Origin of the sequence: Desulfogranum marinum (assembly GCF_016918565.1) — a bacterium.
GTDB lineage: Bacteria > Desulfobacterota > Desulfobulbia > Desulfobulbales > Desulfobulbaceae > Desulfogranum > Desulfogranum marinum.
Window position 1 is genome coordinate 1 of the sequence record NZ_JAFFQD010000037.1, and the last position, 53,703, is coordinate 53,703.

Annotated in this window: 51 protein-coding genes and 1 tRNA gene; 29 read left to right on the forward strand and 23 right to left on the reverse strand. The window is 45.5% G+C overall.

Going from position 1 to position 53,703, the window contains the following annotated elements:
* Positions 1-354 precede the first annotated feature (354 nt).
* Positions 355-2,769: a sigma 54-interacting transcriptional regulator gene (locus JWH17_RS17695; protein WP_205223991.1), complete on the reverse strand. Its 2,415-nt coding sequence runs from the start codon at positions 2,767-2,769 to the stop codon at positions 355-357.
* A gap of 517 nt (positions 2,770-3,286) precedes the next feature.
* Here JWH17_RS17695 and JWH17_RS17700 point away from each other — a divergent pair.
* The 5 genes from JWH17_RS17700 (at position 3,287) to JWH17_RS17720 (ending at position 7,539) form a co-directional block, all read left to right on the forward strand.
* On the forward strand, positions 3,287-4,042 hold the full coding sequence (locus JWH17_RS17700; protein ID WP_205223992.1) for a 4Fe-4S dicluster domain-containing protein: 756 nt from the start codon (positions 3,287-3,289) through the stop codon (positions 4,040-4,042).
* Positions 4,043-4,062: 20 nt separating this feature from the next.
* Positions 4,063-4,767 (forward strand): c(7)-type cytochrome triheme domain-containing protein, encoded by a 705-nt coding sequence (locus tag JWH17_RS17705; RefSeq protein WP_205223993.1) that lies wholly within the window; start codon positions 4,063-4,065, stop codon positions 4,765-4,767.
* Between the two features lie 887 nt (positions 4,768-5,654).
* On the forward strand, positions 5,655-5,888 hold the full coding sequence (locus JWH17_RS17710; RefSeq protein WP_205223994.1) for a hypothetical protein: 234 nt from the start codon (positions 5,655-5,657) through the stop codon (positions 5,886-5,888).
* 34 nt (positions 5,889-5,922) lie between these two features.
* On the forward strand, positions 5,923-7,110 hold the full coding sequence (gene nrfD, locus JWH17_RS17715) for an NrfD/PsrC family molybdoenzyme membrane anchor subunit (RefSeq protein WP_205223995.1): 1,188 nt from the start codon (positions 5,923-5,925) through the stop codon (positions 7,108-7,110).
* 72 nt (positions 7,111-7,182) lie between these two features.
* Positions 7,183-7,539 carry a MerR family transcriptional regulator gene (locus JWH17_RS17720; protein WP_205223996.1) on the forward strand — a complete coding sequence of 119 codons (357 nt, stop codon included), beginning with the start codon at positions 7,183-7,185 and terminating at the stop codon, positions 7,537-7,539.
* Between the two features lie 274 nt (positions 7,540-7,813).
* Here the strand turns inward: JWH17_RS17720 and JWH17_RS17725 are convergent, their stop codons facing one another.
* Positions 7,814-8,212, reverse strand: a complete 399-nt coding sequence (locus JWH17_RS17725) for a hypothetical protein (RefSeq protein WP_205223997.1) — start codon at positions 8,210-8,212, stop codon at positions 7,814-7,816.
* A gap of 504 nt (positions 8,213-8,716) precedes the next feature.
* Here JWH17_RS17725 and JWH17_RS17730 point away from each other — a divergent pair.
* From JWH17_RS17730 to JWH17_RS17760, 7 genes are all read left to right on the forward strand, one after another.
* Positions 8,717-10,414: a pentapeptide repeat-containing protein gene (locus JWH17_RS17730; protein WP_205223998.1), complete on the forward strand. Its 1,698-nt coding sequence runs from the start codon at positions 8,717-8,719 to the stop codon at positions 10,412-10,414.
* A gap of 119 nt (positions 10,415-10,533) precedes the next feature.
* On the forward strand, positions 10,534-10,806 hold the full coding sequence (gene rpsT / locus JWH17_RS17735) for a 30S ribosomal protein S20 (protein ID WP_205223999.1): 273 nt from the start codon (positions 10,534-10,536) through the stop codon (positions 10,804-10,806).
* Between the two features lie 190 nt (positions 10,807-10,996).
* The gene (trpE, locus tag JWH17_RS17740) at positions 10,997-12,484 is read left to right on the forward strand and encodes an anthranilate synthase component I (protein WP_205224000.1); all 1,488 of its coding nucleotides are present in this window, start codon (positions 10,997-10,999) and stop codon (positions 12,482-12,484) included.
* A 2-nt stretch (positions 12,485-12,486) separates the two neighbouring features.
* Positions 12,487-13,101 (forward strand): anthranilate synthase component II, encoded by a 615-nt coding sequence (locus JWH17_RS17745; protein ID WP_205224001.1) that lies wholly within the window; start codon positions 12,487-12,489, stop codon positions 13,099-13,101.
* Between the two features lie 38 nt (positions 13,102-13,139).
* The gene (gene trpD, locus JWH17_RS17750; RefSeq protein WP_205224002.1) at positions 13,140-14,168 is read left to right on the forward strand and encodes an anthranilate phosphoribosyltransferase; all 1,029 of its coding nucleotides are present in this window, start codon (positions 13,140-13,142) and stop codon (positions 14,166-14,168) included.
* A 15-nt stretch (positions 14,169-14,183) separates the two neighbouring features.
* Entirely contained in the window at positions 14,184-14,948 is a 765-nt protein-coding gene (trpC, locus tag JWH17_RS17755; protein WP_205224003.1) for an indole-3-glycerol phosphate synthase TrpC, read from the forward strand.
* Positions 14,945-15,619: a phosphoribosylanthranilate isomerase gene (locus JWH17_RS17760; RefSeq protein ID WP_205224004.1), complete on the forward strand. Its 675-nt coding sequence runs from the start codon at positions 14,945-14,947 to the stop codon at positions 15,617-15,619. Before trpC ends, JWH17_RS17760 begins: the two co-directional genes overlap by 4 nt.
* A gap of 10 nt (positions 15,620-15,629) precedes the next feature.
* On the opposite strand, the gene JWH17_RS24160 is transcribed toward JWH17_RS17760, so the two are convergent.
* Positions 15,630-16,448 carry a septal ring lytic transglycosylase RlpA family protein gene (locus JWH17_RS24160; protein WP_205224005.1) on the reverse strand — a complete coding sequence of 273 codons (819 nt, stop codon included), beginning with the start codon at positions 16,446-16,448 and terminating at the stop codon, positions 15,630-15,632.
* Positions 16,449-16,453: 5 nt separating this feature from the next.
* The gene (locus tag JWH17_RS17770) at positions 16,454-17,920 is read right to left on the reverse strand and encodes a hypothetical protein (RefSeq protein WP_205224006.1); all 1,467 of its coding nucleotides are present in this window, start codon (positions 17,918-17,920) and stop codon (positions 16,454-16,456) included.
* A 79-nt stretch (positions 17,921-17,999) separates the two neighbouring features.
* On the opposite strand from JWH17_RS17770, the gene JWH17_RS17775 reads away from it, so the two are divergent.
* The 4 genes from JWH17_RS17775 (at position 18,000) to JWH17_RS17790 (ending at position 20,875) form a co-directional block, all read left to right on the forward strand.
* Positions 18,000-18,076: transfer RNA gene (locus JWH17_RS17775), tRNA-Thr, on the forward strand.
* A gap of 1,401 nt (positions 18,077-19,477) precedes the next feature.
* On the forward strand, positions 19,478-19,612 hold the full coding sequence (locus JWH17_RS24690) for a YegP family protein (RefSeq protein ID WP_205224007.1): 135 nt from the start codon (positions 19,478-19,480) through the stop codon (positions 19,610-19,612).
* Between the two features lie 60 nt (positions 19,613-19,672).
* Positions 19,673-19,807 carry a YegP family protein gene (locus JWH17_RS24695; protein ID WP_369125066.1) on the forward strand — a complete coding sequence of 45 codons (135 nt, stop codon included), beginning with the start codon at positions 19,673-19,675 and terminating at the stop codon, positions 19,805-19,807.
* A 27-nt stretch (positions 19,808-19,834) separates the two neighbouring features.
* Entirely contained in the window at positions 19,835-20,875 is a 1,041-nt protein-coding gene (locus JWH17_RS17790; RefSeq protein WP_205224008.1) for a Fic family protein, read from the forward strand.
* Positions 20,876-21,109: 234 nt separating this feature from the next.
* On the opposite strand, the gene JWH17_RS17795 is transcribed toward JWH17_RS17790, so the two are convergent.
* From JWH17_RS17795 to JWH17_RS17815, 5 genes are read right to left on the reverse strand one after another with little or no spacing between them, the layout of a single operon-like run.
* On the reverse strand, positions 21,110-21,505 hold the full coding sequence (locus JWH17_RS17795; protein ID WP_205224009.1) for a recombinase: 396 nt from the start codon (positions 21,503-21,505) through the stop codon (positions 21,110-21,112).
* Between the two features lie 23 nt (positions 21,506-21,528).
* The gene (locus JWH17_RS17800) at positions 21,529-22,227 is read right to left on the reverse strand and encodes a hypothetical protein (RefSeq protein WP_205224010.1); all 699 of its coding nucleotides are present in this window, start codon (positions 22,225-22,227) and stop codon (positions 21,529-21,531) included.
* A gap of 8 nt (positions 22,228-22,235) precedes the next feature.
* Positions 22,236-23,684, reverse strand: a complete 1,449-nt coding sequence (locus tag JWH17_RS17805; RefSeq protein WP_205224011.1) for an HD domain-containing protein — start codon at positions 23,682-23,684, stop codon at positions 22,236-22,238.
* Positions 23,681-25,027 carry a type IV secretory system conjugative DNA transfer family protein gene (locus JWH17_RS17810; RefSeq protein WP_205224012.1) on the reverse strand — a complete coding sequence of 449 codons (1,347 nt, stop codon included), beginning with the start codon at positions 25,025-25,027 and terminating at the stop codon, positions 23,681-23,683. The genes JWH17_RS17805 and JWH17_RS17810 overlap by 4 nt, the downstream gene beginning before the upstream one ends.
* Entirely contained in the window at positions 25,017-25,775 is a 759-nt protein-coding gene (locus JWH17_RS17815) for a hypothetical protein (protein ID WP_205224013.1), read from the reverse strand. The genes JWH17_RS17810 and JWH17_RS17815 overlap by 11 nt, the downstream gene beginning before the upstream one ends.
* A 506-nt stretch (positions 25,776-26,281) precedes the next feature.
* Here JWH17_RS17815 and JWH17_RS17820 point away from each other — a divergent pair.
* From JWH17_RS17820 to JWH17_RS17865, 10 genes are all read left to right on the forward strand, one after another.
* Positions 26,282-27,046: a hypothetical protein gene (locus JWH17_RS17820; protein ID WP_205224014.1), complete on the forward strand. Its 765-nt coding sequence runs from the start codon at positions 26,282-26,284 to the stop codon at positions 27,044-27,046.
* A 109-nt stretch (positions 27,047-27,155) separates the two neighbouring features.
* Entirely contained in the window at positions 27,156-28,145 is a 990-nt protein-coding gene (locus tag JWH17_RS17825) for a PD-(D/E)XK nuclease family protein (RefSeq protein ID WP_205224015.1), read from the forward strand.
* A 118-nt stretch (positions 28,146-28,263) separates the two neighbouring features.
* Positions 28,264-28,605 carry a single-stranded DNA-binding protein gene (locus tag JWH17_RS17830; protein ID WP_205224016.1) on the forward strand — a complete coding sequence of 114 codons (342 nt, stop codon included), beginning with the start codon at positions 28,264-28,266 and terminating at the stop codon, positions 28,603-28,605.
* Between the two features lie 10 nt (positions 28,606-28,615).
* The gene (locus JWH17_RS24165) at positions 28,616-28,798 is read left to right on the forward strand and encodes a DUF6094 domain-containing protein (RefSeq protein ID WP_205224017.1); all 183 of its coding nucleotides are present in this window, start codon (positions 28,616-28,618) and stop codon (positions 28,796-28,798) included.
* 1 nt (position 28,799) lies between these two features.
* Positions 28,800-29,654 (forward strand): DUF6094 domain-containing protein, encoded by an 855-nt coding sequence (locus JWH17_RS17840; RefSeq protein ID WP_205224018.1) that lies wholly within the window; start codon positions 28,800-28,802, stop codon positions 29,652-29,654.
* 169 nt (positions 29,655-29,823) lie between these two features.
* On the forward strand, positions 29,824-30,375 hold the full coding sequence (locus tag JWH17_RS17845; RefSeq protein ID WP_205224019.1) for a hypothetical protein: 552 nt from the start codon (positions 29,824-29,826) through the stop codon (positions 30,373-30,375).
* Between the two features lie 82 nt (positions 30,376-30,457).
* Positions 30,458-32,803: an SNF2-related protein gene (locus tag JWH17_RS17850; RefSeq protein WP_205224020.1), complete on the forward strand. Its 2,346-nt coding sequence runs from the start codon at positions 30,458-30,460 to the stop codon at positions 32,801-32,803.
* Between the two features lie 81 nt (positions 32,804-32,884).
* Positions 32,885-33,364: a JAB domain-containing protein gene (locus tag JWH17_RS17855; RefSeq protein ID WP_205224021.1), complete on the forward strand. Its 480-nt coding sequence runs from the start codon at positions 32,885-32,887 to the stop codon at positions 33,362-33,364.
* 78 nt (positions 33,365-33,442) lie between these two features.
* A complete protein-coding gene (locus JWH17_RS17860) occupies positions 33,443-33,751 on the forward strand; it encodes a hypothetical protein (protein ID WP_205224022.1) in 309 nt (102 codons plus the stop codon).
* 150 nt (positions 33,752-33,901) lie between these two features.
* On the forward strand, positions 33,902-34,714 hold the full coding sequence (locus JWH17_RS17865) for a DUF932 domain-containing protein (RefSeq protein WP_205224023.1): 813 nt from the start codon (positions 33,902-33,904) through the stop codon (positions 34,712-34,714).
* A gap of 433 nt (positions 34,715-35,147) precedes the next feature.
* Here the strand turns inward: JWH17_RS17865 and JWH17_RS17870 are convergent, their stop codons facing one another.
* The 10 genes from JWH17_RS17870 to JWH17_RS17915 form a co-directional block, all read right to left on the reverse strand.
* A complete protein-coding gene (locus JWH17_RS17870; protein ID WP_205224024.1) occupies positions 35,148-35,333 on the reverse strand; it encodes a hypothetical protein in 186 nt (61 codons plus the stop codon).
* A complete protein-coding gene (locus tag JWH17_RS17875) occupies positions 35,333-35,602 on the reverse strand; it encodes a hypothetical protein (protein ID WP_205224025.1) in 270 nt (89 codons plus the stop codon). The genes JWH17_RS17870 and JWH17_RS17875 overlap by 1 nt, the downstream gene beginning before the upstream one ends.
* A gap of 584 nt (positions 35,603-36,186) precedes the next feature.
* A complete protein-coding gene (locus JWH17_RS17880; RefSeq protein ID WP_205224026.1) occupies positions 36,187-36,537 on the reverse strand; it encodes a RidA family protein in 351 nt (116 codons plus the stop codon).
* A 335-nt stretch (positions 36,538-36,872) separates the two neighbouring features.
* Positions 36,873-37,535, reverse strand: a complete 663-nt coding sequence (locus JWH17_RS17885; RefSeq protein ID WP_205224027.1) for a GntR family transcriptional regulator — start codon at positions 37,533-37,535, stop codon at positions 36,873-36,875.
* 532 nt (positions 37,536-38,067) lie between these two features.
* Positions 38,068-39,309, reverse strand: coding sequence for a hypothetical protein (locus tag JWH17_RS17890; RefSeq protein WP_205224028.1), 1,242 nt, complete (start codon positions 39,307-39,309; stop codon positions 38,068-38,070).
* A gap of 53 nt (positions 39,310-39,362) precedes the next feature.
* Entirely contained in the window at positions 39,363-40,643 is a 1,281-nt protein-coding gene (locus JWH17_RS17895) for a TRAP transporter large permease (RefSeq protein WP_205224029.1), read from the reverse strand.
* A 12-nt stretch (positions 40,644-40,655) separates the two neighbouring features.
* A complete protein-coding gene (locus tag JWH17_RS17900) occupies positions 40,656-41,156 on the reverse strand; it encodes a TRAP transporter small permease (protein WP_205224030.1) in 501 nt (166 codons plus the stop codon).
* 64 nt (positions 41,157-41,220) lie between these two features.
* Complete coding sequence (locus JWH17_RS17905; RefSeq protein WP_205224031.1) at positions 41,221-42,216, reverse strand: TRAP transporter substrate-binding protein; 996 nt, start codon at positions 42,214-42,216, stop codon at positions 41,221-41,223.
* A 138-nt stretch (positions 42,217-42,354) separates the two neighbouring features.
* Positions 42,355-43,353 (reverse strand): D-cysteate sulfo-lyase, encoded by a 999-nt coding sequence (cuyA, locus tag JWH17_RS17910; RefSeq protein ID WP_205224032.1) that lies wholly within the window; start codon positions 43,351-43,353, stop codon positions 42,355-42,357.
* A gap of 20 nt (positions 43,354-43,373) precedes the next feature.
* Positions 43,374-43,760 (reverse strand): RidA family protein, encoded by a 387-nt coding sequence (locus JWH17_RS17915; RefSeq protein WP_205224033.1) that lies wholly within the window; start codon positions 43,758-43,760, stop codon positions 43,374-43,376.
* A gap of 626 nt (positions 43,761-44,386) precedes the next feature.
* Here JWH17_RS17915 and JWH17_RS17920 point away from each other — a divergent pair.
* Complete coding sequence (locus JWH17_RS17920) at positions 44,387-45,838, forward strand: pyridoxal phosphate-dependent decarboxylase family protein (protein ID WP_205224034.1); 1,452 nt, start codon at positions 44,387-44,389, stop codon at positions 45,836-45,838.
* A 385-nt stretch (positions 45,839-46,223) separates the two neighbouring features.
* The gene (locus JWH17_RS17925) at positions 46,224-47,102 is read left to right on the forward strand and encodes a D-amino-acid transaminase (protein WP_205224035.1); all 879 of its coding nucleotides are present in this window, start codon (positions 46,224-46,226) and stop codon (positions 47,100-47,102) included.
* A gap of 554 nt (positions 47,103-47,656) precedes the next feature.
* On the opposite strand, the gene JWH17_RS17930 is transcribed toward JWH17_RS17925, so the two are convergent.
* From JWH17_RS17930 to JWH17_RS17945, 4 genes are read right to left on the reverse strand one after another with little or no spacing between them, the layout of a single operon-like run.
* Positions 47,657-49,768: a GAP1-N1 domain-containing protein gene (locus JWH17_RS17930; RefSeq protein WP_205224036.1), complete on the reverse strand. Its 2,112-nt coding sequence runs from the start codon at positions 49,766-49,768 to the stop codon at positions 47,657-47,659.
* A complete protein-coding gene (locus tag JWH17_RS17935) occupies positions 49,765-50,604 on the reverse strand; it encodes a TRAFAC clade GTPase domain-containing protein (RefSeq protein ID WP_205224037.1) in 840 nt (279 codons plus the stop codon). The genes JWH17_RS17930 and JWH17_RS17935 overlap by 4 nt, the downstream gene beginning before the upstream one ends.
* Complete coding sequence (locus JWH17_RS17940) at positions 50,601-51,644, reverse strand: TRAFAC clade GTPase domain-containing protein (protein ID WP_205224038.1); 1,044 nt, start codon at positions 51,642-51,644, stop codon at positions 50,601-50,603. The genes JWH17_RS17935 and JWH17_RS17940 overlap by 4 nt, the downstream gene beginning before the upstream one ends.
* A gap of 7 nt (positions 51,645-51,651) precedes the next feature.
* Positions 51,652-52,305: a GTPase-associated system all-helical protein GASH gene (locus tag JWH17_RS17945; protein ID WP_205224039.1), complete on the reverse strand. Its 654-nt coding sequence runs from the start codon at positions 52,303-52,305 to the stop codon at positions 51,652-51,654.
* 245 nt (positions 52,306-52,550) lie between these two features.
* On the opposite strand from JWH17_RS17945, the gene JWH17_RS17950 reads away from it, so the two are divergent.
* Positions 52,551-53,696, forward strand: a complete 1,146-nt coding sequence (locus JWH17_RS17950) for an IS701 family transposase (RefSeq protein ID WP_205224040.1) — start codon at positions 52,551-52,553, stop codon at positions 53,694-53,696.
* Positions 53,697-53,703: the final 7 nt, after the last annotated feature.

Sequence of the window (53,703 nt, forward strand, 5' to 3'; positions counted from 1 at the left end):
TGAAAAAATAACAGCGTCGCTTCGCTCCGACCACCTGGCCAGTTTCACTGGAATAGGTGGCCGGAATCACGTGGACTGACTGGCCGGTTTCGACTGGAATGGGTGGCCGGATTCAGTGGAATACGCAGCTATCTACGATTGAATGAAGGTAGAGGGTATTGGAAGTAAAGATGTGAAGGGCAAATGGCTATACTGGGTTGATCACAGTATAGCCATTTTTTTATGGCCTTGGCAGGCAGCAGTTTAAATCTCTCCCCCCCCTCTAATAGTTCGGGGGTGATAATTGGCTGAGTGTTATATAATCAGGCCTTGTTAAGGCTCTGGTTTGATGGTTTGGACGAGGTATGGTTTTGCCTAAAATGAATCTAGCGCTTTTTTCTGCTTTTTGAGCTTGTCGTCAACGGGGTTGATGAGCCCGTATTTTTTTATTTTTCTTCGCAGGGTATCCTTGGATATTTTGAGCTCATCACAAGTGCGCATTTTGCGCCATTTGTTTCGGTCTAAAGCGATAATGATCGCTTGCTTTTCGATTTCCTCCAGTGATTGTGCGTTGCTATTGCTTGCTTTCCCTGTTGTTTGTGCCTCCGGCGCGGTAGAAAACGGCTCCGGCAGGTGATGTGATTGTATATAGCCACCCTCGCAGAGGATGAACGAATATTCAACAATGTTTTCAAGCTCTCGGATGTTGCCGGGGTAATCGTAGCGCATAAGGATGGATAAGGCGCCGCTGGACATGCCAACTATATCCTTGCCCTGCTCTGCGCTGTATTTTCTGATAAAATGATCAATGAGTAAGGGGATATCTTCCTTGCGATCGCGTAGTGGCGGTAAATTGATCTTGACTACGTTGAGTCGGTAAAAAAGGTCGTCACGAAAGAGCCCCTCTCTCACCAGGCTCTGTAAGTCGCGATTGGTTGCGGTGATGATTCGTACGTCGGCCTTGACCGGAGTATTAGAACCAAGGGGTTCGTATATCTTTTCTTGGAGCACTCTAAGCAATTTTACCTGGACGCTTGTTGGGATATCTCCTATTTCGTCCAGAAAAAGAGTGCCGCCCTCAGCTGCTGCAAATCTTCCCGCCTTATCTTTGCGCGCGTCGGTGAAGGCCCCGGCTTTATATCCGAACAGTTCTGATTCAAGCAGTGTTTCCGGCAGTGCTCCACAGTTTACAACGATAAAAGGTTTTTCTCTTCGTGAGCTTGCATTGAACAGGGCTCTGGCTATAAGTTCTTTGCCTGTCCCACTTTCTCCCAGGATGAGCACGGTGCTTGGGCTGCGGGCGATGTCCGGCATGATGTTGAAAAGCCGTTGCATCGCCTTGGATTTGGAGATAATTTCGTCAAAGGTATATTTCTGTTTGAGCTGATTTCTCAGGGCAGTGATGGTGGTCAGGTCGCGAAATGTTTCAACTCCACCGATAATGTTGCCTTCATGGTCAGTGAGGGGGGCAGCGCTAATGCTTATCGGGATTTTTTCTCCAGCTTTGTTAAGGATGGTAATGGAGCGGTTAGAGGCGGCCTTGCCTGTGTAGAGGCTCTCCGCAATGGCACAGTTTTTTCCACATATGGATGAGTGGAATATGTCGGAGCAGGATTTCCCCATGGCATCTTCTTTATCCCAGCCGGTGATCTCCTCGGCTGCGCTATTAAATGAGGTGATTTTCCAGTTCCGGTCAACTGTAAAGACCCCGTCTGCGACAGAATCAAGGATGAGGCTTTCCCTTATGGACGAGGTGTTGTCGCGGAACGTTTCAATTCCACCTATAATATTACCAAAATCATCAAGAAGAGGAGAGGAGCTGATGGTAACCGGGATAGAGTTACCTGCTTTGCCTTTGATGAAAATGGACCGGTCTATAAAAGAGTTATTGAGGTCAATCGCCTTCTGCAGCAGGCAGGCTGAACCGCAAACACTGGAGTGAAAGATGGTATGGCAGGGTTTGCCGATTACCTCTTCTCTGGTCCATCCTGTAATTCCTTCCGCTGCAGCATTGAAGGACGTGATGAGGCGGTTTTTATCGATGGTAAAGACTCCATCGGCAACCGAAGACAGGATCAAGTCGCTGTATAGCTCGTCTGTGCAGTCGTGGAAGGTCTGTACTCCGCCAATGACCAACCCGTTTTGGTCAAACAGCGGGGAGGATTTAAGTGAAAGTGGAAAGGACTTGCCGTCTTTTCTGGGCATGGAAACCGTGTGTACTGCTATGGGGCGCTCTTCTGTAATTGATCGTTGAATCAGACAGCTGTTGCCGCAGATTTCCGGCGGAAAGACCTGGTTACATTTTTTACCGATGACTTCTTCACGGCTCCAGCCTGTGAGCTTTTCTGCGCTGCTGTTGAATGTCGTAATTTCAAGTTGTTTGTTGACGGTTAACACGCCTTCTTCGACCGAGTTGAGAAGGAGCTGATGATGAACGGACTGATTGGTGATGTCCAAGGTGAGCAGGGTGTTGCCCGGCTTATTGGTTGCACCGTGCAGTGGTATGATAGAGGTAAGAACCGTTTGTGCCGGTGCGCCAAGTTCGGTGCCGGCAAGCAGTATCGAATGTTTTGAAATGGGGTGCCCGTTTTCTGTCTGTTGTATCAGGTTGTCCAGTGAGGATGTCTCTTTGTGTTGTGGAAATAGTTCATCGAGGTTTTTCCCCTGCATTTCAGCTATTTTTTTGCTGGTGAGCTGTTCGGCGTCCTTGTTGGCACTGATCACCCGGCGCTGTTTGTCGAGAATAAAAACAGCTAAAGGGGAATGTAGGTTTTCAAGTGATTGCGACATATTTTTTATGTGCCTCGCGTGCGACGTTCTGGGAGTGCTGAATGGTTGTGAGTGGCTTGCTTGCAAATTGTGCGCTGCTGCAAAGTCCTTCAATAATATTCATCTTTCTTTTTGCGGTCAATGGGATTGCATCTCCGGGTGCGGAAAGCGTTGAAGCTTTTACAGGGTAGGACTACCACCTTGTTCGCTATGAGATCTCTTGCCTTTTTCGTGTTTTTAGGTATATTGGCCGTTTTATTTCTCTGCTTTTTGCGGAGGTTTAGACTTAAATATACTTTTTTAAGCGTTACACATTGTAGTATAGTGTATCTTGAAATGCGGTTCTTTCGTCAAGGTAAAGGCACATGGGTAATTTTATCATAGGCATGTAGTTAATATTCCGAGTGTAAAATTTTACTCGTAATGAGGAAAGCGAGCATCGTGATACCTCGCCGGGTTGGAAGAAAGGGTCAAATTATAAATGAGTTAGCCTACAGTGGCTTAACGTCTTTTCTCATATTTTTATTGGGGGCGTGTAATGAATGTCGATGAACTTGAAAAAATGGAAAATGAAGGGGTGGAGAGGCTGCCTTCATTGGAGCGTAGAACTTTTCTCCGTGCCGGTTTAGCGGTTACCGGGCTTTTTATGGGTGGCACTGTGCTGTCGCTAACCTCGGCGGAAAAAGTACTGGGAGCTATTGGAGGGCAGGAGACGGTCGCTAAATATCCATATAGCCCTCATTACAGTATGGTCATGCGTCAGAATCTTTGTGTTGACTGTCAGCTTTGTATGGAAGCCTGTGTGCGTACAAATCATGTCCCTTCCTATGGATACAGGACCACTATTCTCGAACGCTATCGAAAGACAGGGCCGTCCAGTCAAGAGCGCATATTTACACCGGTTCTTTGTAACCAGTGTAATCGTCCGCCCTGTGTGCGGGTTTGCCCCACTGTGGCGACCTACAAGGACAAAACAACCGGCATTATCATGATGGATGAAAAGAAATGTATTGGCTGTAAAACATGTATGGCGGCTTGTCCATACAATGCCCGTTATTTTAACGAGGAAACACGGGCTGTGGATAAATGTAATTTTTGTTATGATACCCGCCTCTCAAAAGGGTTGAAAGATACTGCCTGTGTGGAAGCCTGTCCGGCTGGGGTCAGGGTATTCGGGGATTTGAGCGATCCCGCCAGCGAAGTGTATAGCCTGGTGCATAAGCCTGGAACAGTTGTCTGGGTGCTCCGGCCTGAAACCGGTGCTTTGCCGAATGTATTTTATATGAACGCCTAACCCATAAAAGGAGGGATACGATGAAGATGGCATTAAAGTTGGCAGCAGTTCTGGGGGTAGCGATAGTGGCTGGTGGGTTTGTGTTGGACAGGGCTGCGCAAGCCACGGCCGAACCGGAAAAGCAACCTGCTGAAGATAAGGTGCTTCATGCATACGGCGACACACTGATCTTGAAAAAAGAACCAGTTGGAGGGATGTTTAGTCACAAGTCCCATGTCATAGAATATGAGTTTTCTTGCGATACCTGTCATCCTGATCTTTTTGAAAGAAAGCGCGGTGCAGCAAAGGCTAGTGGTGATTACAATCATCCCTCTATGGAAGAAGGGATGTATTGTGGCGCATGCCATGATGGTGATACGGCATTTGACACTGTGGAAGAAGGTAACTGTATTTCGTGCCATGGAAGCGATATGGTAGAACCGGAAACAATAGTTTTTGTTAAACCGGTAAAAGCGGTTATTTTCAACCATACGGAACATACGGAAATGGGCTTTGACTGCGCAAGTTGTCATGATGAACTTTTTGAGATGAGAGTCGGCGCCGCTGAAGAAAAGCCTGAGGAGTTTACCATGGCTGCTCTGTACGATGGAAAATATTGCGGTGCCTGTCACAATGGGGACGATGCCTTTGCCTCGGATACACTCTGTACCACCTGTCATATCGGGGTGCAGGGCTTTGAGCGGATCCATGGCGGCGAAGGAAAAGCAGCTGCCGAGGAGCATTGATAAGGCGCTGCAGTTATGCGTATATGTCGGATTTGAAAAAGCTATACCGGAAGCATAATGCTTCCGGTATAGCTTTTTCTGTAAGTGCAAAATATATTTTAATTTACCGCTATCGTTATCCTATAAGTTGTAAATAGTAAAACAACGGTAGATCCTTTTCGAAATTTTTCATTTCTTCTGTTTTTTCCTTCTTTAAACGTGCTGGTGCCGTTCCGGTACCCTTTTTTCACCCTCCCTGTTGTTCCTTCCTTGCTGTAAATTAGCCCCTTTTTCTAGAAATGTTACAGATTAATCAAGTGGTTATGCTTTAACGTGGCGTGGTTTTGTCAAGTGTTACCGTGGTAACCCTCAGTTTTTTGCTTAGGACCTATTTGTCCTCTGTAAAGAAAAAAACGGCTGTGAGGTAACGTGTTGTTGGTGAGAGAATTTGTTTTTTGGGCGTATAATGCGCTCTTTTGATGCGCAGTAGCTTTTAACATTTTGTAATATCGTTTTTTTTAAGATTGTCGTGTGCCGGTGTTCACCACTGGTTCGGCTGTGAGCAAGTTAGTGGTTTTATGAATAGCTATCTTTTTTTTGTTCTTTTTTTAGATAGTTAACTGCTTATTGGTCGGTTTTAGAGCTAAGAGGGGTGCTAGGGTTTATTTTGAGCTATGGGCATTGTCTTAAGGGGCTCGTTGTGCGCCATGAAAGTAATATATCTATAAATTGTGACTGCCTGGAAAGTGTATAAGTTTTCATTTGTATGACTTTATAGTTACCTTTTTACAGGGAGTTAGTATTTTTTTTGGTCCTCTGTGCAGCAGAAGTGTGGTTTTGGCACAGCCCTTGCGATAGTAAGGGTAAAGATTCGCAACCACCTGCGAACAACGAGAAAGAGGAAGACGATGAATACTCTCCAGCAAAGCCCGATGAAAGAGATCAATAATGATGGCGGTCATTTTTTGATCACTTGGCTCAAAGCCCATAAGGGCCAAATTGGTGAATGGTTTTGGTTTAGCCTTTCTTTTCTGCTTTTTCTTGCTCTAGGACCTTTTTCCGCGATAGTTGCCTTGATCGGATTGAAGTCCCTGGCCAGTGAAGAACATCGGCAGAAAATGGTTGAACCGGCTCGGTTATAGAAAAAAATTGTACAAAAAGATGAGGAGGTACACAATGGTAAACAGTTTCCCTTTTGCAGCCACTGCAGAACCCGAAGTGGCGAGTCCGTCAGTAAATTATTTGTCCGGAGCTTTCGCTCTTTTGCTTTTTGTTGGCGTGCTAACCGGACTATATGGATTTTTTGTCGGTCACGAACATGTCTATAATGTAAGTCGCGAAGTGCCATGGGGCTTGCTTATATCCACATATGCCTTTTTTGCAATTACTTCTACCGGGCTCTGCCTGTTGGCAGCAATCAGCCATGTTTTTGGCGGTAATAAGTTGGCGCCATTGGCAAACAGGATGGTCTGGATTTCGCTCGTTACCATTGTGAGCGCCTTCGTTGTGATTGGCATGGAAATAGCCAACCCTTGGCGGATGGTGATTTATAATGTTATCTCTCCCAATATAACCTCTAATATTTGGTGGATGGGTACTCTTTATGGTATGGCTTTGGGGTTTATCCTTCTTGAGTTCTGGCTCATTCTTAATAAGCAGTATAAGTTAGCTTTATTCTTAGGAATTCTTGGGGGACTTGCAGAAGTTGCTGCCAATACCTGTCTTGGCGGTGTGTTTGCGACACTCGCTGCCCGTCCTTTCTGGTATGGAGCACAATTGCCTGTTTATTTTCTTGCCTGTGCGTTCCTCTCAGGTTCAGCTGCAGCCATTATCTTTACACATTTTGCTTATGCAATCCGGAATAAACGGATGGAAGACTGTGTTTTTGAAGGTGTACAGGCTGCCGGTAAAGTGCTGCTGCTTATGCTGATTTTAGTAAGTGTGTCCACCTTCTGGAAAATGGCCTCCTTTTATGTTGGTGGATCTTCAGCTGGTAGAACCGCTGCCGATGCCCTGTATACCGGGCCGTTGTCCACTAATTTTTGGATGCTTGAAGTTGGTGTTGGGCTGATTGCTCCGATCCTTTTGCTCAGTTTAACAAGAATGAAAAGTCTGATGGCGCTGACTGCATCCGGTCTGATGGCCCTTGTTGGAATGTTTATTGGGCGCTTGAATATGGTAACTGCAGGGCAGATAGTACCGCAGCTTGCAGAATTTGATGGCAACGCTCCTCTGTATATTGACTACGTTCCTTCCGGTCCTGAATGGATTGTAGCCATGGCTGGTATTGGTCTGACCGGCATGCTTTTTCTCCAGGGTGAACGGTTCTTCGGTAAGCGATTTTCCGGGCAGGACAGTCACTGATTTCTTAAGCAATATCAGAGAATGCGGTCATAGTCTTCAAGGCTCTGGCCGCATCATCAAAAGAGGCATGAGATGATTGACGAGAAAAAGGCAATCTTCACCATAGGCGTTGCAGCTCAGATGCTTTCTGTTCATCCTAGGACACTGAGGATATATGAGGAAGAGGGGCTGGTAACTCCGATGCGCAAGGGTAAGTGGCGTTACTACACAATGAATGACATAAAGTGGATAGAATGCCTGAGAGAAATGATCCACGAGCATGGTGTGTCTATTGCTGCTGTGAAAAAATTGCTGCAATATACACCCTGCTGGAATATTACTGATTGCCCTTTTGAAAAGCGGAAACAGTGCACGGCTTTTATGTCAAACGGCCTTATTCCGAAAAAGATTGATAAACAAAAGTCCAAAAAAGTACAAAATTTGCAGTAGATGAAAACTATCACCGTCCTTAACGGTGCAGCTAGCCCGCTTTGAAGTCTATCTTCAGGGTGGGCTTTTTTTTTGTTCATCAGTCGTCAGGCGGCATACAGGTGCGGGGAGATGAGTTGTGTTTGATAGGCAGGCAGAAGCAGCCCGTTACGAACTCAAAGACGGCTAAGCAAAATTCAGGTATGTAGGTCGCGAAGACTCCGGGTAGCGAAGACCGAGTGTGCCAAGTGTCATGAAGAACTCCATGACTTTGTGGTCATAGGGTGGAATGCCGTCATATTTGGCGTCTATGAAAAATAGAATAGTACCGAAATGTAGCAGTGCCATGGGAAATGAGACCGGAGGCAAAGATAATCCACAGTACCGGCCATATCGGATTAATAGTTGAATGGTGCAGTATCCCTAGAATCAATATTTTGATTATGATCAGGAAACCACGATTTTGAAAAATCCATTTTCCGTTACTGTAAATGTCAGCGCCCATCATGAGCAGTCCACTTGCTGCGGTTGCTATGTACCATGGAGTCAAAAGTGGTGCTGCCACGTCAAAATAAAGCCCCCCTGTATAGACCGCCATGCCACAGAGATGAAGGCTTCTGAAGATAACATTACCCCAGCGTTTACCGGGGAAACCTCTCGATTCTTCAGGGAAAAAAATATTGGACAGACGCATTGTTGAATAAGTGTATGGTGTGAATAGGAGGAACTGCGGCCTCGGAGTATAGAGGAATAAACAGCAATCGATATACCCGCATAGGTCGTTATGCGTCAACTGCTTTTTGCGTCATCGCTCAAGTTGATAGACGTGTAAAAGCTCCCCCTGTGTGAGGGCGGATAGGAGTAGCGTATATCCACCATTACCAGGTTTTGAATACACAGTGAGTGTGCTTTTTTTAATTACCCTGCACGCTGGACGGATTAAAACTGAAAAGAGTAAAGGTGAACTGTTTGCGTATTACAAATGGTGTAAAAACAATACCACGCTGGTAAATGTTGGGTGGCAATGATCTCTAAGCTGCATTATATGTTGTTAGCAATAAAAGAAAACAGCGAGAGAAGAACTCGCTGGTCACTGTTTTAGCGTGGTATCCGGTTTTTCCGCGGTGATTGAAGGTTGTGCCGATTACCGGGGCAGGGGGAGACTCGCTTTTTATAAATATCCTTATGGGTCGTCTTTATGAAACTTTTTTTAACGTCTGTTTCTTGCTTGGCGGTTAGCTGCTGCGTAGTGCTGTCAAGTGCTGCCTCGCCCCTTGGTTCTCCTCGTCCGGAAGCCCAGGCGAATTTTCAACAATTGCTCAAAACAAAAAGTTGTCCAGGCTGTGATCTCGCCGGTGCAACAATGATTCGTTTGGACCTGCATGGAGCAAATCTCGAGGGCGCCAATCTTGCCGGAGCTAAATTGTTTCTCGCGGATCTGTCCGGTGCAAATTTGAAAAATGCGAATTTGCAGGGCGCATCTCTTGGCGGGGCTGATTTGGCCGATGCCGATCTTCGAGGTGCCAATTTGACTGGCGCTGTTCTCGAAGGTGCCTTTCTTGAGACAGCAAAAATTAACGGCGACTTTATCACTCGGCCGCCTGTTGAGGAGGAAGCATTTTCAGGCTCAGGGGAAAAGGTATATGTGCCGACAGAAGATCAGTCTAAACAGGTGCCTTATACTCATGATGTGGCAGTCGGAGAAAGGCAGGATTTAGAGTCACCTCCTCCTGTTATTCAAAATGAGGATCCAGCGGTTAGCGAACAAACTGTGACGTCCAGCACGTCAACTCCTTCTTCTCAACCGATACAACGTTCCGAACCGTCTGTTACGCCAAAGGTCACATCCAAAAAGATGGTACCTATGGCTGAGGCAGTGGTTTCAGAGTCGGAAATTCAGTCAGTGGAAAGTGTTCCGCCTGTACAGGAACTGTCTGAGCAGAGCAAGAAAGTGGAATCGCCAAAAGAGTTACCGGTCATTGAGCCGGTGGCCGAAAGAGACGTGATTGAAAAACAGGCGGTGAAGCCATTAGAGGCGACAACTGTAGCCCAAGTAGAAAAAGAGAGTGTCGCTGACCAGGCCGATAATGCGTCGCTCCCACAAACCGTCAATGATTTTGCGGACAAAATTGAGGAAGCAGATGTCCGCGAGGGAGATATACAGGTAGATAAGCCCTCTGCAGTTGGAGAGGATATCGTGACAGGGTCGATAGCCGGTGCAGGGACACTCCAAGCTGTTGCAGTGCCAGAGGGTGCCCCGCCGGTAAAGCCTTCCGGAGAGCTTGACGGCAGCATACCCAAGGAAGCATCATTGGCTGAGGTCGCGACAGCATCTGCTCAAAAAACAGAAATCGCCCCTCCTGCTCTTCCGCAAGATGAACCTGTGTCCGTCAAGGAAGTCGTAACCGCGCAAAAGCCGGAGGAAGAGGTGGAGGCGGATCAGAATGTTTCGTCTATGATTGCCCAAATTGAAGATAATGCCCAGCAACAGACTGAAGCAATTACATCGCCAATGTACACTGTTGAAACGCCTGAGCAGGCCGTTGCCAGGCAGGAACTCATCCTTGAAAAACTGTTCGATAACCAGCGCTGCGTTGGTTGTGATTTGTCAGGGATGGACCTTGCCGGAGAAAATTTTAAAAAGATTGATCTTGAGCGGGTCAACTTTGAAGAGTGTAATTTACAAGGGGCTGATTTTGAAGAAGCTAATTTAAAGGGAGCTAATTTTCGCGGTGCTGATTTGCAAAACGCCGATTTTAGTGAAGCCGATATCTACCGTGCCGATTTTACCAACGCCAACTTAACCGGCGCACGCTTTGATCAGACACTCATGGATTCTGCAGATTTCACAGGAGCCAAGGGACTGGTGCTCGGAGATGAGAATACGGTAGAATGAGACAAATCGTATTATCCCCTCTATTATTCTTGACAAAGAGCACGTGATTCGTTAAAAAGCGTGGTTTAAATTTAATTATTTCATCTGAGATGTACACTATAAAGAGTTAGGAGTAATTCATGGCCAATCATAAGTCCGCCCTCAAGAGAGACCGTCAGTCAAAAGTTCGTCGTCTGCGTAACCGCATGAACAAATCTACAATGAAAACTGCTATTCGCAAGGTAGAGGAAGCTCTTGTTGCCGGATCAGAAGAACAAGCCAAGGAAGCTCTGCAGGTTGCCATTCCGGTAATCCAGAAAACAGCGGCCAAAGGTACTATTCACAAAAACAATGCATCGAGAAAGGTTTCTCGTCTTACTAGACGAGTAAACAAAATGCAGCCACTTGGATAAGGTGGAAACTGTAAAACCCTCTGCATAGTTTTGAGATGATTTAAAGCCATGGAAGCAGTTTGCTTCCATGGCTTTTTTTGTTGTATGCACTGTTCTTTACCGTCGGTTATACATTGTATAATTGGTGGTAGTTGCCTGCTCAATAAAGAACTGTTGTTTCCTTTTTTAGAAATCACGAGATACCTGTATCATGTATTTTCCAGAGCAAAAAGATTTTGTTCGCTTGATGGGGCAAGCCGGGCTTGTACCTGTATATAAAACCATTGTTGCCGACCTTGATACTCCTTTGACCATTTTTGCCAAAGTAGCCGGTAAAGATGAACATGCCTTTCTTTTTGAGTCGATGGAAGGAGGGGAAAAGTGGGGACGGTTTTCTTTTATAGGCATGGATCCGTTGGTGACCTTTGAAAGCCTTCGCGATTCAGTGAGCTATATCTATCCGGATAGCGCTGAGAAAAACAGCGTTAAAAAAGGGGTGAACCCACTTGACGAACTGCGGCAGTTAATTGGTTCTTTTGACGTGGTTGATGCTCCAGGACTTCCAAAGTTTTACGGTGGCGCGGTAGGTTTTCTTGGGTATGATATGGTTCGATTTGTGGAAGACATCCCGGATTGTCACCCGCCCTCAAACGTCCCAGACAGTTCGTTCCAGATACCTGGTATGGTGCTTATCCATGATGCTGTACAGCAAACCCTGACCATTGTGTGTAACTTGTGGAAGGGGAACGGGAAAACAGCAGAAGAGTTGTATCAGGATGGTTGTCGGCGAATCGATCAGATTATTAAAAAGATCAAAAATCCTGTGCCGGTTGATGTGGTTGACCAGAAGCAGCCGGTTGAGCCACATACGTTTGTCTCCAACATGGATGCTGTCACTTTCGGTGGTATGGTCGAGCAGGCCAAGGAATATATTCTTGCCGGTGACATTATTCAGGTTGTTTTGTCACAGCGATTTCATGCGCAGTCCAGCCTGAATCCATTTAATCTCTATCGAGCCTTACGCCATATCAACCCCAGTCCCTACCTCTTTTATTTACGAACCGGCAATATGGTGCTCATCGGATCTTCTCCGGAGATTCTTGTTCGTCTCGAAAATGATGATATAGAATTACGACCCATTGCAGGGACCAGGAAGCGAGGGGCAACCAAAGAGGAAGACCTGGCGCTGGAAAGAGAACTGCTTGCTGATCCCAAAGAGTGTGCCGAGCACCTCATGCTGGTTGATCTCGGCCGTAATGATGTCGGACGAGTGGCTGAATATGGGTCTGTGTCGGTCAAGGATTTGCTGGTTGTCGAGCGATACAGTCATGTGATGCATATTGTTTCCGGTGTGCACGGCAAACTTGCCCAAGGAAAAGACCAGTTTGATGTGCTTAAAGCCTGTTTTCCTGCCGGGACGGTGAGCGGTGCACCCAAGATAAGGGCAATGGAGATTATTGATGAGCTGGAAACCGAGCGCAGAGGTCCTTATGCGGGCGCTGTCGGTTATTTCGGTTTTTCCGGCAATATGGATTTTTGTATAACCATTCGCACCTTTGTTTTTCGAGATGATAATCTATGGATTCAGGCAGGTGCCGGTATTGTAGCTGATTCCGACCCGGTCAAGGAACATGAGGAAACCATTAACAAGTCCATGGGGCTGCGTCGGGCAGTAGAACTGGCTGAAAAGGGATTTTAACCGTGATTGTTATAATTGATAACTACGATTCTTTTACCTATAATATCGTTCAAACCTTGACGACCGCTCCGCCGGATGCATCTGTATCATGGCAGGCTCCGGAAATAAAAGTCTTTCGTAACGATAAGATCAGTGTCGACGAGATCAAAGCGCTGCAGCCCGAGCGCTTACTGGTCTCACCCGGCCCTAAAAATCCTAAGCAAGCTGGTATCTCCATGGAAGCTATCAAGGCCTTCTGCGGCAGGATACCCATCCTTGGCGTTTGTCTTGGGCACCAGTCTATTGGAGAGGCATTTGGCGGACAGGTGGTGCGTGCCCAGCGGCTGATGCATGGCAAAACAAGCCCTATGCATCACGATAATCGTGGAGTATTTACCGGGCTGGAAAATCCTTTTCAGGGCATGCGGTATCATTCCCTGATTGTTGACGAGCAAAGCCTGCCTGATTGCCTTATGGCTACCGCCCATAGCGATCAGGGAGAACTCATGGGCATCCGGCACAGAGAATTTGCCATCGAAGGGGTACAGTTTCATCCCGAATCCATAATGACTGGAGGGCAGGGGTTGCAGCTACTGCATACCTTTTTACGTCCAGACTATGAACAATTACTCAGGTAGATTAGGCGCATTCCAACAAAGTAACTAATGGTCAAGCTATGATAAAAAAGGCTATCAGCAAAATTGTTGATAAAATTGATCTCTCCGAACAGGAGATGATCATGGTTATGGAAGAAATTATGGGCGGAGAAGCAACTGAGGCCCAGATTGGCAGCTTTATCACCGCCCTGCGGATGAAAGGCGAAACCATTGACGAAATAGTCGGTGCTGTCAAGGTTATGCGCGATAAGGCAACTTTTGTTGATACCGGCGTGGATACCAGCTCCGGCAATCTGTTGATGGATATTGTGGGAACCGGCGGAGACGGTTCAGGGAGTTTTAATGTTTCCACCACCACCAGCTTTGTGGTTGCTGCGGCAGGCATACCTGTTGCCAAGCATGGAAACAGAGCGGTGTCGTCAAGCTGTGGCAGTGCCGATGTGCTTGAGGCCCTTGGCGTCGATCTGTCCATGAGCCCGGAAGCGGTTGGCCGATGTGTGAGTTCTGTTGGCATCGGGTTTCTTTTTGCTCCCATGCTCCATCGCGCAATGAAGTATGCCATTAACCCTCGCCGGGAGATAGGCATCCGGACCATTTTTAATATTTTAGGACCACTTACCAATCCTGCCGGGGCAAATGTGCAGCTCACCGGTGTTTTTGCCAAAGAACTGACCTCGATACTTGCCGAAGTACTTGTTCGACTGGGGATGCAGCGTACCTTGGTAGTGTGGGGCGAAGGCAATATAGACGAATTGACCATCAGCGGGACTTCATATATTGCCGACGGGCATGGTGGGGGTGTTGCAACAATGGCTGTAACCCCTGAACAATTCGGTCTCAAAAGGGCCGAAATGGATGCCGTGCGAGGCGGCAGCACTGCAGAAGAATCTGCAGAGCAGGTTCGTTCTGTCCTCAAAGGCACTGCCGGGCCAAAGCTCGATATGGTTTTGCTCAACGCTGGAGCAGCGCTTATGGCTGCAGGCCAAGTGGACAATATGCAGCAGGGCGTTGACAGAGCTAGAGATATCATTTTGTCAGGCGCTGCCCTTAAAAAACTCGATCAACTGGTTGCCTTTTGCGACCATTAATACTATTCGTTAATCATGATACTTGACACAATTGTTGCTAGAAAAAAGGAAGAAGTAGCAGAGTTGTACCGAAAAGGAGTGATGTCACCTCCTGAAGATCTTGATCCACCACGTGGTTTTATCGATGCTCTTCAAAATGCCTCCGGTGTGGCAATTATTGCCGAGGCCAAAAAGGCCTCCCCTTCCAAGGGGGTTATCCAGCCTGTTTTCGACCCCATGGCCATTGCTACCCACTATCAAGCCAATGGCGCGCACGCAATATCAGTATTAACCGACGTGGACTTTTTTCAGGGCGCACTGGCCTATATTCCTTTGGTGCGCAATGTGGTTGATCTGCCTGTGCTGCGTAAGGATTTTATCATAGATCCCATGCAGATTAGCGAGGCACGCATGGTCGGAGCCGATGCAATCCTTTTGATTGCAGCGATCCTGGAAACAGAACAGCTGCGCGAGTACCGGTTGATTGCGGAAGGTTTCAATATGGATGTACTGGTCGAAGTGCATGATGAAAAAGAACTGGAATCTGCGCTTGCTGCAGAGAGTAAATTGATCGGCATTAATAATCGCAACCTTAATGATTTTTCCGTAAATCTTGATACCACCTTTCGGCTGCTGGAGTTGATTCCGGATTCTATCCCGGTGGTCAGTGAATCCGGAATTGCCACTGTTGAAGATATGCGGCGTTTAAAAGAACATGGCGTGACAGCAGCGCTCATCGGCGAGAGTCTTATGCGTAGTGGAACAGATGGGAGCCTGCTCAAGGAGCTTGCATCACTATGATACATCAGCAAAGATTCAGGATTAAAATATGTGGTACCACCAGGTATGACGATGCTGTTACAGCCGTGCAGGCAGGCGTTGATGCTTTGGGCTTTATCTTTTTTGAGTCCAGCCCGCGGCATATAGATCCGGAAGAGGCAAAATTAATCATAGAACAGCTTCCCCCTTTTGTTGATATAGTAGGGGTTTTTGTTGATAAAAAAAGAAAGGAAGTCGAGGAGATTATCGATTACTGCCGTCTTGATTACGTGCAACTCCATGGAACTGAGTCCCCAAAATATTGCGAACGGTTGACCAGGATAGCTGCCCCGTGTGAGGTGATCAAGGCTTTTCGAGTAGGCCCGCAATTAACGGCAGAAAGAATTGAACCCTATAAGCCCCATGTAAAAGGTTTTCTGCTGGATACCTATAACAAAAATGCTGTGGGGGGAACTGGCGAAGTTTTTGACTGGTCGATGATTGACAAGCTGTACCTGCAAAAGCCCTATCTCCTGGCAGGCGGTCTTGATGTTGATAATATTACCCAGGCCCTGGAGAGTGTCTGCCCTTACGGGATAGACGCTAATTCGGGCCTTGAAAAAGAGCCCGGCAGAAAAGATCATAATCTTGTCAGAGCCTTTGTGAGAAAGGTTCGAAATTATGAATACTCGCTTTTCGCCAACACGGTATAAGGTGTTTTCATTAACGGGCAAGCACTAACGCATCCGGAAATCCGTTTTGTTCCAAATGTTTTTCATACACCTTAACCTTTGCAAGTGAAGTTCCGGCAAAGACCATAACTCGGTAGAGTTGCATTCCCGCTGCCGGGTATTGCTGTATGGTCACATTGCGCCCTTTAAGGGCAAAATTCTTGGCCAGCTTTCTTGCGTTTTCCAGCTCTATAAAAGCGCCCACCTGTACGTAAAAATTACCCTGGTCGAACTTGTTGGCAACAAGAGGCTGCAGCTCTCTTTTGCTTTGCTCATCCTGATGCTGCGGCTGCGCTGGTTGTGGCTGCTCATCACTAAGAGCGACTATTCTTACCCTTGCCGTGCCGTTTTTTATCATCCCCAGTGACTCGGCACCTGTATAAGTAAGGTCGATAATTCTGTTTTTGACAAAAGGGCCTCTGTCGTTTACCCGAGCGACAATTTGCTTATTGTTTTCAAGGTTGGTTACCAGGAGCATGGTTCCCATGGGCAGGGTCTTGTGGGCGGCTGTCTCGGCATACATGTCGTAGGTCTCACCGTTGGCTGTCTTCCGGCCATGGAACTTCTTTCCATACCAGGAGGCTTTTCCCTGTTCACTATATCCTTCAGCAGAAGGAATGGGGTAATACCTGATGCCGTTTATGACGTAGGGTCGCTGGGTAGGCTTGCTATACGTTTTTTTGTTTTCCTGTTTATGCCCTTGCTTTTGCGGGGAATAGGTTGGTGTCTTAGAGCTGCAGCCAAAGGTGAGCACACCAAGAAAAAGACAGACTGCAAAAGAAAAGGTATATGAAAATTCGGTACGTTTCATTGTGTTTAGCTGTCAGGAGGTATGTCGGGAAGAAGATGCCGAAAGCGATCTTTGTAGTATAAACCAGCCTTGCCTGTGGTATGGGGTGTATAGGGCAACAATCCTTTGCCAGGTCCTTTTTCATTGTCAAAGACGAGCTCATCATCTTCTGTGACCATGGAAAGGCGAAGATCGAGTACAGGACGAAATACCCTGATTCTGCCGTCAATATCTATATCAATAATCATCTGTTCCCACCTGCGTTGGGTAAAGCCTTTGTACCATATTCCGGAACGTAGTTCGCCGGTAATACCATCACGCATGGCAAGGGGGTATTCCTCGTCATCACTGTAAAGATTATGCTCAAGCAGGGTTTCTACCTCTTCGCTGCCTTGGACTGTTAAACGTTCCCATATGTCATAGTCTTCTGATTCGGAACGGAACAGGTGGGTGGTCTGGTCATTAAAGCTCCACTGTGCATGGCAGACCTGGCAATTCACTTTGTCTGCGTATTGTGCATGGACAGGATTGCGGAGCGTTGGCACAGAGTGCTGTTTGTTAGAAGTTGTTCCCGTTAATATCAGGGCCTCACCTTGTTGCTCAAGATGGAGAGAGGGAGGCACCGGCAAGCCGGGCTGCCACCCGTGGCAGGTGGTGCAGCGAACGCGTTCCTGTCTGCCATGGCCGCTCATTGGGTGGCAATCTATGCAGACCAGTCCTTTCTGCTGGTGGATGTCAGGAGCCAGGTTAAGTTGCTCCACGCCATAAGGCCGTAAAAAAGGATTACGGGTGGCATAGGGTGTTCTGTATTCCCAGTTATAATCGTTTTCAAATTTTCCATAGTAATCACTGCCCACATAGTTCCCATAATGGCAACTCAAGCAATTGTGATCCGCAGGTTTGGTAAATGTGTGAGAAGTGAGTGTGGTGTTATTAAAAGAGAGGTGGCAGGCAGCGCAGCCCGTGCCGTGCGAAACATAAGGATACGGATCACCGGAAGAATATACATGGCAGCGAAGACAGCGTCTGCGAAGCATGTCATCACCAAGTTCCACCACGGTGGAAATATTCTCCGGAACAGGTACGGCGGTAAGCGTTGCAAGCTCGTCCTGTGCTCCAAGGTGAGTCCGGATTGTGTTTATCTTGTTGCGCAGCGTAAAATGAATGCTTGCTTGAGCTTGCTGCACCTCTTGTGCATGGCAATTACCGCAGGTTTGCGCCATGGTAGAAGGATGAGCAGGGTGCGCGATCAGCCCTTGATGGGCCTGGCTTTCGTCTGCGACCGTATTGTCACCCTTATGGCACTGGGTACAGGGAAAAGAGTGGTTGCTATCAAGTGCAACCTCTGGATGGCAACTTTTGCACCCTGGCTGAAGTACAGGCTGTATACGATTAGTAGTAGAGGAAGACGCAGGCATTTCAGCTTGCTCTTCGGTGCGGCATCCAGCGACCACGAAAAAAATGATGAGGAGAATGGTAAAATAACTTTTCATAAACTTGACACCTTACCATAAAATTGCTACATCAATAAACCTCAAAATTCCTATGGTAATTTTCATATTCTACATGGGAGCCGATATAGCTCAGCTTGGTAGAGCGGCTGATTCGTAATCAGTAGGTCTCCGGTTCAAGTCCGGATATCGGCTCCATTATTTTAAGCACTTAGCCTTTTTTGGTTAGGTGCTTTTCTTTTTGGTGACACCCTCAGCGGAGAGCATTCCTTTACTTAAAGGATGGTTCTTCAATTTGCACTCCCCAGTTTTGGTGAAAAGACTGCATGCACAAGGCTCTGTTATTAAACTGAAGTTCTCAGGAGTCTGTCGGTTTCATAACGTCCTATAATTATAAAATAACCGCGCAGATGATCAAAGTTTATTTTTTGTAAAACCGTTAAGACCGTTTTTGTTAACGGAACGGTCCTGGCTTCATATTTGGCGACATATAGTATGAGCAAACGACGATCAAAATCTATCCGCTCCCACCGTAACCCTGCCGGGTCGCTGGGGCATATAGCTGTCTGGGATAAAACCAAAACGTAGGGAAAGGCTATTTTATTACGGCTCACAAACATTCTTTAAGTAACAGTACAGTTTCATCTTCTTTCAGAAAAAGTATTCTGCCCTTTGGAACATTCTGACGCTCAATGGATTTAACAGGGTTTTCTAATGGGAGTTCCCATTCTTTACGGGCCTTGGTGAATAAGTGAGAAAGGAGCGCTAGTTCTAGTCGAACAGCGTATGCGGATACATTTTCTAAACGTCTATTCTCGATATTTTGAAACAACAGACGCGGTGATTTCAGGCAACAATGTATTCCTGCCAAAATTTTCTTTTAGAATTTTTGCAATTCTTCTTTCTCGCTCTTGTGTGGTCAGAGCTTTTTGAGGGGGTAATTGTCTTGAGGTATTTATCCAGTGCATCATTAAAAGTTATTTGAGCATGGCGAGGATCTTTAAATCTATTATTTTTTATCTCAGTTTCGACTTCACCAGCCCATGTTCGTGCTTCACCCTTTGTGTCGAAGGATCTGGTAATGGATTTTTCCCCTTTAAGGTGAATAGTCACGGAGTATGATATTTTTTTCTTTCTTTTTCCTGCGACAATCCTGGCCGTTTTTTTCTCAATTTTATCCCGCAAAATAGAGTAAAAAAGAGCAGAAAAAAGCAAAGTAAAATTAAAGAGAGGTGTGATGTGAAAAAGAAAAGGGTTAAAAAGCTGCTTAATTTTAGCTTTTTAACCCTTTTTGTGTTTGGTGCCCGGAGCGAGAATCGAACTCGCACAGTCATACGACCGAGGGATTTTAAGTGTGTTGTTTGTTTGTTTATAACTACATGAAAAATATATACTAAATTTTGAGGTATATCTTTTTTGCTCCATTTTTGCTCCATTTGAATAAGCAGGAAGTTTTGCTAGGTTGATAACCCAATCTGGGGTAGAGAACGATTTCTTTCCCAAATGGTTGCAGCCGATTCGTAAACCAAGCATTATCATATTGAATAATTTGATTTTGAACACGTGAGGACAAATCAGGAAAACCTAAGAAGGTCCAACATGGGTGGTAAGTTTGAATTATATACAGACAAGAGTGGTCCGTTTCGGTTTCGTTTGAAAGCAGGTAATGGAGAAAATATAGGTGCTTCTGAAGCGTATACTACGAAAGCTGCTGCTCAGAAGGGTATTGAATAGGTCAAGAAAAATGCGGCAGAAGAAGACCTGTATGAATTTAAAGAGGGCAAAAACGGTAAAATTTATTTCAATCTAAAAGCCAAAAATCATCAAGCTATTCTCAGCTCACAGAGGTATGCGTCAGCTAGTGGAGCAAAGTCAGGGGCTAAGGCGGTTGAGAAAGCTGCTCCAGCTGCTCAGGTGTTTGAGATTTAGCCATCCCCAATCAACAACAGGGCGTTAATGATTACCTTAAATCCCAAATTTACCATTACCAATAGGATGACCGCGGCGATCACGCACATTGAACGGGCGCGCGGTTTTCTGGAGGCAGCCCGGCTGTCAGATGACTGGGTGCGGGATATGGGTAGCAAGGCACTCATCAAGGAGGCACATCACACGACCCACATTGAAGGGACCCACCTGACGCTGGATCAGGCCGAACGTTTGTGGAAAGGTGAAGTGGTGCCGGAAGCTGATCCAGATGATACCCGGGAACTGCTCAATTATCGTTTCGCCTTTGATTTTGTCTCTCAATGTCTGGACAGCGGTGATCCGATCACGGAAGGACTAATTCGGGAAATACACCGCAAGTTGGTGGAAGGTGTTCGCGGTGGCAAAGCCGACCCAGGCAATTATCGGCGATTTCAGAACTATGTAGCCAACTCGACTACCGGTGAAGTTATCTACACTCCGCCATCTGCCATTGAAATACCGATCATGATGTCAGAAATGGTCAAATGGTTGAACTGTGACCTGGATATCCATCCTGTACTGGTAAGCGGCATTGCTCAGTTTCAACTGGTGCATATTCATCCTTTTCTCGACGGCAACGGCCGCGTGTCTCGCTTGCTTTCCACCCTCTGCCTCTATAAGGCTGGATACGACTTCAAGCGACTGTTCACCATCAGCGAATATTATGATCGCGATCGCCCAACATTTTACAGATCGATTCAGAGTGTGCGTGAAAATAATATGGATATGACCGGCTGGCTCGATTACTTCATTACTGGCTTAGAAATCCAGATGATCGAAGTCAAAAAGCGTGGTGAGCAGGTCATCCGCCGGGATGTTATGGTACAAAAACACAGCTTAAATGACCGCCAAAGCAAAGCTTGTGGCTTCCTACTGGAGCATAAGAAACTAACCATTCAGGATTATGAAAAACTCTGCCCGGAGGTAAACCGTCGTAGCCTACAGCGTGATTTGAAGGCGATGCAGGACAAAGAAATTGTAAAATCCGCAGGAGCAACGAACCAGCTTATCTATACGCTTCGAAGTTGAACTTGCGACATGTTGTGACAATAACTTGCGACAAACTCGCGACACATCTTACGACATGGGCCTATACACTGCTGTAATACAAAAACCTTCTTTTTTTTGCTGCGTGAGCACCGGTTGTTAATTGAATTTGCCAATATAAGACCGCATTTTCTTTTTTGAAATCTAGGATTACAGGTAGGTGAATTTGAAAGAGGGGATGCTATTTTTTCATGCAGCTGTTTTCTCATGAAAATTTCATGTCCTTACTTCCCCCTGGGGAGCCTTAACCGCTTTGAGCTCCTCAGGTGTATAGTATCGAAAGTCAACCTTCTTACTGAGCTCTTTGGTTAATTCAGAAAACTCCATCGTAATCTCCCGGGCCTTTTCCATCAGCTCGGCACCTTCCTCATACGAAATTCCACCGGGTTCGCCCAATCGTCCTTTAAAATTCGCATATGCCTGGTCAAATTGCCGCAACACGTTGAACATTATACTGCCCAAGGGGGAATTGATTTTAATCACCCTTGCCCCTCTTTCTTTGGCCATATTGACCTTTTTTTCAAAGATCTCTTCCCTGGTTAATTTGGCCCGCTTTTTTACTGGTGTAGTAGTATTCCCCTCTCTATTGGACTGGTCTTTTTGGTTTGTCATGTTTTTCCTTGTTGGTTTTGGTTTCATTTGATTTTTTTCATATTTTGTTGAGCCTTACGTTGCCGCCATCGATCCAGTAAATACGCTACAATATAGGGCGCAATAGCTGCTAAACACATTCCGATCGCAATCTCTGTAGCCAGAGGTACCAACCGTGGAACAATGGCCATATAGCCATAGTACATTTTTTCTGGATTACTGAATTTCTGAGCAACAGCCCACACATAGCCAGGAGTGCTCAACTTGAACAAGATCTGGTAGAACACATAGATCAGAAATCCTTTGAGGAGTAAAATCACTCCCCTACCAATAAACAGCGAATTAATGGCTCTTCTGGTGATATTACCGACGTAATACCGACTGATATAGACACACAGAAACGTATTGATAACCAAAGCAAGATAGGGGACCAGGGTGACCATTGCCTTAACAAAGGGATCAGATGTATCGAGGACAAAAGGAAGTAGGTAAAAGGAAAAAACAGGGAAAAGCAGGATAATGAAAAGGCCTTCATTAAACCCACTGCGCATGCCGATTCTAAAGAGATCAAGCGACCCCTCAAGCGTCAAGAAATCAGCTGGAATGTCCTGCCCCTGGCTCTCTATCACATGAAATTGCTGAATCTCAGATATGGCACTGATAATATTGCGTGGCCGATAGCCACCACTGCCGCCAAGAGGGATAATGGTTGTATTGGTGCTATAATCGCCTTTTCCCGGCATCGCGTCACCTATTGATCACCTTGATACATTGCAACTGAACTAAAATTTTTGATGATCCCTTTTTTTTCGCTCTCCATGGCAGCAAGAGAACCAAATGGCTCCGCCAAAAAGGGCGTGTAATAGCCTTTCATGGTTGTTTTTCCGTTGTTGATGTTGATTGTGAAATACCCACCAAAATAGCCCTCTTTCATCAAATCCGTCGCAATTACTCCGCGTTGCCGAAATTGTTCAACGATAGCTTGGAGAATGACCTGCATGGTCTTGTCTTTTTCGCCCATGGTCGCAATATCCATTGCGCCGGCACGTTCAGCCATTTTTCGTGCTATTTCTTCCATGGCTTTAGGCTGGCAATAGACAAAGCTATCAGGCATGGAAAAGGCTTTAAACCGCCTTCCCTGGACCTGATTAATGTATGGTTTGAGTGCATCAAGAAACCGCTCTGCATCAAACCAGCTGGAGATATTTATCGTTTGCTTACTATGTGCAACTTTTCCACTGGAACGTGCGGCACACCTCTCTTCGCCGTAAATATCGGTATCGGCTTGTCGTGCAAGAGCGTTTTGGGGCGTAACTGAGGGGCAAGGCAATGATTGCTTGTCTTCCGCTGGTTTGAAATATTGGGCAGCTACCGCATGGCCAGCAGTTTCGTTTGCATGCGGTTCCTCTTCTGGCTGCACAGCAACAGCCTGTTCAAGCTCCTGCTGTCTGGCCTTTTGGTCTGCTTTCTTCAGGGTTTTGCCTAACAGACCTTCCGGCCGCATGTGATGTTGTTTGATTGCTCGTGTGATTTCTTCTTTACGGGAGATGGTTGTGAACAGTTCAATCTCAGCCAACACTCGGCCTGCAGCAAGGGGATGCTCACCAAGGCTGTAGAGATGGGTATGATTGGAGGGGAGTTTACCTAGGTCATGGCCTAAAGCTGCTACCATGGCATCGGGTATGACGTGCTGTGCTTCTGCCTCTACCAAGAGGGCAACAGTGTGCTCACCAACATGCAGGGTGTGATCGAGCAGACTGGTTCTGCCAAGCATGGCATAGGTATTGGTGTCCCAGGATGCTTCCACGTCATTGGCAGGATTCACAACCGATGGACAGGGATCTTCCTGCTCAAGCATCCGCAGAAGTTGATAACAGATCTCTATATGGGCTTCAGCCGTGTTAAACCAGGGCTGGTTGACAATATAGGCCTCAAACCACTGCTGGACACCGGTATAGGCAAACACATACTCTGATTTTTCTTTGGCGGTGATAACGCTTTTACGCCATAACGGAGCAATATCCTTAATATGCAGCTGTCCCGTTTGTTGACTGGTGATCCATAGCTGTGCAATAGCACTGAGTGGGATCTGTTGTTGCGCTTTGCGCTTCCTCTTCTTGCCGCCAAAAACAACAACCGTGAAGATGTATATCAGCAGGCTCAGGATGGCTACAACGAACAGGGTGTTGAGGTGCATCATCGGTGGATCACCTCGTTGATGTCAGGAAAAACAACCTTGATGGAGGCGTCTGATACATTTTTGGTTACGCCTCGGTAGATCCCGGAATAGGTGGTGAAAAAGAACTGCCTGGGGGCTAAATTCAACACTTCGGTATGCTTGATCCGGGTTTCTTCTGTCTCCCGGATGGAAAGACCGCCACCTAGGGATATGATCGGGCTGTAGGTGCGTTTTTCGCCTAGATGAGTGGCAACATATTTGGCGGTTTTGGTATCAGGTACGCGCATGAACAGCTTGGTGTTGCAGTTATCAAGGATGGTATTGGCGCGATCCTGGCCTATTTCCGCATATAGCTGACTGATGGATTGACAATAGCCATGAATGAAAATTCCGGCCCCACCGGCCTTTGCGAACAGATCCTCAATGCCATGGTAAAGCACGGATTGGGCCTCATCTATGTGCAGTGCCAACGGCGGGGTCACCTGTTTATCGCTGGAATACCGGCGACCGACAAAGGCCTGGATCATAGAGATGAGGACTTTTCCAGCGGAATAGGCTGCCCTTTTGGTCAACAGCGATCCCAGCTGCACCACCAAAATAACCCCTTTGTTTTGTTCTAATCGTTCAATAAATCGATCCTCTTCCGCATGACCGATAATCTTGCCGATATTGCCGGAGGTAAGTTCCGTCAGGGCAACCCGCAGCGAGCTGCCTACTTTGGAGTTAAATTCAGCCGGGGTGATCAGGATCTTTGCCAGGTCTCTTGCCAGTTGATCCGCTTCCGGAGTATCGATGTAATCAAGTTTTTCCTTGAGTTCTGCCAGGTTCTCATGGCCGATATTGTTTTTGATGTCACTCAGATTAAAGGAAGGCTCCTGACCGGTGGCTCTGGCAAGCATGATCAGCGATTGCACCACCAAGAGGCTGACCTCGTAGGCCACACTGTAATAATAGGGTTCCCTGCCAACGGTGACGCCGGCGGTAATATGGGCAACTAACTCCTCGACCATGTAATAGGAGGAAAGAGGGTCAAGGGTGGCACTGTACTCAGGAAAAACCGGATTGATGAGCATCAGATCCTCATGCCTGCCGGTCTCAAACGCAACTTGCACGATTTTGGAAAACAGATCTGCATCGCCTTTAGGATCAATGGCCACCACGGAATAGCCTTTGCGGATATCCTGCTCAATGATGTTCTCCATTGCCCTGGTCTTACCAACTCGGGTTGTGCCAAAGCACCAGAAATGCCCTTTGCGATCACTGTCCGGATAACGGATGGGCTGGATGGATTCCGGTGTTTCCAGGTTGATGCCGGTCCCCAAGTCAACCTTGCTTACTATGTTTTTGTTAGGTCTAAAAAGCATACTTTTTTTCTTTTTTTCTTTTTATAATTTTTACTTGTATATGCTCTCCTAACTCCTCTGCGGTTTCGAGGATCGCTTGCTTGGAGACAAATCTGTCTGATTCAACGAAACTTTTTTTGCCGACATAACGGGCCTGGCAGCGGATTTTTGTTTGCCTGTACTTGGGGCTTAACTTGTCTTTGATGAGCAGTTCCACCAAAGCCTTTGATACCCGGTCAACCGTGAATTGTGTCCGTGGCGTGTTGCCAATGAGAATGGACTCGACCCGGCGCAGATGAAAAGCGCGCCTGTCTCCAATCAGTAACTGATGACGTTCATGTTGCCCCAGGTAGGGCAGGGGGCAGTGGGCATAAAGAGGTATGCCAAACTCCATTTCCAGTTCGACGTGCAGTTCTTTTTCGTTGCGGGAGATCACTTTTCCCCACACGATACTTTTTTCCTTCCGCTTGTATGTGCTGACCTCATCCATGCAGGCCGCTGTACTGAGGTTGGTATCGAGTATTCGCTTGATGGTGTTCCAGCCGCGCATGCTTTTCAGATCAATGGGTGTCTGCACAGGGCCGGTGGGATGATCATGATAGCCAATCGCAGAAAGCTGTCCATCGGCAAAGACCACCACCACATTTTTCTGGTGCCAACGTGAGAGCATGGAGGAGAAGGTTCGCTCGATTTCCGCAATCACCTGGCCTCTGCTCAAGCCGTGTTTATCGACAAATGCACGTATGATGTGGTCGTATCCTGTTTCCATATTTTTCAGCTCAAAAAAATCCCTCCTATATACTCTTTTCCGGGGGCGGAACATTTTCAGTTGATTTTTTTCAAAAAAAGGATAATTTTTTATATATTATTCCACTTGATGCATTCAAGTAATCCCGCAAAGTCGGGAACTAGCTGGACTCCAGACAAAATGTTTCATCACTGCTGTGAACCTCTTTTGTTTTGTGGATGATCCTTGGAACCTACGTAGAGCCGAATGGCACGTTCAGGCGCATAGTTTAATCGCAGAGGCGAACTTCTTTGCAGACGACCTGGGCAAATTCCCCTGCAGAAGTGCTGTATTCATTCTGCACATTCTTTTTTTCTTAGAAAAACGTCCAGGAGCATTGCGTCTTTTTGACGCTGCACAGTTTGTATATCTGTGCCTCATCAGGACTTTTTCCTCATAGAAAACCACAAACCCCAAACCAGGGAGTGAAATTACATGCTCCCGACAGGGGTGGTGTTGTTTCACTCCACACGAGGAGGAAACAACACATGGCAGAAAAATTTTCAGAGAAAGTCGAACAGATTAATGCGGTACTTCGAAGCTATGGCAGTGAGGCGGTGCAAGAGATCAAGATGATGAAGGATGGTCAGGTGATCGGCCAAATTCGTTATGGGTACAAAGCCCAGTATGTTTTTGATGCTGTCAATGAGATCCTGCAGCCGGAAAACTGGCGCCATGAGATCGTCAGCAAAGAGATTTTTGACTTCCAGGCCGTGGTCGAAGTGAAGCTGTTTATTCGTATTGCTGGTGAGTGGCTTTGTAAGGGCTCCCAGACAGGACAGATGAACATTGTAAAAAAGAACGTTGGCGATGCCTATAAAGGGGCTGTAACTGATGCTATTCAAAAATGTTTTTCCCTAGTCTCCATCGGCTCTGATGCCTATCGAGGCTTGCTCAAAGCAGTGTATTTCAGCGATGCCAACAACAAGCCATCAGCTCAGCCGAGACAACCTCAACCACAGCGACAACGACCCGCGCAAAATACGCAACCACGTTCCCATCAATCAAATCCGCCACCTCCCACAAGACCCCAACCGTCTCGCCAGCCGCATAACCAGGCCCAGAGACGTCCGCCTCAAAATCATCAAAGGCAGGCATTAGGCCCTGTCATTGATGGACTCAGCTATGATGTGAAAGGAAATTTCATCGTAGTGAAGGGTAAAACATGGGGAAAAACAGAGCTGTTGAAAGCAGATGGGTTCAGGTGGAACCCGGATGCCAAGCAATGGTGGAAGGAAGCGGCTGTGCATTAAGTGCACGGTAGAGGTTGATGTAATAACAACCCACTGAGGGAGTGATACACTTTTCCCTCATAGGGGAAATCCGTGTGCACTTCCGGTGGTGTATTGAAGGAGAAAGCACATGGATACTATGAAAAAAATACTGCATCAAAGTTTGCAAAAACTTTCAGAGCAACACACCAAACAAACGCTTGGAGATCGCAGAAACTACCTGGGCGCCTCAGACGTAGGTGCTTGCCCTCGCAAGGTCATCCTTGATCGGATCAATCAACCTGAGCATGATTTGGCTACTCTGCTTCGCTTTCAGCGAGGACACAAGGCCGAAGATATTCTCGCCGAGGCATATACTGCAGGTGGTTACAGTAACTTTGAGCGACAAGTGGAAATTGATATTTCAACCGATAACGTTCCCTGCTTAGTCCATATTGACTTTGTTTTTACGTCAGCAGCAAAAAAAGAAAAAACCATCGTCGAAGTAAAATCCGGCAAAATTCCGGAAACCGTCTACAGCTCCTGGGAGTCGCAGTTGTATTTGCAGATGGGAGCCCTGGCGAAAAAGTATCCTGCGTATACGATCAAGGGTGCTATTTTGTCATTGGATCTGAGTGAAGGAGATGCCGAGATATTTAACAGCTATACCCCAAATGATCGACTCTTTACCGCGTTGGTACAACGGTGTGAGCACATCTGGCATGACTATCAGCAGACGCTCAACGGGCAAGAGGTTGAATTACAAACCAATGTGAGCCCGCTGTGCGGTTTTTGCAGTCATATCCAAACGTGCCCTCGGTTTCAAGCTGATGATCTGGATTATCCAGAAATGATACACTATGTGCAGGAATTTGAAGGGTATCGGCAGGCGGAGAAGGAGAGCAAAAAGCGAGTTGCCAACCATAAAAATGCGCTGTTGGGGATGGTAAATGCCAGAGGGAGCTTTCGCTCAGGCGGCTACCTGTTCAAAAAGGTTACCCGTACACGGCAAACCTTGGACAAGGATCGTTTAAGCAGGTTTTTGGCTGATAACGGTGTCGCTATGTCCGAATTTGAGCGATCTTCCACCTTTTCATTTTTAGATATCAAGAAGGCGCCCAAAGAGAAACAACCACAATAACCCAACCCATCTTAGCTGATGAGATGACCTCAGCCCAACCAGGGGAACAGACTTCCCCATGGTGGGGATTTCTCTATTCTCCTGGCAATCTTTTTTATTATTTTCAAGGAGAACACTCATGCAAAAGACATTTCTGATCGGCAATCTTGGCAACGATCCTGAACTTCGAGACTCGAACGGCACACCTGTCTGTAACTTTTCAATGGCTACCACTGAGCGCTGGAAAGATCGGCAGGGCAATAAGCAGGAAAAAACCGAGTGGCATAAGATCGTTGCTTGGGGCGACCTGGCTCACATTTGTGCGCAGTATCTTCGTAAAGGATCGAAGGTCCATATTGAAGGCAAAAACAGAACGCGTAAGTGGACCGATCAACAAGGCATGGAACGGTATGTCACTGAGGTTCACGCAAAGGAAATGGAGATGCTGGGGCATGCTTCCTCTGATGATTGTCCATTTTAGGGGGTGAAGCATGGCACGATTAGCATCCCAGGCAAAAGCAGGTTTTTATCCAACACCGGATACGGTCTGCGACCTCCTCATACAAAAAATAGAGTTTGCAGATGGAGCGCGGTGCTGCGATCCGTGTTGTGGCGAGGGCAAGACACTCTCCCGTCTAACGCAGAGCGCTGCCACCATGACCTTACGGTGTTGAGTTGGATCATCAACGAGCACAAACAGCCAGAACCAGGCTGCAGAACGTTATCTGGGGCGACGCCTTAACAGAAGTACGGGTCAGCTCCGATTGTTTCAATCTGCTGTACCTGAACCCACCATACGACAAGGCTCTTGCCGGAGACGGCAAGGCAAAGCGTGTGGAGGAACAGTTTCTCAGGCGTTATGGTGGTACGGTGAAGCACGGTAGCTATCTGCTGTTGGTTATTCCGTATTATGTGCTCAAACACTGCGCAAAACCGCTGTCCCGTCATTTTCAGGATATACAGGTTTTTTGCTTTCCTGAAAGCGAGTTTGCAGCATTTAGGCAATGCGTGGTTATTGGCCGGAAAAGAAGGCTGGCCCTCAAAAAAGAAGCGCAACAGATTCAACAGACCCTTGAATCCTATGCAAGCCTGTTGCCGGCTGTTTTTCTGACCATGGTGCCTCCTTTGGAGGAAGCGCCAGTGATGAAGATCCCTGCCGCAGACGGTCCTGTAAGAACGTTTCAAGGAACAAAAATAGATCCTCTGCAGGCGCTGCCTGTTATCAAAAAAGCTGAGATTCTGTCCGGCGTATTGGCAGAATTAGCACCAAAGAAGAAAAACTCCATTCGTCCACTTACCCCTCTTGAAAATGGTCACCTGGCTCTGCTATTGGCCGGCGGCTTTATGAATGGTGCTGTCGAAAAAGACGGGCGGCAATTGGTCATCAAGGGTGTGGTCAGTAAAGCTGAACAGGTCATCAAATCAAGCGGTGACGGATCAGGTACAGGCTCGATCACGACCAGGGACCAATATAAACCGACTGTCAAGGTCATCGACCTGCAGACAGCAGAGTTGTTTACCATTCAATAGGAGGAACTTTTAAGTTTTTTTGGCACGATAAACTCAGCAACCTGGCGTTCCCGTAGCGTATCAATTCGTGTGGAGCCAACAGGTTATACTCAAAAAATACTACAACCCATGTTCGCGGGAGAGACATCCTCCCTGGTGGGGGTATCTTCCGCGGTAAAGGAGAGATACTATGGAATTTCTCACTGTACAATGCGTAGGATACATCACCTATAGCGATGCCCTTATTGCAAGGATTGTCCAAAATGAGTTCCTCGCATTTCTTTTGAGCCTTATCGGTTCACCTGCTCATATTCAAGCTTCATCAGCCGTTTTATTTGGTGGTGACGCTTGCCGAGTAACCCAAAGCGACATCGATCTGGATGTACAGGTAACCTTTACTGCTGGCGAGTTGCGAACCTATCGTAATCGTAAGATCGGTAACACGGTCAACAAGGTTATGGTTTGTCCTCAACTCTTCACGGATGTAACGCAGAGTGCGGTCGTTTTTGGACCCAATATGTCCACTGTGCAGGAACGGGCCTTTTTGCGTTTTGATGCGGCAACCAATGTGCCGTTGAAACGTGAGTGGCAAGGCTGGTTATGGGATGAGATCCTGCAACCTGAAAAACTGTATTCCTTTGGCAGTGATGAGCTGCAGGAGGCCTATCTTATCCAGTGGCCAGATGAAACGGTAGTAGAAGAGCGGATAGTAGAAGGGGTGAAACGTAACTACCTCGATTAACCATTTCCTTGTTTCAAGGGGAGAGAGACACTCCCCTGGCGGGAGCATTGTTTATCTTCCCTGCAATTAAAGAGGATAGACAATGACAACAGCAGTCCTTGACCCTCCTGATAAAGAACAGGAAGAACATAAGACCATACAATTAGCTGATTTTCTTGATGAATGGGGTGCTATTTTAAAAGCCCAAGTCATCGAGAACATGGACCCGGTGTATACGCCGAAAGCGGAAGATGCGTGGGACCAAGCAGCACGAAAAAAAATGATAAATCTTGTCCGCCCTCCGTTTGAGTCGCAAATCAAGCGAGGTATTTTGCCGGTGGCAAGATCACTCTACAAAGAAGATTATAAAGCGGCCACCCTGGTTGGGGAAATGGGCACAGGCAAAACCTTTATGGGGCTTGCCATTGCTTTTCTTGACCCACGACCCAATAAGCGGATCTGTATCCAATGCCCTGGGCATTTGGTGAAGAAATGGATCAGGGAGGCGCAGCAGACCATACCTGATTGTGTCTGCCATAATCTCAACAACAAAAGCCTTTCCCGGTTGATTGCGCACAAACAACAGGCCACCAAGCCAGTTGGTACCGAAGTGTGGGTCATTGGCAAGGAACGGGCAAAACTTCATTTTCAACGAAAAAAACAAACCATTTATCGACGTGGCGCAGAGTGTTGTCCTGAGTGCGGTCAGCCCATTGAAGATGGCAGTGAGAAGGCTCCGATCTGTGAGCATTGTCATGCCAGGATGTGGGCAGCTGACCGGGATAAAGTACGGCGCTATGCCAAAGCTGAGTTCATCAAGAGATTTCTTCCGAAAAACTCGATCGATCTGCTCATTCTTGATGAGCTCCATGAGCTCAAAGGCGGAGGCACTGCCCAAGGGCAGGCCATGAGCTGCCTGACGACCCGCTCCCGTAAGGTTCTGTCTTTGACAGGTACGCTTATGGGGGGCTACGCAAAAGATCTTTTTTTTATTCTTTGGCGCATGTTTCCGCGCCTGATGAAAGACAATGGATTTGCGTATGGGAGGACCATGCAGTTTGCGGAGCGCTATGGCGTTGTTGAGCGAACCTATGACAGTAAAGATATTGTCGCCAGCTTAAATGCAGCCAGTATAGGCCGTAAAATGGGGAGGTCCAGGGTTAAGGAGTCACCGGGGATCTCGCCCCTGCTCTTGCCGGACCTGCTGCTAGAGCGGTCAGCCTTTGTGCGGCTGGCTGATATTAGCGATCAGTTGCCGGACTATGATGAAATCATCGTACCGGTGGATATGGTTGACCAACAAAGAGAAGAATATGACCGGTTAGCCAACGAGCTGATGTGTGCCACCCAACAGGCCTTGGCCTGTGGTGACATGCGACTGTTGGGCAAGATGCTGCAGGCCTTGCTTGCCTATCCCGATGGTTGTCGTCGTGCAGAGTGTGTGACCCTGGAACGTAATGGGATAGAGGAGATTGTCGGTACTGCCGAAGCTCTTAATATTGATTTCTTACCAAAAGAGGCGCACCTGCTCCAGATCCTCCAGGCTGAAAAGAGGGAAGGGCGCAAGGCTGCAATTTTTGTCGAGCATACCGGTACCAGAGACCTCCTTCCTGAGCTGACGGAAAGACTCGCGAAAAATGGCATCTCGCCATTGGTTCTTCGGAGCCAGGCGGTCAAGCCGGAACATCGTGAAGAATGGTTAAAGGTGAAGATGGCAACAGGGCTCTATGACTGTTTGCTCTGTAATCCTAATTTGGTGAAAACCGGGTTAGACCTGCTTGAATTCCCAACCATTGTCTTTTTTCAGTGCGGCTATTCCGTGTTTACACTCAGGCAGGCAAGCCGCCGGTCCTGGCGTATCGGTCAGGATAAACCGGTTCGGGTCTTTTTTATGGCCTATGCCGGGACCATGCAGGACCAGGCTTTATCGCTGATGGCGCAAAAGATGGAAACATCGTTGGCGGTTGAGGGTGAGCTGTCTGGTCAGGGACTGGCAGCATTATCAGAATCGGAAAATAGCATGATGTATGAACTTGCCAAGGCGTTAACCGGCAAGCAATCGACACCGAGCATGACTGATGCCTGGACCAGGTATACAGAGCGTTCTCTCGTTGCCGGCTTGGCACTGGATGATGATCAGGCCGTAGAGGAAAACACAACCACCACTATTCAAACTACCACAACCATTAAAACAGCTACCGGCTCCGCTTCTATTACCCGTGAATACGTGGTGAGGGGCAAGGTGCATATCCAGAGCGATGGTGCGGTGGTGTATGTCAATCGCAACCGGTTTGACCTCCAGGAAGGCAATGTCTTCTGGAACGGGAGAAAAGTCGGTTGGTATGATCGACAGGGCTGTGGCGAAATTAATCAAAAGCCGATTCGGATCTACCGGCCAGAGCGAACTGCTTGTTTTGTCCTGGCTGAAGTTCGAGAAAAAACGGCATAAATAAAAAAACTCACCTTGTCAGGGGGAACAATCCCCTGCAGGGGGTATTGGTTTCTCCCGCTGATCAAAAGGAGATACGCAATGCTTTTCATCAAAGATCCGGACGGTGATTATCGTCCTGCACCCCAAAAACAGGTCCTCGCTGAGGCTAACAAGCTGGCGGGCGACCAACTGCGACGTGGTCAGTCTATTGTCTCTGCAGAATGTGCCAAAGCTGTTATCGGCTGTAAGCTCCATGGCAAGCAGTGTGAAGTCTTTGCCTGTCTGTTCTTGGACGCCCAACATAGGGTGCTTGCATTCAAGGAGATGTTCAGAGGGACGATTAATAAAACCACTGTGCATCCCAGAGAAATTATTAAGGAGGCGTTGTGGCTCAATGCTGAGGCGATCATCTTGGCGCATAATCATCCGTCAGGCTGCAATCGACCGAGCCAGCAGGATATAACGCTCACCCAAAACCTGGTAGAAATTTTAAAGGTTGTTGATGTGCGGATTCTCGATCACCTGATTGTGGGTGAGGAGATAACCGCATTTTCAGACCTTAAACTTTTACCAGTATAAGAACCCAGATCCTCTAAAGGGGCAGCTCTGTCCCTTGCAGGGAGAGTCTTGCCCCTTTTTTTATGCAGGAGGCAAGACATGCAATCAGCAGAACACTTATCCCTCGCCATTGTTGTGATACATCCGCACGAGCTGGTCGGTGATCAGTTGCTTCGTGAAGTAGATGGGGACGTCCTTTTAATCCGTTCCACTCACGTAAGCACCATGTGTACATGTAGTGCCAGGAAGAGGAGGCGGCAGCTATTGGCCTGTCTCTATCTGGCAGGTACCGATGCAGATGCCAGTTTTATTGCTGGTCGTGTTTCGGCAAGAGGCGGTCGGTTCCAGGTCATATCCAGGGAGCAGGCTGTCGAACTGCTTGCACGATGGATCGTTGAGCAAAGGTAACAGAGCATGGATCCAGGCCAATAAGGAACACAAAATATTTTATCAGTCATACCTGCCGCTAGGTAGGTTATCCCTTAACAGGGGCAAAATAATGCCCCGGTGGGGGAGTGTTTTGTCCCTGTTTTTCTAATAATTATCAGGAGACAAACAATGACGCATACTCTTTCTATCCTTTCTAATGACCAAATCATCGAAATGGCACCTGCAGCTGGAGCGTGGGAACCTATTGACGGTGTATCCTCCAGGTATTCTTTCGTGCCAACAGTTACTGCTGTGGATCTGCTTCGTGATGCTGGCTGGCAGCCTATTGCCGCCTCGCAAAGTGGGGTAAGGAAGGCAGAACGAGAGGGCTACCAGAAGCACTTGATCCGGTTTGCGCAACCTGATTTGATTATGCGAGATGAACGTATTGATTTGTTGCTCTACAACTCCCATGATCGAGGGTGTTCGTTCAGGCTCATGGCCGGCATTTACAGGTTTGTTTGCAGCAATGGCTTAGTTGTTGGTGATGAATATGCCAATTTTCGGCACAAGCATATCGGCTTTTCGCCTGACGAGTTCATGCAATCTGCTGTACAGATCGCTGGGGCAGCCGGAGAAATTGCCGGCCAAATGGATGAATTTAAACAGATTGAGCTTGCTCCAGAGGCACAAGGTATCTTTGCCGAGGCAGCGCACAGCCTTGTCTATGACCAACCGGAAGCAGCGCCTATTCAGCCGAATGCTCTCTTGGCACCACGGAGATCTGAGGACAGAGGAAACGATGTCTGGACCGCCTATAACCGAATTCACGAAAATGTCATTAATGGTGGCATCAAAGGGGTTAAGGTCGGTGACAATGGTAGGCGAAGAAAGGTGACGACAAGACCAGTAAAAGCACTTGATAAGAACCTCAAGTTGAATCAGGCATTATGGGTGCTTACCCAGAGAATGGCTGAACTTGCACAAGGTATCGTATCATAATACTCATAGCCACTTCCTTTCGGGGAGGTGGCTTTTTTTTTGCCCTGTCGATTCGTAATCTGATTCGCGCCTCGGAGGACAGGGCGACGAGTTAGGTCAGTTAACAATAAAACTTCATAAAGAACGATCGTTTCATTATGCATGTTCTTGATTCAAAACAGCCCACAACCGGATTCAAGTTGTGCATCAAAACTGCGGCTTTTGTGGCGTTTGATTCATTTGATGCACTCCAACCAGTGGGGATCAGGATCGTTGATTTTCTGGAAGCATTACTGAATATTAATTCTGAGTCTCAAGTCATGATCTATAGGAAATATCTTTACTTTATTAAATAGTTCTGTCACCTTTTCTACTGATCTCGTAAGCTCTTGCTATGAGGTTACTCCGTTTTTCTAGCTTCTTCTATATTCATAGCGAATCAGACATCTCTGTTTTAAGCGCCAGTAATTTTATCTTGGGCGGTATTGTATTTTGCCACTTCAACCAAGGTTTCTAAGCGAACAACTCTTTTATCTACATCAACAACATGGGATTGTAGTTTGTCGATATCTTGGTTTAAACGTTTAGTTTCGTCTGTAAGTTTTAAAACATCGATTAGCAATTCTTTCCAACCAGCCATTATTTTTCCCCTAATGCAACGAGTGTCTTTTTCAAGCGTTTACGTGTTGTTTTGGTGTCTGCTATCGCTTCTTTAACTCTTGCTGATACCAGATCAAACAATTCAGATTCATTCAATTCTTCCGGTATATCAGGGTTAAATGCATCAATGGCCATACGTACAACTTCGGCTGCGGAAGTTTTTTGCTTTTTGGCTAGGAGTTGAAGTTTTTCTACTTGGTGCGGAGCTATCAAATATTGTTTACGAACTAAGTTTTCAGCGCCTTTCATGTGTATACCTCGTTAGTAAGGGTTTAACTGGGCCTCTTGACTAACTATACACATACACAACAACATGCGCAATGGAGTGCTGTTATTTTTTACTTTTAAGTTTTGATACTATTCTTGGTTATGACCAAAGAAGTGAATCAGATCTCGATGTTTATCTTCCATATTTATTGTTTGCAAATTGGCCTACGGACCATATCATCGGCAGAGCATTGATATTTTTTACCGTCTGATGTGTATGCAGTCCAATCAACATTTGCAAAACTTCTATGGATTCCATCAACCTTTATATCTGTTGGAAGGTAATCACCTGGTATCGCTGTGGCGCTCGCTCTTTGCAAACTTAGCTCTCTACTTGCACATCCAGATACTGCGAGTGTACTGATAGCTATCAACAATAATAGTTTTTTCATAGATAAATTCTCGCTGTATAATTTTCCGGTCCAGGGATCGGTGCCGGTGATCCCGCCTTGGCTATATTGGTTCCTCTAAGGGGTACTAATTTATAGGAGATATCTGGACTATGTAAACCAATATTTAAGGTATTTACATATGGGATGAGTCAAGCAAAGATCTGACCCCATGCCTTACTTAACGGCTGCAATGACGGATATCTCAACAAGCAGTTCCTTTTTCGCCATGCCTGCTTCAACGCAAGCTCGAGCAGGAGCATGGCCTTCAGGCACCCAATTGTCCCAGACTTCGTTCATCTGGGTAAAGAAATCCATGGATTTAATATAGATGGTGGCTGACAAAATATGCTTCTTGTCACTCCCTGCCTGCTCAAGCAGTAAGTCGACTTTTGCCAACATAGTCTCGGTCTGCTCCTTGATCCCTTTACTAGCATCTTCAGCTACCTGGCCGCACAAATAAATGGTATTGTTATGGATAACGATTTTACTCATGCGTTGCTGGGTCTCTAGTCGTTTGACGGTCATAATGGTTCCACCTATGGTTTATTAATTAATTATAAGAGTTGAACAGGCCTCAATTTCGAGATACGTAACAGACAGACCACCGCAGAAGTTTCCACGTAAACTCAATAAAAACATGTCTAGTCCGACATCGGAAAGGAATAACGCGATTGTGACTTTTACCTGCTCGGAAACAGCAGTTTTTAACTTAAGAGTAAATGTTGATATTGTCATATCCATAGTTGAGATGCTCAAATCAACATGACATGAAACGATGCAAGGAAAAATGCTGAAAAATTGGCTGTTACGATATTGTGAGGTGTGTCCGTAGGCTACCTGCCCTCTTCTTTTTGGGCCTGTTACATTCTTTCCTTTTCACAAATCTCGGCCATCCGCTTTCCGGCATCATGATAATGGTTTCTTATACAAGCCTCCAATTCGTAGCCATTCCCCCCTTTGAGAGCATCAACGATGATTTTGTGTCGCCAATAAACCTCTTCAGCAGAATACAGTTGAATCCAGTATTTGAACAAAAGAAATTTGGAGATTCCCTGGCAAGACCTTTTGCAAAATTCGAGTAGCAATTCATTGTCGATTCGAGAAAATAGAATTTTGTGAAACTTGTCGTCCAAGGCAGCGATTTTTTCGATAGGCTCATTATTCTCAGAAATAAGCCTCATCTTTTCTACAAGTTCTTCAAGCTTCTTTATATCCCGTGAAGTGTATTTGTGAATGACCGAGCATACAGCTGCGCTCTCGAGTATCCCACCAGTGAAATAACTATCCTGAATTTGCTTTGGACTCAGCTTTGTAATAAATTTCCCTTTTTGTGGAATCCATACCACCAGTCCTTCTTTAATGAGAATCTGAAGCGCCTCACGGATAGGCGCTCTGCTAATGGATAGTTTCTTGGCAAGAGTTAACTCTTTTACCTTTGTTCCTGGTTTGTAGGTGCCATCAAGAATGGATCGCTTGATATAACTAACGATATCATCAGTATATGTATGCTTTTTAAAATCCACGGTACTCTATGCGTCTCGTTGGTTTATGCCCGACAATGGGGTGTCGATGGTAAGTCGTTACGTGTCTCCGATCACCTACCAAGCAAGTACTGTATTCAATCGAAAGCAAAACTTAGGCATAATCAGAATTGGTAAACGGGAAAAGGTTCCAGCCAGTGTTATCTGTTTTGTGTTCGCATTACAATGAGCGAGACATCACTAATATAATCGAAAGGTGGACTATATAGGCCCTTTACACTAATCCCGCTAGCAAGAATTGAATTATTTTATCTGATTACCCATGAAACTCAGCTTTTTTTTTGGACTCGGGAGACAGATTAAATCTCTTAGCACTGAGGTAGTGTACCGTTTTTTTTTATGTTTTCTAATAAAAAGTAGGTAGCAAAGCCTTCGATTGGTCTCCCGGATTTAAAAAAGAAATAGAATCAGTCCACTGTCTGCTTCGATAGATTATCGGCTGTTTTTTGTACGTAATCAAATTATTTTATATTCGGTATACAATCTCTGCTCAGCGCTAAAAACAGAAGGAATATCAGCTCACAGGGTTGAGTAGGAAACTGAAGTCACCTTCATTAAAGTTATACTTGGTTTCCACTTCCAGAAGTGCTTCCTGAATATTTTGAGCAAGAAGAGGCACAGCATGCTCAAGAATAGCCAGATACATGTCTGAGTCATGTGCTGTGAATGCCGGTATTTTCCAAATACGAATGGCTGTCTCAGAAATCGCCATTGAGAGAACGGCGGAGCTTCCGGGAAGAAGTCCTCCCCCGCCGACCACATCATGGAGCTTAGACGACATAAAGGTGATACCTCCGGCATCTTCACTGACGAGAATAGCAAGCTCGCCGATAATACGTACTTTATCCTGAGAAGTCTCAGCATTTGCAAGTGCGTTACCCAGAGATGCTATCTTCTGACCTAGCTCACGAGTTGCCTCGGCCATTTCTCCGGTACCCCGGCTGTATGCCGTGTCTGAGGCAATACATTTGAGCTCAGCCTTTGCTGCACCGTGAACCAGCGCATCGTAAACGACTTTATTATCAACATCTTTATTTATGCGGACCCAGAAGGCATTCTCCTCCATTGTTTTACAGACAGCAGGAACGTATGCCTTGCTTTCTATAATGATGGTTGGCAGTCGATCAAGACCGAGTTCCTTCATTGCTTTGGATTTTTCGCCAAGCATGATATTGCCTTCCAGATCTTCATCGGGACCTAGGCCTCCTTCGCTGGCATTGAGTATGCCCATGACCGAAACAGGTATCCCATTTATTTCTATGACGGCCCCAATACACCTCCCTAACTTACCAGGCATGCCTTCCGGGCAACAGATAAAGGAACCATGATAGCGTTTTTCAAAAGTATCGATAACCGCAAGGCAAATGGCGATTTGCAAGGCTACTGGCAGCTCCAGGCATCCTTGACCGTAGATACGTCCAAACGCCGCGAAGGCAGCGCTTTGGCTGTAAATCGCATCAAGACCTATTGCTAAACGAGCTAGGGTCGCCTCATAAGGGGTAATCCCCCTTCTCGCTTTTGCTTTACCTGTGCCACCATCTTGGGTCTTCACAGTAACGATTCCGGTGTCAATATCTGCCTCAACCGAAGAAATGGTTGTGCAGACGGGGAATGCACGGCGAAGAAGACAGGCAATTACGGCAAATCCAGCAGTATCGTCCTGCACAAAACCGGAATGGCTATGCACATGACCAGCACCAGCATGTCCGGTGATCCCAAGAATTCCCTGACTTTTAGTTGACCTGGTTACGTTCATAGCTCACTCCTTTTTGAATTGATGCGTATTTTGTATTCTGGCCCTGTTACGTCCTACAGCCCTGGTAGCCAGAGTGCTATCTGCGGAATAAATGTTAGAGCCAAAAGCGACAGGATCATAGTCGCCAAAAACGGCATAACAGCCAAGCTGAGTTTCTCAATGGAAATATTGGCAATACTGCAACCGACAAACAGGTTGACCCCAACCGGCGGGGTCAAAAAACCCATGGATGAACAGACAATCATGACAATACCGAAATGGATCGGGTCTACACCAAGCACTTTAACCACAGGCAAAAGAAGCGGAGTTAAAATGAGAATATTAGCCAATGCATCCATGAAGGTCCCCATGATGAGAAGGAAAATAAGGATTATCGGCAGCAATACGTATTTATTGTCTGAAATACTGACCAGAATCTCAACAAGCATATTTGGCAGATTGTAAAAGAGTAGAATCTGGCCAAGCGCTGTTGCAGTGGCAACCACAAGAAAAATTGATGATGTTGTAAGAGCTGTACCCCGAAAAACATCAATTACTTTTTGCCAGCTTAAGGTTCGCAATACGAGACCTTCGACGATAAGTGAATAGACCACAGCAATTACGCCGGCTTCAGTCGGGGTCGTCAGGCCGCCGTAAATGCCTCCAAGCACAATGATTGGAACCATGAGCGCCGGCAAGGCGGTAAGAAAAGTACTTACTATTTCTTTTATAGGGGCTCGTTTACCTGTACCTGTAAAGCCATATCGTTTTGCCAGGATGTAACTGCATATCATAAGGCACAATCCGATAAACAATCCGGGGATGATACCAGCAATGAAAAGGTCGCCAACAGATACACCAGCTGTTGTTCCGTAGATAATAAGCGGCACACTGGGTGGAATTATTACACCAAGACATCCGGCTGCGGTATTGACTGCGGTGGCAAAAGATTTAGAATATTTTTCTTTTTCCATCGCTGGGACCATAATACCGCCGACGGCCGCCACTGTAGCCGGTGCTGATCCTGATAGGGAACCGTAAAACAGGCTGGTCAACACTGAAATGTGAGCCATTCCACCGGTAAGGTGACCCACCAGAGCACGTGATACATCGAGCAGCCTTTGTGCCATGCTCCCTTTTTGCATGATTTCACCTGCCATGATGAAAAAAGGTACTGCCATGAGAGGGAAAACATCCAGGGATGTTATCATCTTTTGTATCAAAAATTCGTATGGCAGCATGTCGCTAAAAGTCATGCCTACCACAACGCTCAACCCGATGGAAATGCCTATGGGAACACTGAGTATGAGAAATGTTGCCAGGGAAACAAAGGTTAGGATAATTGCTAAGTCCATAGTGACCTCTTTTTAATTAATCTCAATTTCAGCAGGGTTGATTTTCCCTGTTAGTAGCCACCACAACCTTTCCAGTGTTCTAAGGCTCATAAAGCCAAGGCCTACAGGCATACAGAGATATACCCAATAGGCACTAATCTCCAGAGCGGGCGTTTTTTGTCCAGTTCCGGCGAGGAAGATGATGAATTTTGTGCCGAGGACAGTAGCGAAAATACAGAATACAAGAGTGAGTAAAGAAGCGATAATCGTAACCGGCCGTGCAAACCTGCGTTTGAACAGGGTTCTGATAATGGTCACTTCAAGGTGTCTGTCCATTTGTGTCGCGTAGCTGCAACCGACATAAACGGCCCAGATAAATAGATAGCGGGCGAGTTCTTCAGACCAGTCAAGAGAACTCTGCAAAACATATCGGTTAAAAACCTGTATTGCTGTTATACCTGTCATCATTACCAATGATAACGATGCGATAACCATTTCAACGCTGGGTATTATGGATTTGGGGGTAGTCTTCATGGTGCTGCTCTCCATTGGCTCGTTATACTGGGTGGTGATGCACCACCCAGTATTTTAGGTAGACTTACTCGGCGGCAATGGTTGCTTTTACTTTTTCGATAAGATCTTTACCGATTCGCTCTTCAAATTGTTCATAGACGCCTGCCGTAGCTGCTGCCCAACGGCTTCGCTCTTCCGGGGTGAGAACGGTTACAGTCACGCCTTTATCTTTGAGTTGCGCCAGGATCTCTTTTTCGCCGTCGCGAATGAGTTTACGCTCGTAAAGTTTGATTTCGTCGAAAGTTGTAAGAACAAGTTCTTTGTTTTCAGGCGAAAGGCTGTCGAGAAAACGTTTGGAGATCATTACCAGGTGAGGGCTGAACAAGCTGTTTACGATGGTAACGTGGTTGTTTACTTCAGGAAAATTATTATACCAGGCAAGGTTGAGATCAATGTCGATACCATCTACTGTTTTTTGCTGCATTGCAGTGTAGACCTCACCCCAAGAAATCGGTGTGGGGTTCATGCCGAGGCTTTTCAAGGTAGCAATGTGCGCTTTGGATGGGGTCGAACGAATTTTCAAACCTTTTGCATCTTCAAGGGTTGCAACCGCTCTGTTATTATTCCAGAGGTTACGAAAACCGATTTCAATATAGCCCAGACCTACGATACCACTTTTTTCCAACGCCTTGGTTGCATTCATACCAATGGGGCCGTCAGTAATTTTATCGGTGGATGGGTAGTCGGGAAAAAGGAAAGGAAGGTCGAAAATGAGGAAGTCGTCGGAGAATGGGGAAAGATTGGGGGTTGAGGCAGATCCCATCTGCAGCATGTTGAGCTGCAATCCCTGAACAACACTATCAAAGTTGCCAAACTTTGAACTGTCAAAAATGTCTACCCGGAATGCGCCGCCACTGCGTTCTTCCAATAATTCCTTGAATTTAATGAATGCTTGGCCCATTGGGTGTTGCGGCACGTTTGGATGTGCCAGCTTGATAACGGTCGGTCCAGCAAAAGCAGAGGAAAATCCCAAGCAGGTGCAAAGTGTTAGCGCGGTTAAAACGGTCTTAAAGGTTTTCATTGATTCCTCCTGAAGGTTTTAGCTGCTCCTCCGGCATTTTATATACCGGAGGAGCTTTGGGTGCGTCTTAATCGACATATTGGTTACGAAGCACTGCTATTAGCGAGAACTTACTTTATAATAACAGCGCATCATCGGTTACTGAAAAGTATCAAGATATGCGTAAAGGGCTGGGGATCCGCCTGTATGGAGGAACAGTACGTTCGCTCCCTCTGCAAAATAATCATTGCGGACAAGATCGATAAGACCTGCCATTGCCTTACCGGAATAGACGGGATCGAGCAGGATAGCCTCTGTCCGGGCCAACAGTTGAACTGCTTCGGTCATGCTGTCTGTTGGCAGGGAGTATCCAGGGCCGACATAGCCATCAAAGCATGTGATTTGCTCTTTGGGAAGGCTCTCACGCATACCAAGGCGCTGAGCGGTTTCCATAGCAAGATTGTGGACGATCTCTTCCTGTACGTCTTTTGGCCGGCTCACGTTGATGCCGGATACCGGAATACCAGCATTGGTTCCATACATACCCACGACAATACCTGCGTGAGTTCCTGCACTGCCGCTAGGGACAACCATGTGGTCGATAGACAGGTTAATGCTAAATAACTGCTGCATAATTTCTTCAGCACACGCCACATAACCTGTCGCGCCAATCGCATTTGAGGCACCACCTGGAATAATGTATGGCTTCTTCCCTTCTTTTTTCAACTGCTCGGCAACCTTTGTCATTTCACCAAGCATGTCTGAGCCGCCGGGAACAACGCTTGTGCTTTTGACACCCATCAGGTTGAAAAGAAAATTATTACCTGATCCGTCTTTTTTGTAACTACCGGCTACACGTTCTTCAAGCACGAGATGACAATCCATCCCTTCCTTAACTGCCCATGAAAGGGTCAAGCGGCAGTGATTTGACTGTACAGCACCACAGGTAATAATAGTATCTGCGCCGTTTTCTATGGCGTCTGCAATACAGAAGTCGAGTTTTCTCGTTTTGTTTCCACCTGCACAGCCAGGCAACAGGTCATCTCTTTTGATATAGATGTTAACTTTGTTGCCGAGAGCTTTTGAGAAGGCAGGCAATGCTTCCAGCGGAGTAGCATCCTGCACATAGTTTCTTCTGGGAAATTGAGTAAGGTTCATTTTATGTCCTGTGGTTTTGCTTAATTGATGAGTACAACGGCCTCGATTTCTATATCAGCTCCCAAGGGAAGAGCAGCTACCTGGAATGCACTTCTTGCAGGAAAAGGTGATGAAAAATATTCTGCATAGACAGTGTTGACTTCCTGGAAATCATCCATGTTTGCCAAAAAGACAGTGGTTTTGACAACATTGTCTAGTTTCCCCCCTGCGGACTCAATGACTGCAGCTAGGTTCCTCAGTACTTGATGTGCACGATCTGCTGTTGATCCTTCCACCATTTTTCCGGTTGCCGGATCAATTGGCAATTGGCATGAAGTAAAGAGAAGGTTTCCAGTCTTAATTGCCTGGGAATAAGGTCCAATGGCCCCGGGTGCCTCGCTTGTTTCGATTACAATCTTTTCATTCATGCTTTTTTTTGACCAAAAATGTTAGGTGTGGACAGATTAGAGTAACTTATCCTGCTGTAAAATCGCTTTTCGTCGTATGTGTAAATGAGGAATGTCGACATTTTTAAAATTCTTTATGCCAAAATTTATTATTGATGTCAAATCAAAAGTTACTCCATAAAAAGCTCAAAATGATAATCTTCTGTCATTTTAATGGGATGTGACGGAAATTTACTGGAGGCCATCAGGGGACACTCTGTGTTGCTATTTTTACCTAAAAGAGCAAACTTTATCATGGCGACCAGTGCTTGCTGACAGCAATGTAAATTATTACTTATCAGCAACATACAGGTGTAATGTGTATGGTGAATGGCAGATCTATTTTCCAAGAAGATCGTATTGCAAAAGAGACAGCCATTGTAATTTGAAACTATGAACAATATGAGTAAATTTGAGTTGTCGTTATACGCTCGTTATTTGTGATGTCCTTGAAAATTGTTGACAAGGGAGGCGGTGTCTGTCATTTGTGCATTACTAATGTCGACATTTTGCAAGGCAGCAGAGCGTGTTTTGCAAATGGTTCATTTTCAGTATGCATAGATGAAATACTTAGAAATACTACCGTAGATAGTTCATGGAGGTGAGGTGTGAGTAAGGCTACATTGGATCCTGTTAATTGGAGCGAATTTCGCTCAGCGGCTCATAAAATGTTAGACGCTGCTTTGGATAAAATGGAATCAGCCGGCGAAGGTCGTGTGTGGACCCCTTTACCGGATGGAATGAAGGCCGCTTTGCAATCCGATCTTCCAATTACTGGTATAAGTGCTGAAGAACTCTGTCGGAAGCTTGAAGACCTCTTGCCTTACGGGGTTGGGAACACCCATCCACGATTTTTTGGTTGGGTGCACGGAGCCGGTAATCCTGGTGGCATTCTTGCTGAGATAACAGGAGCGGCAATGAATGCAAACCTTGGTGGAAGAGATCACGGAGCAATATATGTTGAAAAGCAGGTTTTAGAGTGGTGCCGCCAAATGATGGGATTCCCGGAAGATTCAAGCGGTCTTATAGTTTCGGGAACGTCAATGGCTACAATTATTGCCTTAAAAGCTGCACGTGATCAACGGCTTGGATTTGAATGCAGGAAAAAAGGTGTTGGTCGATTTGTGCTGGTTGGTTATGCATCTGCCCAGGCGCACTCCTGCCTGGGACGAGCTTTCGATTTATTGGGAATTGGCAGTGATTCGTTACGCAAGATACCATGTGATGCAAATTTCAGAATGGACCTGGGAGCCTTGAAAAAGGCAATTGAAAAAGATCGTGCACAGGGCAAAACACCTTTTGTTGTTATCGGTACAGCAGGCTCAGTAAATGTAGGTGCGATTGATGACCTTGAAACATTGTCCGATATTGCTGCTCTAGAAAATTTGTGGTTGCACGTTGATGGAGCTTTTGGCGCCACAGCAATTCTAAGCAGCGAGATTCGCGATCGCCTCGCAGGTATTGAACGTGCTGATTCCCTTGCGTTTGATTTTCATAAATGGCTGCATGTTAATTATGATGCGGGGTGCGTTCTGGTTCGCTCCGGCGAAGTGCATCTTAAAACATTTTCCGGCAGACCAGAGTATTTGCTGGAAGCCGGCCAAGGGTTGGCGGCTGGTAATCCATGGCCAGTAGATTATGGCCCTGAGCTTTCTCGTGGTTTCCGGGCGTTGAAAATATGGACCCATTTTCTCGAGCACGGAACAGATAAACTCGCACAAGCCATCGAGGAAAATTGCCTTCAGGCATCATATCTGAAAAAGAAAATCCAAGATTCATCCACATTGGAACTTCTGGCTCCTGTAACACTCAATATAGTTTGCTTTAGGCATGACTCTGAGAATGGAAAAAATGTGGATGAACTCAATAAAGAGATCGTAATAACCCTCCAGGAAAAAGGAATAGCAGCCCCTTCAACTACCATTTTAAACGGAAAGTTGGCGATCCGGGTAAATATTACCAATCATCGCACCGAATTACGAGATCTCGACCTCCTTGTCGAGGAAGTGGAGAAAATTGGTAGCACGCTGATCTCAAACAAGAGTTGCAAAGTTGGCTAAAAATAAAGGAAATCGGTAACGGCTATATTATTTTTCCAAATTGCATATTAAGGGGCTGCGTCTTTTACTCATGGAATAATCCTTGGATATTCTTGAACGTGAGGATGTTATGCTTGAGGGTGCGTATTTCGCTGCACACAACCTTTAGGCTATCTAAAATAATTGCCATTTACCCTGGTCACCCAGAGTCTGACGATTACCTCGTTCTAACCAAACATTTTATCCTCAGAGACAGCGCAGACGTCCACAGTGAGTATATGCCTGGAGTAAATAATTACTGTATGCCTCGGAGCCGCGGTTTACCTAGTCTAAAACTAAATTTTTACTAATGCAAAATAGTTTTCAGTAAATCGTAATGATCAAGAAAGGAGTTGAAGGATACTAAATGAAAGGGATCGTTTTTATAAATGATACATTTGTTCCTGTCAGAGAAGCTAAGGTTTCAGCTTTCGACCGCGGCTTTCTCTTTGGAGACGGAGTGTATGAAGTTGTACCTGTAGTAAATTCTAGAATAGTTAATAAAATGCCATTTTTGCAACGCTTAGACCACAGTCTAAGAGCAGTAGATATAGAGTGGCCATTTAGTAAAGAAAAATATGTCGCTATACTGGAAGACCTTATACGCCGCAATGACCTTAAAGAAGGCGGCATATACACTCAAGTAACACGTGGCGTTGCGCCAAGGGATTTCGCATACCCAATAGACACCCCACCTACTTGCATGGCCTTTACCATAGCAAAGGATTTTGTAAACACTCCTTTAGCAAAAAATGGTGTTTCTGTGGTAACAGTTGAGGATATCAGGTGGAAACGCAGAGATATAAAATCAATTGCGCTCCTTGGCCAGTGTATGGCTAAACAGGAGGCTTATGAGAATGGTGCGTATGAAGGATGGATGGTAGAAGATGGTTTTGTGACCGAGGGCACCACTTCGACCGCTTATATTATTAAGAATAATAAAATTATTACCCGTCCCCTCTCTCGGTCCATCCTGCCTGGCATCCGAAGGAAATGTTTGCTCCAGCTAGCTAAGACTCACAACATAGCCATTGAAGAACGACTCTTTACTGTTGCCGAGGCACTTGATGCCGATGAAGCTCTTTTGAGCAGTGCTACCAGCTTAGTATTACCTGTTGTGAAAATTGACGGTTATGTAATTGGTAACGGAAAGCCAGGGGAAATGACCGAAAAATTACGGAGCCTCTATGTACAAATGGTACAAAAGGAGTCAGGAAGTGAGCCTGCTACGGAGTTCAAGTCTTGATGAGTGATCTCATCCTAACTATCCAAAGACGTGATTTTTACGATCTCGATGGTTGGTTGCTATAGTCCCTGTTGCCATCAATTGCTATATCAATCTTTTGGGGTGTGTAACACCAGGAAAACAATTGTAGCGGCTATTTATTAAAAAGGAAGTGCCTGGCAAACCTGACCATTCCATTTTTCAGAAACAGACCACCCCGTAACACTTCTCTTGAGACTGAATAATTGTCCCGTAACATTGACTAAATTCATTGAACAGAAGGGGGCACTTCCTGATTGAAAACAAAAAAACAGACTGCCCGTTGTTCAACTTCACGTTTATAAACAATATCAATCAATTGAGTTTAAAACAAGAAAAGCTCATAAGAAATTCTAGCTGAACAACCCTGAAACAAAACTGCCCCCTTTTTCCAGGATAGAAACAAGATAAGGCTCGCGGTGTCGCTTTTATGGAGACCAAGTCAATGTTTATAGGAGATATATGGACTTTGCAAACCGGCATCCAGAGCGCTTTTACATACGAGATGAGTCAAGCGAAGAATTGATTATCTTTTTCTAGGAAAACCAATTTCTTATATTTTTCTTCACCATTTTTCTGATTATATCAAAGCGATAACAACTTGCTTCGTTTGGGTTAGCTCGATTCCATTCTAAAACTTTTTCCAGATAAGAAATCCCCTTTGAGGAAAACCCAGCGATCATGACCATTTTCTTGAAAGTCATGTCGTCTATTTGAAGTTCAATAAAGCTTTTTGGGGATAACTCATTGTTAATAAAGGTTTGCATTACTCCGACCCTAAGTCTATGCGCCAAATCCCAAGATGACCAAACTGATACTTCTGGCAATACACTCTCGATCATTTTCCATGCATTTGTATCGATTATAGCTGCAAGAAGGTTTCGATGAAGAGGTTCGAATGAAAAATTAATTAGAACGGCAGGTTCAGGTGAGACACCAATAATAGCACGTGCTAAAAGGAAAGAATGGAATTGCCATAAGTAGTTACCAAGCTCTCCTTCTGCTTTATTAATAGCTCTGCACCACTCATCTCTAGCACTTGAAAGAGGGGGGGAATAATATTTCACATGAGAAGCAATTAGAGCTAGGGTCCTCATGTTTTTCACTTTGCATTGATCTACAGCTGTGAGAAGAAGTTGAGGGTGACTTTCGGCTGCGAAGAGCCATTTGTTTATAATGTGTTGGTCACTGATCTTGTTACAATCGAATCTCTCAAGTACAGCGTCAACAGCCTTTTGCCCAAAAAAATTTATCGCAACAGAAGGAACTTCCTTACTTTCTGAATCCAACATAAAAGAAAGTGTTTCATCGTTAATTTTATTGTGCTTGTTAAGAATTTCAACAATTCGCGTTAGGATAGGATAGGGACTCTCCCACACTGAAGAAGAGTTAGCAAGTTTGAGGTTTGCCTCTAATGCATAACAGAACAACCATGGATCATCTTTTGAACCTTGAAGGGCACTCTCAGGGGTCATGAGCTTAGCTGCTGAGGATGCAATATCCTGAAAAAATAAAGAATTAGATTGAAAAAATGTCCAAATAAATTTTGGGGCATTATGCCATACAATTTGTGCAATTTTGGTTATGTCATCTTCTGCGACGTGACCTTCTAAGAGATGCAGATAATCCACTAAATACTTTAAAACAGATTTTTTTAATTTTTTGTTTATATCTGAAAAGTGAATGAGCTCTTTTAACACTTGTCTTGTAAGGCTTGTAATTTGCGGGGTGAATCTCTCTGCCACTTCGATTGCAGCTTCAATGTTTACATATGAAGCACTCACAAGAACGTTCCATGCCAAAGACAAGTTTATAAAATCAGCTCTTCCATAGTTTGCTTCTGCCCCAAATCTCCAAAGAAAATTAGTAAGAGAGTTATTCTCTGAGGTGGGGGACAATTCCTTTGCCCATACGTTTAATATGTTATCCATATTATTGTTGGACGTGGTTACAAAATCTACCCAAAATTTTTCATCCTCATTCCGTTTTTGCCCAAGAAAAATGCTCTTGCTAGGTACAAACTGAAGATCGAATTGGTCCCCATATCTTGATCGGTCGGATGTTACCCAGGTACAAAAACGAAAATTCCTTCTAAGTTTTGGCCATTGCTGTAGCCATAAAGCAAAAGCTATTTCATCTACGGGAAAATTTTCTTTAATTTGAGCAAAAACAGAAACATTTGGGTATTTATATAGAGCTTCCATTAAATCTAAAATTGGCCTCGATGGAAGCTGCTGTATTCTATTGTCTTTAAATTTGTTATCTAATATCAAGCTGTTGTCGTATGAAAAAGTGTCACTAGCGTCTAGCGGTCGTCTGAATAGTTTTAGTAGAGAAAAATCATCCAAAGAAACAAGGTCAGAAAAATCCACAAGAAGTGTCTGTGTCCATACACAACCAGGTCGAGACATCTCTGGCGCAGGCCACGTCCTGGCTATTGCATAAGCTCCTATTTGAGACAAAGGGTATCCTGTTAGGTAACCAGTTGGCTGAATGTTTCCGCTTTGGCCAGAAAGGTCACTTAAGGTGAGAATTGTTTTTGCTGAGATACCGTCCACTTTCTTTGAACCTGATAAAAGCCGGTGCCCATCCTCATATCCATGCAATAATTGATGGACCAGGATTGGCTCCTGGCTTCTAATGCTCATTTCTTCATTAACCATTGAATAGGTAAGGTGAGATCGTGATTGGAGTCAGTACCATCTACTACCAGAATACGCTTAGATGGTATGTCTTCATCCTTAAGATGTTGTAACTCTTTTTCAGACTCAAAATCACCACCTTGTGCACTTACACCATAAATCTTTATTTCTGTGAAACAGTCACTTGATTGTAAAAACTGATGCAATAATGGTAAGTTACGACGAAGGTATTCTCCTGGTGTAGAACCTGTATCTTTCGTCTTGTCCCATGCTGAAATAATTATACCTAAACGTTTTTTTCCTTTTCCTAAAGGGGGAAGGGTGAGTGATTGCAGGAGGTCAACGAGAATAACTTGTGTTGGAGAACTATCGGGTGACCAAGGAACAAACTCGCGATCTTCTGGTTCTCCCCCCATAGCTCTAACCATTGCATTGCTTGATACTATGTCCACAGGTGGAGTAATTTTATCAGAATGAAGAAAAAGCAAAATTCCAGACGAGTTTTGGGTCCATTCCGCAACATGCTCTGGACATGACCGGTTCGACCAAAGAGAACGCCACGTCTCACCTGACATATCTGGAATGCTTAGGGTTACAGTAGAAGTTTCACTTTTGAGACTAATGGATATTTCTTGGTATTCATCAGTCGGAGTACGGGCAACTTGAATAAGTCTCGACCATTTTCTTGAAAGCTCGTTTAGATAATTTCGACTTTTTGGTAAAGACCCAAGTGACAATGTTGTAGAAATTTCTTTATTAGATAAAATATACCACAATGCGGCAATAAATGTTGTCTTTCCCGATGCAGGAAGGCCACATAAAATTATTTTGTTTTGACTCATTCTCCCCTCCTGTCGGTTTCTTGAAGTTGGAGAAAAGAGCGACTGAACTCAGATACTGAAGGTGCAATATGTTTAACGATATGTTGGCGTCGTAAAGTTTGTTCAAGAATATCAAGCACGCCGTAACAAGGTTCAAAAGTATCCAATTCTGAGCGAGCAGCAATTTTGAAACTCTTAATTTCAGCTAAAGATCCCCCGTAATTTTCTTCTACTTGGTTTACCAAATTTTCGAAATCTCGATCAACTCGTTCTTTAAATTTTGATAAAAACACGATGTCGTATTTAGTTAAAATTATACCAACTCTTTGATTTACACCTATCTTCTCTTCTTCCATTAGGGTGGCAATAATCATTCTGACATCATTAATAACACCATGTCGTTCATCACTGGCAAGTTTCTCTCCGTCCACTAAAAAGATTACATGGTCTGCTCTAGAAACTTCATGCAAACTCTCGCAATCTTCTAGATTGTCAGCAATAGCAGTGTAAAACTCGCCAGAACGATCAGAAATGAGAAGATCTATTCGTCCTGAGTCATGACTGTGGAGCGCTAAATGCAGAAAACCAAGGCCTTCCGAACGAGAAGTTCTTTGTGTTTCAGGACTTGACCCACCGCACTGGGATCTTGCATGGTGACAACGTTTTTCAAATGCAGGCAATGTCATTGAGCCATTAAAGCTCCAACGATCAAAGGAAGCATGCTGGAAAAAATCGTATAAACTTATTCCAAGAGTTGTTTTTCCAGATTTATTCGGGCCGATGACTGTTAAAACACGAGTCGACCTTTTACGAAGAATATCCGTTGCCTCGCCAATACTCAAAATTTCACCACTTGCAACTGATGTTTCGGTAAGGCTTGTTGATCTACTTGCTGGGGTTGGCTCTTGTTGGGATTCTTCATTGTTCACATCAGCAACGGGATGGTTTTCAATCGATACAATTTTTTGTTGATGTGGGCATTCTTTTACTGGAAACCCCTCCACACATTTCCCTGTCTCCGCAACTCTACAATCGGGGTTTGGACAAGTGAGTTTTGTCATCAGAACCTCACGATAGAAATTGTGAAATGAACTTGCACTCCCGATATACCTGCAGAGCAAGTTGTTGATGGTTCAACTCTGTGTTCTTCGTAATGTCTGAAATACTACTCCATCCATCTATCCATGATGCATTTACTCCAGTTTCTAGTGCACGCTCTGCTGCTATATGTACGGGGAAAATTATCGAGCTTTTTTTAATTTCATTATTTATTTTTTTTAGTGTTTCTTCTCCACAACTATTAATAGCGTCAGGTATGGTAACTTTACTACTGTTGCTAATTCCAACACGAGAAAAAACAGCTTTAAGCGATGGGGGTTCAATGAATTCTTCAGTCATACTAGCGGCTTCGATGGCGAGCAAAATTGGCCTAGATTTTTCATCAATGTCGCTGAATGAGTTACCCCACATTGTGCTCTGCTCACCAACCATCCACCAAAGCAACTGGAGTTCCTCATCTTGAATAATTATAGTTTTTTCTATTCTTTTTAAATGGTTATGAAAAGTTTCTTGCAAACCACTTAATGCTTCTGTTGTTATGTTCATTATATTATCAATAGAGCCAGGCTCCATAATATCTTTAACGTCAATTTCGTCAGTTAAAGATAGTTTAGGTCGTTTTCGATTATCAATGCCTTGGCGCAAAATGCTTTCTTCTGCCATGCCAGTTAAATCTATGTCAACTAGTAATCTGAAGTTTCCTAGAAATTTTATCGCATTATCTTGGTAGTCATTACTAGGTGGGAATGGCTATCGAAAAGCGATTTCATTTTTCGTGCCAACGGGAAGGGCTAAAGTCTGAATATGTCGCAATATCAACAAGATAAACAGTGAAAGGTGAGCGCCGTCATGGTATAATTCAATTATTCTCTAAGTAATTGAAAACATACCATAAGGAGCAACTCACCATGTTCATATTACGCGATCTAGTTACACCTTTACAACAAGAATTTTCCAGCACAAAGCAGGGGCAAAAAAGGAAAATCTGGTTTGCATACACCTTGCTGGCGGTGGTGGTTCCATTCACATCATCAATCACCTCTAATTTGTTGCGTGCTTTGCAGACTCTGTTTGGCCTGGATATACAGAGTCAACGGTTTTACACCTTTATGGGCAGCGCAACCTTACCATGGAAGGGATTGTGGCAAACAATGTGGGGAATGATTCAATTTCCAGCAACAGAAGAGAGAGTTCTTCTCGTACTGGATGATTCAATAAATCCCAAGAGTGGCAAGAATATTTTTGCTTGTGGTCATTTCCACGATCATGCGGGAAAAGGAAACCAGAGTTCGTATCCTTGGTCCCAATGTATATTGGCAATAGGTTTGCTCAAGAAAGTACAATCACGATGGGCTTGCCTGCCACTTGATTTTCGATTTTATATGATGAAGAAGGACATTGAGGCGAAATCCGCTACAGCTACACGAAAAGGGAAGATTCTCCCTTTTGAAAGCAAGATGCAGCAAGCAGCCACAATGATCAAAGAAGTCCAAAATTATTTTCAGCAATCAGTATTGATTGTGACAGATAGCTGGTTTGGCAACGATGGTCTCTGGTCCAGATTGGATCGTGGGAATGGAGGACTTTTCCACATGCTTTCCCGTATGCGGACAAATATAACGTTGTATGATTTTGCACCCACGTCTACAGGGAAACGTAAGGCTGGTCGCCCACGAAAATATGGTAACCGTTTGGGATCAGTGGATGATTGCGCAACCAAATATAAGGAGAAGGCTCAGACTTATACGGTTTTTCTGTATGGTAAAAAAAGGGAAGTGCAGGCATATTCACAGACCGTTATGTTACAAACAATGAGGTGCCCGGTACGAGTTGTTTGGTGTTACCGGAAGACACGATACGTTGCTCTCATGACCACTGACTTAACACTATCAGTTGAGCAGATAATCGAATACTACGGTGCGCGCTGGAAGATTGATATTTTCCAACCATACTGCCTCCATAAGTTTCAAGCATTCTTCTTTAATCTACTTTTTTCACCCGGGAACGATAAATCCACTGCCTTGGCCGTTCCCTATATTCAAGCAATCGCTTGATTTCTTC

What these genes read in the sequence shown, in the direction of transcription:
- JWH17_RS17695 (WP_205223991.1), bottom strand. Translation starts at nt 2,769, where the DNA reads ATGTCGCAATCACTTGAAAACCTACATTCCCCTTTAGCTGTTTTTATT.
- JWH17_RS17700 (WP_205223992.1), top strand. Translation starts at nt 3,287, where the DNA reads ATGAATGTCGATGAACTTGAAAAAATGGAAAATGAAGGGGTGGAGAGG.
- JWH17_RS17705 (WP_205223993.1), top strand. Translation starts at nt 4,063, where the DNA reads ATGAAGATGGCATTAAAGTTGGCAGCAGTTCTGGGGGTAGCGATAGTG.
- JWH17_RS17710 (WP_205223994.1), top strand. Translation starts at nt 5,655, where the DNA reads ATGAATACTCTCCAGCAAAGCCCGATGAAAGAGATCAATAATGATGGC.
- nrfD (WP_205223995.1), top strand. Translation starts at nt 5,923, where the DNA reads ATGGTAAACAGTTTCCCTTTTGCAGCCACTGCAGAACCCGAAGTGGCG.
- JWH17_RS17720 (WP_205223996.1), top strand. Translation starts at nt 7,183, where the DNA reads ATGATTGACGAGAAAAAGGCAATCTTCACCATAGGCGTTGCAGCTCAG.
- JWH17_RS17725 (WP_205223997.1), bottom strand. Translation starts at nt 8,212, where the DNA reads ATGCGTCTGTCCAATATTTTTTTCCCTGAAGAATCGAGAGGTTTCCCC.
- JWH17_RS17730 (WP_205223998.1), top strand. Translation starts at nt 8,717, where the DNA reads ATGAAACTTTTTTTAACGTCTGTTTCTTGCTTGGCGGTTAGCTGCTGC.
- rpsT (WP_205223999.1), top strand. Translation starts at nt 10,534, where the DNA reads ATGGCCAATCATAAGTCCGCCCTCAAGAGAGACCGTCAGTCAAAAGTT.
- trpE (WP_205224000.1), top strand. Translation starts at nt 10,997, where the DNA reads ATGTATTTTCCAGAGCAAAAAGATTTTGTTCGCTTGATGGGGCAAGCC.
- trpD (WP_205224002.1), top strand. Translation starts at nt 13,140, where the DNA reads ATGATAAAAAAGGCTATCAGCAAAATTGTTGATAAAATTGATCTCTCC.
- trpC (WP_205224003.1), top strand. Translation starts at nt 14,184, where the DNA reads ATGATACTTGACACAATTGTTGCTAGAAAAAAGGAAGAAGTAGCAGAG.
- JWH17_RS17760 (WP_205224004.1), top strand. Translation starts at nt 14,945, where the DNA reads ATGATACATCAGCAAAGATTCAGGATTAAAATATGTGGTACCACCAGG.
- JWH17_RS24160 (WP_205224005.1), bottom strand. Translation starts at nt 16,448, where the DNA reads ATGAAACGTACCGAATTTTCATATACCTTTTCTTTTGCAGTCTGTCTT.
- JWH17_RS17770 (WP_205224006.1), bottom strand. Translation starts at nt 17,920, where the DNA reads ATGAAAAGTTATTTTACCATTCTCCTCATCATTTTTTTCGTGGTCGCT.
- JWH17_RS24690 (WP_205224007.1), top strand. Translation starts at nt 19,478, where the DNA reads ATGGGTGGTAAGTTTGAATTATATACAGACAAGAGTGGTCCGTTTCGG.
- JWH17_RS17790 (WP_205224008.1), top strand. Translation starts at nt 19,835, where the DNA reads ATGATTACCTTAAATCCCAAATTTACCATTACCAATAGGATGACCGCG.
- JWH17_RS17795 (WP_205224009.1), bottom strand. Translation starts at nt 21,505, where the DNA reads ATGACAAACCAAAAAGACCAGTCCAATAGAGAGGGGAATACTACTACA.
- JWH17_RS17800 (WP_205224010.1), bottom strand. Translation starts at nt 22,227, where the DNA reads ATGCCGGGAAAAGGCGATTATAGCACCAATACAACCATTATCCCTCTT.
- JWH17_RS17805 (WP_205224011.1), bottom strand. Translation starts at nt 23,684, where the DNA reads ATGATGCACCTCAACACCCTGTTCGTTGTAGCCATCCTGAGCCTGCTG.
- JWH17_RS17810 (WP_205224012.1), bottom strand. Translation starts at nt 25,027, where the DNA reads ATGCTTTTTAGACCTAACAAAAACATAGTAAGCAAGGTTGACTTGGGG.
- JWH17_RS17815 (WP_205224013.1), bottom strand. Translation starts at nt 25,775, where the DNA reads ATGGAAACAGGATACGACCACATCATACGTGCATTTGTCGATAAACAC.
- JWH17_RS17820 (WP_205224014.1), top strand. Translation starts at nt 26,282, where the DNA reads ATGGCAGAAAAATTTTCAGAGAAAGTCGAACAGATTAATGCGGTACTT.
- JWH17_RS17825 (WP_205224015.1), top strand. Translation starts at nt 27,156, where the DNA reads ATGGATACTATGAAAAAAATACTGCATCAAAGTTTGCAAAAACTTTCA.
- JWH17_RS17830 (WP_205224016.1), top strand. Translation starts at nt 28,264, where the DNA reads ATGCAAAAGACATTTCTGATCGGCAATCTTGGCAACGATCCTGAACTT.
- JWH17_RS24165 (WP_205224017.1), top strand. Translation starts at nt 28,616, where the DNA reads ATGGCACGATTAGCATCCCAGGCAAAAGCAGGTTTTTATCCAACACCG.
- JWH17_RS17845 (WP_205224019.1), top strand. Translation starts at nt 29,824, where the DNA reads ATGGAATTTCTCACTGTACAATGCGTAGGATACATCACCTATAGCGAT.
- JWH17_RS17850 (WP_205224020.1), top strand. Translation starts at nt 30,458, where the DNA reads ATGACAACAGCAGTCCTTGACCCTCCTGATAAAGAACAGGAAGAACAT.
- JWH17_RS17855 (WP_205224021.1), top strand. Translation starts at nt 32,885, where the DNA reads ATGCTTTTCATCAAAGATCCGGACGGTGATTATCGTCCTGCACCCCAA.
- JWH17_RS17860 (WP_205224022.1), top strand. Translation starts at nt 33,443, where the DNA reads ATGCAATCAGCAGAACACTTATCCCTCGCCATTGTTGTGATACATCCG.
- JWH17_RS17865 (WP_205224023.1), top strand. Translation starts at nt 33,902, where the DNA reads ATGACGCATACTCTTTCTATCCTTTCTAATGACCAAATCATCGAAATG.
- JWH17_RS17870 (WP_205224024.1), bottom strand. Translation starts at nt 35,333, where the DNA reads ATGGCTGGTTGGAAAGAATTGCTAATCGATGTTTTAAAACTTACAGAC.
- JWH17_RS17875 (WP_205224025.1), bottom strand. Translation starts at nt 35,602, where the DNA reads ATGAAAGGCGCTGAAAACTTAGTTCGTAAACAATATTTGATAGCTCCG.
- JWH17_RS17880 (WP_205224026.1), bottom strand. Translation starts at nt 36,537, where the DNA reads ATGACCGTCAAACGACTAGAGACCCAGCAACGCATGAGTAAAATCGTT.
- JWH17_RS17890 (WP_205224028.1), bottom strand. Translation starts at nt 39,309, where the DNA reads ATGAACGTAACCAGGTCAACTAAAAGTCAGGGAATTCTTGGGATCACC.
- JWH17_RS17895 (WP_205224029.1), bottom strand. Translation starts at nt 40,643, where the DNA reads ATGGACTTAGCAATTATCCTAACCTTTGTTTCCCTGGCAACATTTCTC.
- JWH17_RS17900 (WP_205224030.1), bottom strand. Translation starts at nt 41,156, where the DNA reads ATGAAGACTACCCCCAAATCCATAATACCCAGCGTTGAAATGGTTATC.
- JWH17_RS17905 (WP_205224031.1), bottom strand. Translation starts at nt 42,216, where the DNA reads ATGAAAACCTTTAAGACCGTTTTAACCGCGCTAACACTTTGCACCTGC.
- cuyA (WP_205224032.1), bottom strand. Translation starts at nt 43,353, where the DNA reads ATGAACCTTACTCAATTTCCCAGAAGAAACTATGTGCAGGATGCTACT.
- JWH17_RS17915 (WP_205224033.1), bottom strand. Translation starts at nt 43,760, where the DNA reads ATGAATGAAAAGATTGTAATCGAAACAAGCGAGGCACCCGGGGCCATT.
- JWH17_RS17925 (WP_205224035.1), top strand. Translation starts at nt 46,224, where the DNA reads ATGAAAGGGATCGTTTTTATAAATGATACATTTGTTCCTGTCAGAGAA.
- JWH17_RS17930 (WP_205224036.1), bottom strand. Translation starts at nt 49,768, where the DNA reads ATGAGCATTAGAAGCCAGGAGCCAATCCTGGTCCATCAATTATTGCAT.
- JWH17_RS17935 (WP_205224037.1), bottom strand. Translation starts at nt 50,604, where the DNA reads ATGAGTCAAAACAAAATAATTTTATGTGGCCTTCCTGCATCGGGAAAG.
- JWH17_RS17940 (WP_205224038.1), bottom strand. Translation starts at nt 51,644, where the DNA reads ATGACAAAACTCACTTGTCCAAACCCCGATTGTAGAGTTGCGGAGACA.
- JWH17_RS17945 (WP_205224039.1), bottom strand. Translation starts at nt 52,305, where the DNA reads ATGGCAGAAGAAAGCATTTTGCGCCAAGGCATTGATAATCGAAAACGA.
- JWH17_RS17950 (WP_205224040.1), top strand. Translation starts at nt 52,551, where the DNA reads ATGTTCATATTACGCGATCTAGTTACACCTTTACAACAAGAATTTTCC.